The following is a 57,671-nucleotide window of genomic DNA, read 5'->3' on the forward strand; positions in this document are numbered from 1 at the left end:
ATGGCAGATAAAGAGAGTGAAAACAAGGCGTTACTCGAGCCTTTTCTGTCGGTGACAAAAAACAGCGGTGAAGTTATTCAACTCCACCCCAATAAAAATAACACCGTACAACCGGTCGCTTTAATGCGCCTGGGTCTGTTTGTTCCTACATTGAAGTCCACCGCGCGCGGTAAATCAGGCGCGATGGCATCGACCGATGCAACGAAAGAGCTGAAGAACCTTTCTTTAGTGAAATCGGAAGGCTATGAAAAAATTACCATTACCGGCGCAAGGCTGGACATGGATAATGATTTCAAAACCTGGGCCGGTATTATTCAGTCTTTCTCGCGTTATCCCTCAAAGGGCGACACCGTGACGCTGCCGTTTATCGATTTCGTTAAAATGTGCGGGATCCCTTCGGCAAATTCTTCGGCTGCGCTACGTAAGCGCTTAGATGCCTCTCTGCGACGCATTGCAACCAATACGTTGTCCTTTGAAGGGAATGGCAAAGCCTATCACACTCACCTTGTGCAATCGGCGTATTACGATCGTGAAAAGGATCTGGTGCGCATCCAGGCCGATCCAAAGTTATTCGAGCTCTATAATTTCGACCATAAAGTGTTACTGCAGCTGCGAGCCATTTCACGTTTGAAGCGTAAAGAATCGGCTCAGGCGCTGTATACCTATCTCGAAAGTTTGCCAACGAATCCGGCGCCCATCTCTCTGGCGCGTTTGCGCATGCGATTAAACCTGGGCTCGAAAACCACCACGCAAAACCACGTGGTGCGACGTGCGATGGAGCAGCTCAAAGAGATCGGCTATCTCGACTATTCGGAAGTGAAACGCGGCCGCTCAGTGTTCTTCATCATCCACAGCAGGACGCCAAAACTCGACGGCATCAGCAATCTTGAAAGTATCGATTCGCTGGAAGATATCGAGTTTGAAGAGTGATCTTGCCCGTTCACTGTAATAAGTAATCCCCTTCAAGCTGTGTCACTTTTTGAGCAAAAGTGACACATGCTCTTCCGCTAACATTCACTGCAATCAGCTGTCCTCGCGTCATTCACTGTAATCAGCAACGTTCACTGTAATCAGAAGCCTTCTGCTTTTGCCATGTCTTCTGCGATGTCTTCAACGGCGTTGAGCCCTTTCTAAGCTACTTTTAAAGATAGTGAGTACTTACAAGGGCGGTAACCCTTCACTCTGATTCCCTTTTCACTGCCTTTCTACTGATCACAGTGAACGTTTGTTCGTTCGCTCGCTTTCACTGATTACAGTGAATGCTAATCACAGCGCTGCATGCTGAATACAGTGAACGATCAAATGCAACTTCATGATTTATAAGGATCAACAAAACCTGTTACAACGTAATTCACTGTAATCAGCAGTTTGACTGTGAATACAGCCAGTAAAAGTGACAGGGTTGGTCACTATGCTGATTACAGTGAACGTTTGATCTGTCTTCTCAGTACAGTGAACTGAAACGAGAGACGTTCGTACTGACGCTCATATGCCGCTTGAACAACATGTCACGCTGTCACTGATTACAGTGAACGTTACCAACTCGTCCCCTACCCTGCCGGGTTTGCAGCATGAAACAAACTCGCTCAGCGCGTCGTTTTTTTACTGAATACAGTGAACGTTGGGCGTTTTAATCAGCAGCGTGTTTTTACTGATTACAGTGAATGTTGTTGACGACATTCTGGGTATTTCGCTGTAACGCATATGGCGCTTCCAGGCATATCAGCTTGTCGGCAAATAACACTCTACTGATTACAGTGAACATTGGTCTTATCATGCTTGTCTGGCTGTGCTGATTACAGTGAACGTTCTTTACAGCGTCATAACTTTTACTGATTACAGTGAATGTTCTCTCAGTCAGGCCGAATTGACTTACTGATTACAGTGAACGGTTTATCGCAGTGCGACAACGTCTACTGATTACAGTGAATCTTTGCCGATGAAGAGTACAAGGCTTTTACTGATCACAGTGAACGTTTGGCGTTTTGTGAAAACGTCTTCGGGATTTGCTGATTACAGTGAACATCTCACCCGCATGGCACTTATCGTTGCTCTCTCGCCTGCTTTTTACTTCCAGGCATCATCTACTGATTACAGTGAATCTTCAGCCACCGCTCGCTGATTACAGTGAACCTTTTACTGATTGCAGTGAACGTTGGGCATCGGCGCATTTTTGCTAGCTGATTACAGTGAACGTTCCAGCAATTTCAGCCGCCACAACCCTTCTCCTTTCTCTACTTAAAGCATACAGAATACAAATCAGCTACTGACTACAGTGAATCTTTCTCCCAATCAACAATAAATCAGCCGGTCAATATTGAACAAAAAAACAATATGGCTAAATTATGAACGCTGATTACAGTGAATCTTTGCGTTAAATCGCTATTAATCAAGGTCTTTTCACATAACTTATTCTTCCTGAGCAGAAGAGATATATTTGCCTCGTGTGCTGGATTTATGTATAAAGTCGTAAATCCTACATGTGTGGAGCAAGTATGGCTAACGATGAGAAGCAAGTTCTGAAGGTCGCACAACGTTCAGAAAGAATGCTGATGAGCCTGACTGAACAGATTCAGGCGCAGAAAGAAGAATTGCGGGAAAACACGTTCTATCAGGTTTACGCTAAAGCGGCGTTAGCCAAACTGCCCAAATTAACGCGTGCGAGCGTGGATTACGCTGTCAACGAAATGGAAGAAAATGGTTATCCATTCGATAAGCGTGCAGCGGGCAGCTCAACCAAGTATGCGATGTCGATCCAGAATATTATTGATATCTATCACCATCGCGGTGTGCCCAAGTACCGCGATCGCCACCATGAAGCCTTCAGCATCTTTGTTGGCAACCTCAAAGGCGGCGTTTCGAAAACGGTCTCTACCGTTTCGCTGGCACACGCATTACGTGCGCATCCGCATCTGCTGTTTGAAGATCTGCGTATTCTGGTCATCGATCTGGACCCGCAATCTTCCGCCACCATGTTCCTAAACCATCAACGTTCAGTGGGATTAGTGGAAGCGACCGCCGCCCAGGCTATGCTGCAGAACGTCAGCCGCGAAGAGTTGCTCACCGAGTTTATCGTTTCGTCGATTATTCCAGGCGTCGATGTGCTGCCGGCGTCAATTGATGACGCTTTTATTGCCTCGCGTTGGGAAGAACTGTGTGCTGCTCACCTGCCCGATCAAAACATCCACGCGGTGCTGTATGACAATGTAGTGGCCAAGCTGAAGAAAGATTACGACTTTATCTTTATCGACAGCGGCCCGCATCTTGATGCCTTCCTGAAGAACGCCATTGCTGCTTCAGACTTACTAATGACGCCAGTGCCGCCCGCGCAGGTGGATTTCCACTCCACGCTGAAGTACTTAACGCGTTTGCCGGAGTTGATTGGCATCATTGAAGAATCGGGCGCAGCCTGCCGTTTGCAGGGCAACATTGGCTTTATGTCTAAACTGTCGAATAAAGCGGACCACAAGCTGTGTCACAGCCTGGCGAAAGAGATTTTTGGCGGCGATATGCTTGATGCTGCATTGCCGCGTCTGGATGGCTTTGAGCGCTGCGGAGAGTCGTTTGATACGGTTATCTCAGCCAATCCATCAACCTACGTGGGCAGCACTGAAGCCTTAAAGAATGCGCGTTCAGCGGCGGAAGATTTCGCGAAAGCCGTATTTGACCGTATTGAATTCATTCGCCTGAACTGAGGTTACTATGAGCGCAAAAAGAATCACTATTGGCCGAACCTTCAGCCAGACACCATTGCAGACTGAGGAAAGCGCCGATGGCCATTCTCAGACATTTATTCTGGCGACGGGTAAACGCGCCCTGTTCACGCTGGAGCACATCCCAGCGAAGGAAATCGAAGAGAAAACCTTCGTGAAGATGGAAACCAACGGCCGCGATCAGTCTGGCCTGACGCCAGAATCGCTGCGCGACATCATTCGCACCATCAAATTACAGCAGTTTTTCCCGGCGATTGGTGTAAAGCGTGACGACCGCATTGAGATTCTCGATGGTTCACGCCGTCGTGCAGCGGCTCTGCACTGCAAAACTGGGCTTGATGTGTTGGTTACAGACGTGGCTATCTCGGCGGAAGAAGCGCGTCGTTTAGCCCAGGATATTCAGACCGCGCGCGAGCACAATCTGCGTGAAGTGGGCATGCGTCTGCTATCGCTTAAAGAGAGTGGATTGTCGCAGAAAGAGATTGCGCAAAGCGAAGGCTTATCGCAGGCCAAGGTAACGCGTGCATTGCAAGCGGCAAGCGTGCCGCTTGAGCTGGTAACGCTGTTCCCGAATCATTCTGAGCTGACCTATCCAGATTATAAATCGCTGCTGCAGGCGTATGAGAAGCTGCAGGAAACCGGACAAACGGTTGATGCCCTGATCGATACTATCGGCATGGATGTTGATACCGTATGCGCGCGCGATGGATTAGCCGAAGACGAAGTGAAGAATGGCATTCTGCGTTTAGTGCGTAACGGTAGCCAGACGCTGATTCAGTCACCGGCAAAAGATAAAACCGTGGCGACGCCATTGTGGAGTTTCGCCGATAAAGACCGCTTTGCGCGTAAGAAAACGCGCGGACGCATGTTCAGCTACGAGTTTAATCGCCAGTCAAAAGAGTTGCAGGAAGAGTTGGATAAGGTGATTAACGAGACGCTCAACAAGTATCTTAATCAGTAAGTGAAAAGCCGCCTCCGGGCGGTTTTTTTATGCCCTTCTCAATGCCTCGCCAGCGCAATTTCATCGCTAACTGTATGAAATATAGATTATCGCCGCGGAAATTTCAGCCTGAAATCGCCACTGTTTTAGCCAGCAGCTCAAAGGTATCCGTTAATAAATCACCAATTACGATTAACTAACTGCAGCCAATTTAACCAGCTGTGCGCGAAAGCGACAAAACCCAGCCACAGCAGAATTGCTGTCCACCCAGCGAGTGAAATTTCATCTGCTCGCCCAATCGATTTCATCTCTATTGATATGAAATTTAAGGATTTTTAGCTAAAATTTCAGGCTGAAATCGCCAATCAACTTTTAGTTTCAGCCATCATCAAAAGTCCCTAATCGAGATTAGCCAGATGATATTCAATGATTTATCCACAGAAAACGTGGATAACTTTCAATATTCACCTTACTCAATTAACGTTAAAGCTGATGAAAATTGCCAGACCGCATCGCGCACGCGCACAGGTTTATTAATCAGCCCCAACGCATAAAAGCGATCGGCGATGGTCTGCTGCTCTTTGATTACTTCGAAGGCCATCGCACGCGTTTTGTGGCTGCGGCGAGTCAAGGCACGTTCAACTGATGCGATTTCCAATCCAAGCTCCTGAGCCAATAACATTGATGCTTCGTGGTGATGGCTATCGATGAACAAACCCGTTTGTTGCAAACTCTCCACCAGCTGTCTGAGGATGTCATGGTGCTGTTCAACGTAATCACGCCGCGCCAGATAGAACTGATGATTACGTACGCGCCCATCACCATTGACCAAAACTCGCAGCTCGGGATTGCTCTCAGCAGCGCTGAGCAACGGATCCCACATCATCCAGGCATCAACCGAAAGATAATCACTGGCGGTGAGCGGATATTTCGGCGGCGTATACACCACTTTGAGTTCATCCAGACCAATGCCCGCTTCCTCCAGTAACTGCAGCAGTAGCCAGTGAACGTTCGAGCCTTTATTAACCGATATGCGCTTACCGCGCAGATCGTTGATGGTGCGAATATCGCTGTCATGAGGCACCACAATGCCAACGCTGCTCGGCGCTGGCGGCTCCCAGGCAATATAAGTCACCGCATTGCCACTCGCCTGGGCGAAGATCGGGGGTACTTCACCGGTGGTACCAAAATCGATTTCGTTGTTTTGCAGCGCATACAGCAGCTGTGGCCCGGCGGGAAACTCACTCCACAACACGCTAATGCCTTGCTGAGCGAAACAGTGTTCGAGGCTCTGACGAGCTTTTAACACCCCGAGATTGCCAAACTTCTGGTAGCCAATGCGCAGCTCACGCTCCTGCGTCCCGTGTGTATGAGATGTCGACGTAGTTACCGGCGCTTTTCTCCGTCCTTTAATCATTCCCTGATTCGCCAGATGCGTGCGCAATGTGTGGCGGCTGATACCTAATAGCGCCGCAGCCTGGGTTTGATTGTGATCTGTCATCGATAGCGCATTGCTAATAAGGCTGCTGATAACGCGATCAAACAGTTGTTGCGGCTGACTGGTTAGCTGCTGCTGAAGAAAACTGTCGAGCGTTGAATCGTTTGACTCGTTAAAGCCATGTTCACTGTAACCAGCAAGTCGCAACTGTGCGGGCGTCAGCGTCTCTTCGCGGCTCAGCAATACGGCGTTATGTAGCGTGTTCTCCAGTTCACGGATATTGCCCGGCCAGCTGTATTCGCGCAGCGCTTCAAGCGCATCAGCAGAAAGACGCCGTGCCGGGCGCCCTAAACGTCGTGCGTAGAGGGCGAGGAAGTGCTGTGCCAGCAGCGGAATGTCTTCACGGCGCTGACGCAACGGCGGTAATGGCACCACCGCAATATTCAGGCGATAGAACAGATCTTCGCGGAAGCGTCGCTCGCGAATCGCCTGCGCCAAATCCACATGAGTAGCCGCGATAACTCGCACATCTACTTTGATAGCTTTACGCGAGCCTACGCGCGTAATCTCACGCTCCTGCAGCACACGCAGCAATTTAACCTGCAGTGAAGGGCTCAGCTCGCCAATCTCATCCAGTAGCAAGGTGCCGCCTTGCGCTGATTCAAACCAGCCGGGATGTGACTGCGTCGCGCCGGTAAAAGCGCCTTTCTCATGGCCAAACAACTCGGCTTCAGCCAGGCTTTCCGTCAGTGCGCCGCAGTTAACCGCGAGGAAAGGACCGTGACGTCGCTGGCTGTGATGGTGCAGATAGCGCGCCACCACTTCTTTACCTGTGCCGGTTTCGCCGACAATCAGAACGGTGGCATCCGTGGGCGCGAATTTATCCAGCAGCGATTGAAATGCCAGAGAAGCGGGATCGACTAAGCGCGGTGAGTCGGTGTGGTTATAGGTGGTTAACATGGCATTGAGTCCTGTAACGAGCATATCGTTAACCTAAATGCTCATGCTGACTATTAACACCATTTAAAAAATATAAGCAGTTGCATATGCAGCAATTGCTGTTGCACCAGAGTCGCAAATGCAACTGCTTTGAACTACGACAACAAGGCTAACCGCCTGAAATACGGCGATTCGCGCCAGTTAACAACCTGGCACGCTTTCTGCTAACAGCTATATAACCAAAAAAGCAGTTCAAAATGATCATTTTTTAATAAAGTTATATAGGAAAAGCATAATGGCCGATTCCGCGAACGATAAAATTAATGTCTTCTGGTTTTTACCGACCCACGGTGATGGACGCTACCTCGGCACCACGCAAGGCGGACGCCCGGTCGATTTACCCTACTTACAGCAAGTGGCGCTCGCCGCCGACAATCTTGGCTTCTATGGCGTATTAATTCCTACCGGCAAAAGCTGCGAAGATTCCTGGCTGGTGGCCTCGGCGTTAGCGCCGATCACCAAACGTCTGCGCTATTTAGTGGCGGTGCGTCCTGGCCTGCAGCCGCCAACGCTGGCAGCCCGCATGGCGACCACGCTTGATCGTCTGTCTGAAGGGCGTTTATTGATTAACGTGGTGACCGGCGGCGATCCGATTGAGAACAAAGGCGACGGCATTTTTCTCAACCACAGTGAACGTTATGAAGTCACCAAAGAGTTCCTCGACGTCTACAGCCGCCTGATGCGCGGCGAGAAAGTGGATTACGAAGGCAAACACATTCACGTTGAAGGCGCAGAAGTGCTGTTTCCGCCGGTGCAGGAAAAGGGGCCGCCGCTCTATTTTGGTGGTTCATCTGAGGCGGCGATTGATGTAGCAGCGGAACAGACCGATACCTATCTCACCTGGGGCGAGCCGCCAGCGCAGGTTGCCGAGAAGCTGGAAGTGGTGCGCGCACGTGCAGAGCAGCGCGGACGTAAACTGGAATACGGCATTCGTTTGCACGTGATCGTGCGCGAGACCGAAGAAGAAGCCAAAGCGGCGGCAGATAAGTTGATTGGTCATCTTGATGAAGAGACCATCGCGCAGGCGCAAAAAATCTTTGCGCGTATGGATTCTGCCGGTCAGGCGCGTATGAGCGCGTTGCACAACGGCTCGCGCGACAACCTCTATATCTCGCCGAATCTGTGGGCGGGCGTGGGTCTGGTGCGCGGAGGCGCGGGCACTGCGCTGGTCGGCAGCCCGGAGCAGGTGGCTGAGCGTATCCGCGAATATCAGGCGCTGGGCGTCACCAACTTCATTCTGTCCGGTTATCCGCATCTGGAAGAAGCGCATCGCGTGGCCGAATTACTGTTGCCGCTGCTACCGCTGGCTAACGCACAGCAGCAGCGTGAACGCACCATTAACACCGGCCCGTTTGGTGAAACCATTGGCGGCGATAAGCGTCCGTCAAAACAGACGAGCGCCAGCTAATGCAGGAGAAGGCAATGGCACGGGTAATCATTGTTGGCGGTGGCTTTAGCGGCACAGCGTTGGCGATTCATCTCGCACGAACCTCATCGAGCAGATTACTGATTACAGTGGTCGAACCGCGCGCCAACCTCGGCGGCGGCGTTGCCTATTCCACGCAGGAGCCTGCGCACCGCATCAACGTACCCGCTTCGCGCATGCAGTTAAGCGGTGAAGAGCAGGGCGCGTTTGACCGCTGGTATCGCCAACAGCCGGAATGTTCACTGGACTCAGTAGCGCACTGTGAAGACGGCGCAGTTTATCCGCAGCGCAGCCTGTTCGGTCGCTATCTGGTAGAACAGTTTGCGCAAGCTGCGCAGGCGTATCCGCACGTCACGCTGCGCCATGTTCAGGCCAGCGCCGTGGCCTGGGAAGGCGAGCAGCTGTTGCTCAGCAACGGCGAAACGTTGCGGGGTGATGTACTGGCGTTAGCGATCAGTCATCCGCCACCATCGTTGCCGCGTGCGCTGCAACCGTTCTCGGCGCATCCGGCGCTGATTGCCAATCCGTGGCAGCACGGCGTATTAGACGCCATCGATCCTCAATCCTCGGTGGCGATTATCGGTACCGGCCTGAGCATGGCGGACGTGGTGGCTTCATTGGGCACCCGACAGCATCGTGGCCCGTTAATCGCCTTCTCGCGCCGTGGACAGCTCTCGCGCGACAACCTGAGCGGTGAATGGCCCGAATGGATGTTAGCCCCGCAGCAAGCGTCCAGCGCACGTCTGTGGCTGCGACATATTCGTGCCGAAGTCGCGCGTGCCGCTGAGCAGGATTTGCCGTGGCAGCGCGTGCTCGATCAGGTACGCGTGCAAGGTCAGGATATCTGGCAATCGCTGCCGCTGCGCGAGCAGCAGCGCTTTGTTCGTCACTTGCGCTCGTGGTGGGATGTGCATCGCTATCGCATTGCGCCGCAGGTGTCAGCGGTGATCAGCGCACGTCGGCAGCAGGGCAGTTTGAAGGTGCTGGCCGCGCGGCTTAGCGACATCTCCGATGTCGGCAGGCAGCTGGACATCACGTTACGCACGCGCGAGGGCGCCAGCGAAACCCATCGCCTCGATCATCTGATTGTCACCACCGGTCCCGGCCATGAAGCCTTAACCGCCAGCCAGCCGCTGCTGCAGTCGCTCAGCCAGCAAGGGCTAATCCGCGCTGACCTGCTTGGGTTTGGTATTGATGTGGACAGCCAGTCGCACACGCTTAATGTTACCGGCCAGCCCAATGCGCGCCTGTTTGTCGTCGGTCCTGCTGCGCGTGCGCGCTTCGGTGAACTGATGGGTTTGCCGCAGGTTGCCGATCACGCCGCCGCTGTGGCGAAACATATTTTACAAGAACTACAAATCGCTCCCGCCGAGCGATGTCCCCCTTCAGCGCTTTAATCTCTCAACATCCTAAAAATTAACTGACGAACGCCGGGTCGTAACACGATCACGGCCTCGCTATGGAGATTGCTATGCCATCGCAACGTGAAATTCGCTTGAACGCATTTGATATGAACTGTGTCGGACACCAGTCGCCGGGCCTGTGGGCACATCCGCGTGACCGTTCCTGGCAATACAAAGACCTGGAGTATTGGGTCGATTTGGCGCGCCTGCTGGAGCGCGGCAAATTTGACGGCCTGTTTATCGCTGACGTGCTCGGCGTTTACGATGTACTCAACGGCAACGGCGATGCGGCGATCCGCCAGGCGACGCAGGTGCCGGTCAACGATCCGTTAGCGCTGATTACGCCAATGGCTCTGGTGACCGAACACCTCGGCTTTGGTCTTACGGCGTCGCTGTCGTTTGAGCATCCCTATCCGTTTGCGCGCCGCTTATCCACGCTCGATCACCTGACCAAAGGCCGCATCGGCTGGAACATCGTCACCTCGTATCTGGAGAGCGGGGCGCGCAACATTGGGCACAAAACCCAGACCGATCACGACAGCCGCTACGATTACGCCGACGAGTATCTGCAAGTGGTGTACAAGCTGCTGGAAGGCAGCTGGGAGCAGGATGCAGTATTGCGTGACCGCGAACGCCGTATCTTCAGCGACCCGCGTAAAATCCATCCCATCAATCACCAGGGCACCTTCTTCAACGTGCCGGGCATTCACCTGTGCGAACCGTCACCGCAGCGCACGCCGGTGCTGTATCAGGCGGGCGCATCGAGTCGTGGCAAACAGTTTGCCGCAGAACATGCCGAATGCGTATTTGTTGCCGCGCCGTCGAAAGTGCTGCTGAAGAAAACCGTCGCCGATATTCGCCGCCGCGCGGCGGAAGCGGGGCGCGATCCTTACAGCATCAAAATCTTCAATCTGCAAACCGTGATTGTTGGCGAAACCGATCTGGCGGCGCAGGCGAAATGGAAAGAGTACACCAGTTGGGTCAGCTACGAAGGCGCGCTAGCACTGGTATCAGGCTGGACCGGTATCGACTTCGGCCAGTATCAGCCGGATCAGGTGCTGAAATATATCCACACCAATGCCATTCAATCGGCGGTCGAAACTTTCTCCACCGCCGATCCCGATCGTCAGTGGACGGTAAAAGCACTGGCGGATTGGGTCGGCATCGGCGGTTTTGGTCCGCTGATTGTTGGCAGCGCGGAAACCGTCGCGGATGAGTTGCAAAGCTGGGTTGAAGAGACCGACGTCGATGGCTTCAACTTCGCCTACGCATTGACGCATGAAACCTTTGAAGATGTGGTGGAGCTGCTGATCCCGGAGCTGCAAAAGCGCGGCGTCTACAAAAAAGAGTACGCGCAGGGCACGTTGCGCGAGAAGTTATTCTCCGCCGGCCCGCAGCTGCAAGCACCGCATCCGGGCGCGGGCTATCGCGTTAAATCCTCCACGCCACAGGAGGTCTCATGATCGAAATAGATCAGCTTAGCAAACACTATCGCGCGCCCGACGGCCGCATCACCGAGGTGCTGAAATCCATCAGCCTGCAAGTGCCGCAAGCCAACATCACCGCGGTAGTTGGGCCGAGCGGCGCGGGTAAATCGACGCTGGCGAAGTGCATCAGCCTGCTGGAGCAACCGAGCGCCGGCAGCATCCGCGTTAACGGCAGCGATCTCTCTCGTCTGAATGGCGAAGCGCTGCGTCAGGCGCGTCGCTCAATTGGTACCGTATTCCAGTCTTCCGCGCTGCTGCAACGCAAAACCGCGTGGGAGAATATCGCCTTGCCGCTGCACTATCTTGGCGTGGTGGATCGCGATATCGCCGCGCGCGTGGGCGAACTGCTCGATAGCGTCGGCCTCAGCCACAAAGCCAAAGCCTATCCAGGCCAGCTTTCCGGTGGTCAGCGGCAGCGTATTGGTATCGCGCGTGCGCTGGCGTTGCGCCCGTCGGTGTTGCTGGCAGATGAAGCCACTTCAGGGCTCGATCCCGAAGCCACCGTCACCGTGCTCGACCTGCTGAAAAAACTGCGTGATGACTACAAGCTGGCGATTGTGCTGATCACCCATGAAATGGACGCGGTGCGTCAGGCGGCAGATGCGGTAGCGGAAATTCGCGACGGCCAAATCGTGCAGTACGGTGTGGTGAAAGAGCTGCTGGCGCAACCCGATTCGCTATTGGGACAGCGCCTGTTCCCGCTGGCGGCGCAGGCGGGCGATGCCGAACTGGTGTTGCAGCTGAGTTATCGCACCGATGTGCTAGTCGCCAGCGACTGGATTTCGCGCCTCAGCCAGCAATTTGGTTTGCGTATTGATCTGCTCGGCGCGCACGTCGAGCAGGTGAATGGTCTGCAAGCTGGCCGCCTCAAGGTGGGCATTCACTATCAGCAGGAACGCGTGCCGCTGGCGCGTTTACTGTCGCAGCTGGAACAGCTGGGCTTAGTTGCCAGCGTTTCCGGCAGCGTGCTGCCATTGCGGGAGGCGGTATGAGCGTATCAGTGATGAGTCAGGATACGCCGTGGCCAGACATCCCGGCGCTGATGCTGCCCGCTCTGGGCGAAACCGCGTTGATGGTGGCGATCGTGATGCTGTTCGTGGTCACCTTCGGCGGCATCGTCGGCGTGGTGCTGTTCAACACCTCGGTGCGCGGCCTGTTTCCCCATCGCGGTATCAATCGGGTGCTGAGTTGGATTGTCAACATGGGGCGTTCGCTGCCGTTTCTGGTGCTGATGGCGGCCATCATTCCGTTCACCTTCTGGCTTACCGGCACCACCATCGGCATTCCTGCCGCCGTTGTGCCGATGATCGCCGCGGGTATTCCGTTCTTTGGCCGTTTGGTGGACAACGCGCTGCGTGAGCTGCCCGGTGAAGTCACGGCGGTGGGCTTGGTGTGCGGCGGTTCGCGCTGGCAGATCATCCGCTCGACACAACTTAGCGAAGCGCTGCCGGCGATTGTGGCGGCAGTGACGCTCAACCTGATCTCAATGATTGAGTACTCCGCCATTGCCGGCACCATCGGCGCGGGCGGTATCGGCTATCTGGCGGTGGTGTACGGTTATCAGCGCTTCGACAACCACATCATGATCGCCACCATCGTGGTGCTGATCGCCTTAATTCAAACCATTCAATTTCTCGGCGACCGTTTGGTCACCGCATTACGCCATCCTCAGGGGACATCGTTATGACAACACAAGATTTCGAGCTGCGTAAAACCCGCCGCTGGCCGTGGCTGCTACTGATTATAGTGGTCGTTTTACTTGCAGCAGGCGGCTGGTTCTGGCGCAGCCAACAGGCGCAGGCGGTGGTCTTTGGCACCACGCTGAAGGTGCATTTTGAACCGGCGATGGCGGGCGAGCAGAAGCTGATTGAATACGTTGGCGAGCACATCGCGCCCGATTACGGCCTGAAGCTGGAGGCGGTTGGCGTGCAGGATCCGGTGCAAGCCGACCGCGCGGTAGCGGAAGGGCAGTATGCCGCCACCGTATATCAGCATCAGTGGTGGCTAAAGCAAGTGGTGGATGCCAACGGTTTTGCGCTCACCTCAACGCTGCCGCTGTTCCAGTGGGCGTTTGGCATCTACTCCGATCGCTACACATCGGTAGCGGATCTGCCGCAGGGCGCGACCATCGTGGTGCCGGATGATGGCGCCAATCAGGGCCAGGCATTATGGTTGCTGGCGCGTCAGGGTTTAATCACGCTCGATCCCAACGTCGAGCCGCGCACGGCCAAACTGAAGAACATTGTCGGCAATCCGCACGGTTTCGTGTTTAAAGAGCTCGATTTGCTGACCATGCCGCGTGCGCTCAACTCGGTGGATGCGGCGATTGGTTACGTCTCGCAATTTGATGCCGGTAAAGTGCCGCGCGAAAAAGGCATTCTCTTCCCGCCTGCGCCGCGCACTTTCGCCTCACAGCTGGTGATTGGCACGCCTTATCTGGACCAGGAAAACATCGAGAAGCTGAAAAAAGCCTTCTCCGATCCGCGCGTCCAGCAGTGGTTGAAGACCACCGACGATCCGCTGGTAAAAGGCGTGTTGGTGCCGGTCTCAGCCGAATAAATTGTTGTTGTTTGAACACCCGGACGCGTCAGGCACGCCCGGGTTTTTGTGTTGGCTAAAAACCATTTATCTAATTGATTTTAATGTAAATTAATATCAATAATTGTTGTTTTGGCGCAGCCAGAAAAACGCTTATAACAACCTCACCTGCACTACAAAACAACAACGTGAGGCGTTATGAGTTCTCTTCCTTTAGAAAACACCATTCCGGTTTCCGAACCGGTACGTTCGGTCAGTGATGTGGCAAGGCTGATCAACACTCGCACCAAAAATGACAACTACGCGCGCATGATTGTGTTCCTCGCGCTCGGCGGCGTGTTCCTCGACGCTTACGATCTCACCACGCTGTCGTACGGCATCGATGATGTGGTGCGCGAGTTTCAGCTCTCGCCCCTGCTCACCGGCTTAGTCACTTCCTCAATTATGGTTGGCACCATCGTCGGCAATCTGGTGGGCGGGTGGCTGACGGATAAATATGGCCGCTATTCGGTGTTCATGGCCGACATGCTGTTCTTTGTGGTTTCAGCGATTGCGGCGGGGTTAGCGCCGAACGTCTGGGTGCTGATTGGCGCGCGCTTCCTGATGGGTGTGGGCGTCGGCATCGATTTGCCGGTGGCGATGTCATATCTGGCGGAGTTCTCCAAATTCGCTGGTAAAGGCAACAAGGCATCCCGACTCGCAGCCTGGTGCCCGATGTGGTACGCCGCTTCAACGCTGTGCTTCCTGCTGATCTTCGCGCTCTACTTCCTGCTGCCGAAAGAGCATCTTGACTGGCTGTGGCGCGCGTCGCTGCTGTTCGGTGCGGTGCCGGCACTGCTAATCATCGCGGTGCGCAGCAAATTTATGAACGAATCGCCACTGTGGGCGGCGAATCAGGGCGACCTGAAATCCGCAGTGCGTATCCTGCGTGATTCCTACGGCATTCACGCGCACGAAGCGGAACACGAAGCGCCACCGGCTGCTGCGGCACCGAAAGTGAGTTTCCGCGTGCTGTTTGAGAAACCGTGGCGCGAACGCACCATCGTCGCGGGCGTGATGAATATCTGTATCTCGTTTGAATACACCGCCATTGCCTTCTTCCTGCCGTCGATTCTGGCGCAGTTCCTCGGCGCGGGCGTGTTTGAAACCATCTCGGCATCGCTGGGACTCAACGCGCTGTTCGCCTTTACCGGCGGCCTGCTTGGCATGCGTCTGGCGTGGAAATATCCGTCGCGCCACGTCGCGATTGCTGGCTTTGCCCTGCAATTCTTTGCGCTGATCGCGCTGGCATTAATTGGTCATCCGCAAGCCATCGCCGGAATCGTCTTTGCAGTATTGATGCTCGGCTTGTGGCTGTTTGCCGAAGGCTTCGGGCCGGGGGCGCAGCTGATGGTCTATCCAGCGCTTTCCTATCCAACCTCGATTCGCGCTACCGGCGTGGGCTTCAGCCGCGCGCTTTCCGGCATCGGTAGCGCGTTAGCGCTGTTCATCCTGCCGATTCTGCAGGCCGCGCTCGGCACCAATATGTTTTGGGTGGTATCGCTGGCAGCGATCATCCCGATCTTCTTCCTGCTGGCGGTGCGCCACGAGCCCACGCTGCATGACATCGACGATCTTTCACCTCAGGAGTCACCATGAGCTTACTGGCAACAGGCACCGATTATGAGGCGCTGACGGCGCACTTCCGGCCGATTTTCGCGCGCATCGCTGAAGGAACGGTGGCGCGCGAGCGGGAACGTACCTTGCCGCATCAACCGATTAGCTGGCTGAAAGAGGCGGGATTCGGCACGGTGCGCATTCCGCAAGAGAAGGGCGGTTGGGGGGCATCGCTGCCGCAGCTGTTCCAGCTGTTAACCGAGCTGGCAGAAGCCGACTCGAATCTGCCGCAGGCGCTGCGCGCGCATTTCGCTTTTGTCGAAGATCGATTGAAACAGCCGGATAGCGCGGAACGCGATCGCTGGTTTGGCCGTTTTATTGATGGCGAGCTGGTGGGCAGCGGCTGGACGGAAATTGGCACGGTAAAACTCGGCGATGTCATCACGCGTATTACGCCAAACGAAAGCGGCTGGACGCTGAGCGGTGAGAAGTTTTACAGCACCGGCACGCTGTTCGCCGACTGGATTGATGTCTATGCGCGCCGCAATGACAATCAGGGCGATGTTATCGCTCTGGTGAACACTCACCAACCCGGGGTGACGCGTGAGGACGACTGGGACGGCTTTGGCCAGCGCTTAACCGGCAGCGGCACCACGCGTTTCGCTAACGCCCATGTCGAGCAGGAACACGTCTACGATTTCGCCACCCGCTTCCGTTATCAAACCGCTTTCTATCAGCATGTCTTGCTGGCCACGCTGGCGGGAATTGGCCGTGCGGTGGCGCGCGACGGTGCGCAGGCGGTGGCGGCGCGAAATCGGGTTTACAGCCACGGCAACGGCGGCGCTGTGCGTCAGGATGCGCAGATTCTGCAGGTGATCGGTGAAATTACCAGCCTGGCGTTTGCGGTGGAAGCCACGGTGATCCGCGCGACACATTCACTGCAATCAGCATATGTTGCCCACGTCAGCAACGATGAAGCGCAAATTGCCGCCGCGAATGTGCTGGCCGAAGCCGAAGCGGGGCAGGCGCAGGTGATTGCCAGCGAGCTGGTGACACGCGCCGCCACCGAGCTGTTTAACGCACTGGGCGCATCGGATACGCGCGTCAGCAAAGCGCTGGATCGTCACTGGCGCAACGCGCGAACTCTGTCATCACATAATCCGGTGGTGTACAAAGCGCGTGATATCGGCGACTGGAAAGTGAATGGCACCGCACCGACGGGGATTTGGCAGATTGGCAGGGGCGAGGGCTGATAAAACCCGGTGCGCGTAAATGCGCACCGGGCATGTAAGGTCGCTATTTATGACGACCTGGTTGTTGGTAATGACTTACTTCTTATCCAGCGACCAGGTCGCGCTGCGCACATCCACTTTCACCGGCAACAGTCCCACGCGCGTAAAGGTATCCGCTAACGCCTGCTGCTCATCAAACACCTGCGGCGACATGCGTGACGCGCCGTAAGGCAGACGTTTAATGGTGGTTTGCCAGATGGCTTTATCCAGGCCGGTTGATTTCGACAGAATCGCTGCCGCGTCATCCGGGTTCTTGTTGGCCCAATCGCTGAGTTTGCTCAACTCATCGACAACCTGTTTCGCAGTATCAGGATGACCTTCCGCGAACGGACGGCTGGCGAGATAGAAAGTGTAATGTGGCACTAATCCTTCCGCATTGCGGATTTCACGCGCACCGGCATTGGCTTCCACTTCGGCAAGGTACGGATCCCAAATCACCCATGCATCAATCGCGCCTTTCTGGAAAGCCGCGCGTGCATCGGCGGGCGGCAGATACACCGGCGTCACATCTTTGTAGTTAAGCCCCGCATCTTCCAGCGCTTTCACCAGCAGATAGTTAACGTCAGAGCCTTTGTTCAGACCGACACGTTTACCTTTCAAATCCGCCACGCTTTTAATGGCGGAATCTTTCGGCACCACGATGGCTTCGGTTTTTGGGTTAGCCGGTGAATGACCGAGATAGATCAAATCGGCTTTCGCTGCCTGGGCGAAGGCAGGCGGCGCATCGCCGGTTGCTGCCAAATCAATGCTGCCGACGTTTAAGCCTTCCAGCATCTGCGGGCCCGCCGGGAACTCCACCCAGCGGATAGCGATGCCTTCCTTCTTAAAGGTTTCATCCAGCGTGCCGCGATATTTCAGCAGGGCAAAGATGTTGGCTTTTTGATAGCCGATGGTGACGGTTTCTGGGTTAGCGGCAAAAGCGTGCGTGGAGAGCAGGCCAACGCTGAGAGCTAAAGCGCTCAGGACAGGAAGTTTTGCTTTCATGATGATTCTCACGTGGTTTTTTTGCCACCTTAGCAAAGCCCTTATATAACCAATAAATAACTAATTTCGATCGCTTATAACTATTATCTATGTGATCTGGATCATTCACTGTAATCAGCAAACGCATCCCCCATTTCCATAGATGCCCATATAATTAGCACGGTAATAATTTGTATAACAAATCAAAATGCCATTGCCAAAAGCTTCTGTCAGGATAAGCCATCCCGCTGCCTGCATAAGGTTTTACCCGTTCTATGAAGTGGTTTTCACGAAGCGCAATGCTGTTCTCTGCCAAAACCTGTCTTGCTGCCTTTCTGGCTTTTTACATTGCTCTGGAACTCAATCTCGATAAACCGGCCTGGTCACTGACTACAGTGTACGTTGCCTCGCAGCTCTATTCGGGATCAACGGTATCGAAATCGGTTTTTCGTTTCTTCGGCACCCTGCTGGGCGGCTTGTTTACGCTATTGATCTATCCCGCCACGGTGCAGGATCCGCTGCTGTTCAGCCTGTGCATCTCGCTTTGGGTCGCGGTTTGTCTCTATCTTTCGCTGCACGACCGCACGCCGAAGAGCTATGTGTTTATGCTGGCGGGCTACAGCGCGGCGATCATGGGTTTTCCCGATGTGGTGTCGCCATCGGCCATCACCTACACGGTGATCTCGCGTGTTGAGGAGATCACCGTCGCCATCGTCTGCAGCAGCCTGGTGCATCGCCTGCTGTGGCCGGTCTCGATGCGCAATCTGTTAGAGCAGAGCGTGAACCTGTGGTATCAGAACGCGCGCAAGCTGTGCAGTGAACTGGTCACGGCGATGCCCGCTGAGAAGTCGGTGGAGCGCGAAGATATCCTTATTCAGATGGCCAACTATCCGCTTAACGTCGAAACGCTCATCACGCACTGCGTGTATGAAGGCGATGCTGCACGGCGTCTGGTGCGTTTAGTCAGCGTGCAGTATCAGCATCTCTCCTATTTCATCCCCACGCTGACGGCAATCGAATCGCGCCTCAATTTGCTGGCGCAGCAGCAAATCCGTTTTCCCGACTTTATCGCCGAGGTGTTTCAGCAATTTTTGCTATGGCTAAATGGTGAAGATCAGCTGCCGGTGCGCGACCAGCTCAGCCACGCGCAAGAGCAGCTGAAACGGGCGTGGCAACAGGGCAGGCTCAACAGTGAAGAGAGCATTTTGCTGAGCGGATTGCTGGAGCGCCTACTCAACTTTGTGCGCATCGTTGATGCCTACCAAAGCGTGAGCGAGCGCGTCAGTGAATGGACGCCCGCGGTTAAAGCCGGAAAAATGGCGCGCGCGCACAAACACGTCGATAAGGGTTTGTTGCTGCTGTCGTCGTTTACCGCATTTATTGCCACCTTCGTTACCTGCGTATTTTGGATCGGCAGCGGCTGGGTAGATGGTGCCACCGCACCGATGATGGCGGCGGTGCTGTGCTCCTTCTTTGCCGGCATGGACAGCCCGATTGCGCCGATGAAGCTGTTCCTGAAAGGGGTGCTGATTTCTGTGGTGATCAGCCTGCTGTATATCACCTTGTTGATTCCGCAGGCGGTGACCTTCGAAGCGCTGGTGATTTGCCTTGCGCCGGGCTTGCTGGCGCTGGGATTGGTTATCGCCAATCCGTCAACCAACCTGATTGGTCTGATTGTCGCCACGCAGATTCCCGGGCTGATTGGCATGAGCCACAACTTCAAGCCCGATCTACAGCTTATAGTGAACGCTATTCTTTCGACGCTGGTGGGCATTACCTTCGCGGTGGTGATCACGGCGCTGATCCGCAACAAGCGCCCGTCGTGGACCGCCAAACGCGCGGTGCGCAAAGGTATCCGCGAGCTGCTGCATTTTATCGCCACGGTGCGCCTCAACAGCGTCACACTGACCGCGCGTCAGCAGTTTGTTTCGCGCACGCTGGATAAGGTCAACATTATTCTGCCGCGTAAGCGTGTCGATCCGGTGCCAGAGTTGGTCTCCGGCGGCAATCTGATTGCCGAAGCCTGGCTGGGCGCAAACTGCTACGACTATTACACGCGTCATCGTGAACTGCTGCTGGCGCATCACATCGAAAGCGCGGCGATGTTCCATGAGCTGAGCCAGTTCCTTAAGCGTCGGTTAAAATCGCTGCAAACCACGCCGCAGCCGGAATTGTTAGCGGAATTGAATACGTTGTTGCTGCGGCTGGAAGCGGCAGCGTTGCAGGAGAACACGCTGTTTGCGCCAATGTTCCACCTGTTCAATATTCGCTTATCGTTGTTTCCTGCAGCGCGCTGGCCGGAAAAGTTTGCGCAATAAATTGCGCCGCTACACGAACATTGCGCGTTTCGGTAGCGGCGCGATTTATCGCGCAGTTTGTCTTTTTCGCTTACAGTGCTGAGCAGCATGTTTAAAACGGAGTTAAGCAAATGAAAATGATCGGTTTGATTGGTGGAATGAGCTGGGAATCCACCGCGCTCTATTACCGAATTATCAATGAGCAGGTGAAGCAGCAGCTGGGCGGTTTGCACTCCGCGCGCAGCCTGATGTACAGCGTCGATTTCCACGAAATTGAAAAGCTACAGGCCGCTGGCGAGTGGCAAAAAGCGGGCGAGATCCTGGCAGAAGCGGCGCTCAGTCTGGAAAAGGGCGGCGCGGATTTTATTGTGCTCTGTACCAATACCATGCATAAAGTCGCGCAGCAGATCACTGATGCGGTCCGCATTCCGCTGCTGCATATCGCCGATGCCACCGCACAACGCATTCGTCAGGCGGGCGTAAAAAAAGTCGGCTTGCTAGCAACGGCGTTCACCATGGAACAGGAATTCTACAAAGGCCGACTTAATCAGTCGGAGATCGACGTTTTGGTTCCCGATGCAGCCGGTCGTAAAGTGGTGCACGACATCATTTATCAGGAACTCTGTCTTGGCGTGATCCGCGATGAATCTCGTGCGCAATACCGCAAGATTATTGCTGAGCTGGTGGAGCAGGGCGCAGAAGCGATTATTCTCGGCTGCACCGAAATCACCTTACTGGTAAAAGCGGAAGATGCCAGCGTGCCGCTGTTCGATACCACCTTGATCCACGCAGAAGATGCCGTAAAACTCGCACTCGGGTAATTACGACCAGGTGCGCAAATTTGCGCACCTAAACCTATTTATGAGGTGCGCTTTAACTTGCGCGCCAACACCTGCAACTGCTGCGCAATCTCCGCCACATCCACCTCATCTTGCTGCGGCGTCGCCGTGGTTTCCCGCAACACTAACTCGGTTTCCAGCGTCTTCTCTGCCACATCGCCGCCTTCCAGCTGCGCCAGCAAGCGATCAACGCTTACCGCGCCCAACTGCTGCAAATCCTGACGCACGGTGGTTAATGGCGGCTGATACCACGCGCTTTCCGCGGTATCGTCGTAGCCAATCAGCGAAATCTCCGCCGGGATCTTCACGCCGTGCTGATGCAGCGCGCGCATCGCGCCGAGCGCCATCTGATCGTTAGCCACCAGCAGCGCCTGCGGCAGAGTGTTGGGCAACTGCGCCTGCAGCGCCTGATAACCCGATGCCGCGCTCCAGTCACCGCTCAGCACGCAGAATGGCTTGAGCTGATGCGCCGCCAGCGCCTGTTGCCACGCGGCGAAACGCGCGCGCGCCGAGGCAGAACTTGCCGGGCCGTTTAACACGCCAATCTGGCGATGGCCGAGCGCCACCAGATGATCAACCGCCTGCTGCGCACCGGATTCGCTCTGATACTGGCACTGCGCCACTTCAGCGCTGCGCTCCACATCAAGAAACAGCACCGGCTTGTTGTCGCACTGTTGCTGAATCTGCGCAGCCTGCGCCGCATCGAGCGGCAGGTTAATCAGCAGCGCATCCACGCGCTGCGCCAGCAGTTCATTCACTGTATCCTGCGGCGCATTATCGGGATTCGCCATGGCGATCACCAGATGATAACCCTGCGCCGCCGCCCGTTGCTGAATCGCCGAAGCGATCTGCGCGGGCGCCATCAAGGCTAAATCGCTGGTGGCGAGACCCAGCGTGCGGGTGTTTTTGCCCGCCAGCTGCTGCGCCACGCGATTCGGCACATAGTTGAGCTGCTGCATCGCGGCTTCTACTTTGGCGCGGGTGCGCGGCGAAACCTGCTCGGAATGGTTGAGGACGCGGGAAACGGTTTGATAAGAAACCCCAGCCAGATGAGCAACATCGTCGAGGGTTACGGAGCGCGCAGTCATGAATCTCTCCTGAAGATTGAGCTGCGAGTGTAGCAAATTTTTCCCTGCCGACACGCACTTAAGCCGCTACACTGCCAAAGGTAAAAAGAGGAGAACCGGATGCAGCTCAATAACCATCAGATTCAGGATATCAACACCCTGGCGGCCTGGCTGGCGCTGGATCAGATGCCACAAGATGGCACGCTCGACATCGATTTAGCCATTCTCGCTGGTCACGCGGTCCTGCCGAACGTGGAAGCGGTGATTGCCGTGGCGAAAAAGTATCAGCTGCCGTTATTGATCAGCGGCGGCACCGGTCACTCAACCTCGCTGCTGGTGGAGATGCTTGCCGCACATCCGCTGTATCGCCAAATCGACAGCAAAGGCAAAAGCGAAGCCGAGTTGCTGGGCGATGTCGCCCGCGTATTTGCCGCGCTGCCGGACGATTTGCTACTGCTGGAAACCGCCTCACGCAACTGCGGGGAAAACGCCGCCTTCAGCCAAAAGCTACTGGATGAGCACAGCTGGCAGCCGCAGCGCGTGCTGCTGGTGCAGGATCCGCTGATGCAGCGTCGCACCTGGGAAACCTTCCGCTATCAATGGCGCGATCGTGCGGATGCACCGGAATTTATCAGCTGGCCGGTATTTGTGCCGCAGGTGATGATGGACGCGGGCATGCTGCGCATCATCGGCGCGCCGCCGCAAGGATTGTGGTCGATGGAGCGTTTTCTGTCGCTGCTGATGGGTGAAATCCAGCGCCTGCGCGACGATGAAAACGGCTACGGGCCGCGCGGAAAAGGTTTCCTCGGCCACGTCGAGGTGCCAGAAGCGGTGGAAGCCGGCTGGCAACGCCTGAAGCAGTTGCCCGGCGTGCAGTCACGGTTGTGATGTTTCGGTCGCCATGAATGGCGACCAACGTTATCGGTTCTGCACATACACCTGCAAATTGACATACACCGCGTTCAGCAACGGCGTCACTACGCCGCTGCGTGCGCCGCGCACCAGCAGATCGCCAATCACCTGATCGGCCTCAATCTCAAAGCCCTGGGTTAAATCGCGGTACATTGACGAGGTCATCGCCGCTTGAGGATTGTTCAGCGTCTCATAAATCTTCGCCGTCACCGCCGGACGCTGCTGATAACCTTCCGCACTCAGCACCGCCAACACCTCACCAAAAACGCCTTGCAGCAGCGCTTCGCCACCTTGTGACGTCAGCACCTGTTGCGTATTGCCACGCGCGATACAACACACCGCACCCAGCGTGCTGAGCAGCAACCATTTTTCCCACAGCTCGCTGATGATGTTGTCGGCAAACACCGTATCAAACTGCGCCACGCGCAGCGCTTCATCCACGCGCTGCAAACGCGCATCGTTGTGACCGTCCAGCGCGCCGTAATAGAGAATATGCAGCGGTGTCATCTGCATCACTTCGCCATTTTCTCCCAGCGTGGCGTTGATTTTGCACAAGCCGCCAATCACCTTGTCGCCAAAACGCGCGCGCAGCGTATCGAAATGCCGCATGCCGTTGAGGATCGGCATAATCAGCGTGTCCGGACCGACGGCGGGCGCGATGTCATTCATCGCCTGACCCAGCGCGAAGCTTTTCACCGTCAAAATAATCAGATCGTAATGGCCATCAAGCGAACCGGCCTGCGCCAGCTGCGGCTGAATCACTTCGCTGCCGCCGGGCGTTTTCAGCACCAGACCGGTTTGCTGCAACTGTTGAAAACGGCGCTCGCGCACCAGAAAAGTCACATCACGTCCTGCTTGCGCCAGACGCGCACCAAAATAGCCGCCGGTGGCGCCGGCGCCGACTACCAGAATACGCATGGTCAATTTTCCCGTTGAGAGTGAAAGTCTTACCTTAAAGTGACCGGCGACGGCTTTCCAGCCCGTAAACGCTGAATCACCTACAAGATTTTAACGATGTTTAAAAAAGGCTCAAACTGTTCGTATTTACTCGTACAATAGGTTTAGGCTGTTGCGCAGCGGCGGGCAATGGTGCGCGCCGCAGAACGAGTCGAATGACTAAGGACGCATCATGCCCCGAACCCTCCCCATCGAACGTTATCGCAACATCGGCATCTCCGCGCACATCGATGCCGGTAAAACCACCACCACCGAGCGCATCCTGTTTTACACCGGAATGAGCCACAAGTTAGGTGAAGTGCACGATGGCGCGGCAACCACTGACTGGATGGCGCAGGAGCAGGAGCGTGGGATCACCATTACTTCGGCGGCGGTGAGCTGCTTCTGGCCGGGCATGGACGGCAGCTTTACGCCGCACCGTATCAACATCATCGATACGCCCGGACACGTCGATTTCACCATTGAAGTTGAGCGCTCAATGCGCGTACTCGATGGCGCGGTGATGGTGTATGACGCGGTTGGCGGCGTGCAGCCGCAGTCTGAAACCGTGTGGCGCCAGGCCAACAAATATCGTGTGCCGCGCATCGCCTTCGTCAATAAAATGGACCGTCAGGGCGCAGACTTCTTCCGCGTGGTGCAGATGATGAAAGATCGCCTGCACGCCAATCCGGTGCCGATTGTCATTCCTATCGGCGCGGAAGAGCACTTCAGCGGCGTGGTCGATCTCAACAAAATGCGCGCTATTTACTGGGACGACGCCAGCCAGGGCATGAGTTTCAGCTATGCACCGATTCCTGCTGAGTTGCAGGCACTCGCTGCTGAGTGGCGCGAGAACATGGTGGCAGCGGCGGCAGAAGCCAGCGAAGCACTGATGGATCGCTATCTGGAGCAGGGCGATCTCAGTGAAGAGGAGGTGGTTGCCGGATTGCGTCAGCGCACCTTGCTCGGTGAAATCCAGCCGATGCTGTGCGGCAGCGCGTTCAAAAACAAAGGCGTGCAGCGCATGCTCGACGCGGTGATTGAGCTGATGCCTTCGCCGCTCGACGTACCGGCGGTGAGCGGCGTCAACGAGCAGGGCGAACACGATGAACGTCATGCGGATGACAGCGAACCGTTCTCGGCGCTGGCGTTCAAGCTGATGAGCGATCCTTACGTGGGCCAGCTGACTTTCGTGCGCGTCTATTCCGGCGTGCTGCGTAAAGGCGACAGCGTGTGGAACGCGGTGAAAGGGCGCAAAGAGCGTATCGGTCGCATTGTCCAGATGCAGGCCAATGACCGTATTGAGATCGAAGAGATTCGTGCCGGCGATATCGCCGCCTGCGTGGGTTTGAAAGAGGTCACCACCGGCGAAACGCTGTGCGATCCCCATGCGGTGATCACACTTGAGCGCATGGAGTTTCCCGATCCGGTGATTTCGCTGTCGATTGAGCCGAAAACCAAGAGCGATCAGGAGAAAATGGGCCTGGCGCTGCAGCGGCTGGCGGCCGAAGATCCGTCGTTCCGTCTGCACACCGATGAGGAATCGGGCCAGACGATTATTTCCGGCATGGGCGAGCTGCATCTGGAGATTATCGTGGATCGCATGAAGCGCGAGTTTGGCGTGGAAGCCAACATCGGTCGGCCGCAGGTTACCTATCGCGAAACCATTCGCAAAACGGTGCGCGAGGTGGAAGGCAAGTTTGTGCGCCAGTCGGGCGGTAAAGGTCAGTACGGCCATGTGGTGCTGACGCTGGAACCGCAGCAGGCGGGGGCCGGATTTGCCTTTGAAGACGCCACCAAAGGCGGCGTGGTGCCGCGCGAGTTCATTCCTTCGGTGGAGAAGGGGATTCGTGAAGCGCTGAACAGCGGTGTGCTGGCTGGTTATCCGGTGGTGGACATCAAAGCCACGCTGACGTTTGGTTCGTACCACGATGTCGATTCATCGGAAATGGCATTCCGTATGGCGGCGATCTTTGGCTTTAAAGCCGCCGCGAAACTGGCCGATCCGGTGATCCTCGAACCGCTGATGCAGGTGGAAGTGGAAACGCCGGAAGAGTATGCCGGTGGCGTGATGGGCGATTTGTCGGCGCGGCGCGGTACGCTGCAAGGCATGGATGAACGCTTTGGTGCACGCATTATTCGCGCCGAAGTGCCGCTGTCCGAGATGTTTGGCTACGCCACCACGCTACGATCGATGTCGCAAGGCCGCGCCACTTACAGCATGGAGTTTGCGCACTATGCGGAAGCACCCCGCAACGTGGCTGAGAGCATCATTGCCGCGCGCGCCTAAGCTTTAGTATGAAATCAGACCGGGCACAGAGGTAACACTTTGTACCCGGCCTACTTTTAAATCGACCTGTCGATCGCGTGAGTCATTTAGCACCAAAAATGGACAGTTAATTTCCGCCAGGAAGCCGATAGTATTCGCAGAATCAGGGATATTTATCGGAAATTAATCATGGATGTCATTTATCTGGATCAGTCTTGCTACCACCAGCAGGGCTTAATTGCGCTGCTGGAACATTCAAATATCACGTGCTGTAATACGCTTCGAGAAATGAAGGCGCTGATGCGTGACAGGGAAAAAACCGCCACTCTTTCGCCAATCATTATTTTTGATCTGCCAGAAAACTTCCGCGCGGCGCTGGCTCAGATAGATTATCTGACCAGACTAAAAATCACCTTGAACGCGACGCTGATTTTCTTTTCAGATTCAGTGAAAAACAAGATTAACTACAGCAGCCATGCCATCGCAGCCGATTGTTTTATCGATAAAAAATCTTCAACCGGTACCATTAGTACTAAGCTGGCAATGATGCTGTGCCAGCATAAGAGCGACCAGCTAATGACGGCTCCCGGATTAAATAATCATTTAACCAGGAAGGAGTTTAACTTTCTGCGATGCTTATTCACTTACGAATCGATTGAAGATGTGGCGAAAATAACCGGGATAAATAAAAAAACGCTTTATAGCCATCAGAATAAAATCGTTAAAAAACTCAATCTGAAAAACAGCCTGCACCTCTATCAGCGTTTCACCAATAATTTTTAAATCACAAATCTAATGCATAATACCGATAATTTGATAACTGCGTCTAATCATCGCACATTCCGTAGCGGCGCGATTTATCGCGCAATAAATTGCGCCGCTACAGTGTGTGCGCTCGGTAATTGCAGTTTTTATTGCGTCGTCGGGGTATAAATAATTCTCAACGTCCCCTGATAACGGCCCGCTGTTTTTGACGATAACGTGAAGGCGGGTGTAACAAGCTGCATCGGCGCAGGAACGCACAGCACTGAATTGCTCTGTCCCGGTAACACCACCCGTCGCAACACACCTCTGTTGGTGCCACTCCAGATAATCTCACTGCCGTTCTCAACCACCTGACGCGCTTTGGTCAGCGGGTTGATTACTTCAATCGCATAATCGAGGCGATTTTGCGCCAGAGTTTTATCCGCGCCTGTGCGATATAGCGAAAACAACCCCGTTCCCCGGCCGGGCGCGGCTGCACCTTCGTCCTGAAACAACAGGCTAACCCGGTTGCTGTCAGAATTATTGCCGTCGTACAGGCACATATCCAGCGAACGGCTGCCGCTGACGGTGGTAGTGGCGCGCCCACCGGGGAAAGTTTTTAAACCGAGATCCACAGTGGCGGCCGCATTGCCAAACTCAGGCAGATAGATCTGCTGGTTGCCGTAATCTGTCACCTTAAAGGTCATGTTGGCGATCCAGTCACCCATTTTCGTCACGTTGGTACAACCCACATCTACGTTTTGCGAATTTCCGGTGCAGGACGTCACTGGCCACTGCATCAGCGACATTTTCAGCGTCGCGCTCCATGTGCCCGCCGATGGGAATTTACTCAGCTCGGAAGAGGGAAGATAAGCCGAATAATCGGTGCCATCGCCACGCGGCGTGACGGCACCGCCAAACGCATTCATTGGTACCAGATTGGTCGCCACCACCACATTATTCAGTGAGCGCCTTTTGGTGAGATAGACATTCAGTACCAACGTCTGTTTGGTGCTGCTTTCGGTAAACAACAGTGGAACGGGGTAGGGTGACGGCGACGCTTCAAGCCAGACAGGTAATGTCAGGCAGGCACCATATTGATTGCTGGTGCGCGACTGGCAAACCAGCGTATTGCGGCCCCATTTTGGTGCGTCATTGGTATCGTAACCGCCATTTTCATTGGTCCAGATCGGCAATTGCGCCGGTACTGACATGCGGTCAAAGGTTACGGCAACGTTGGTATTGCGCCCTGAAGGCGTGAGCATGGCGGCCTGCACCTGCATGCCCGCGACGAGGGCCAATAGCGTCAACGCGCTAATAACTCTACTTTTCATTTAAAATCCCTATTGTTGTTCCGGCGAAGACGACGTGGTACGTGCCAGCGGAACCTCATCCGCATGGCGGGTGACAATCAGCATTTTTGCTCGTTGCTGCACATCCTGCGGCACTGAAGCCAGCTCGATGGGTTTGCAGTCGCTGTCGCCGACATAGCGCACTACGTCATGGGTGCTTTTCACCTTCATTTCACAGCGGTACATCTGCATGCCGCGCACCATGTACAGATTTTTTATGCGGTGATCGGTCTCAGCGCTGAATCCGCCCTGGCCTAAACCGGACCAGCTGGCGACATTCAGCGGCGTGGCGCCTTCCAGTGGACGCTGTTGGTTGATCATCAGCCTGCCAAGCCAGGTGTAGCGCGAAACAATATTCACTTTGCTCACCAGCATGCGGCCCGGCGCGATAAACAGCGTGCGTCGTCCGGCACCCTGGGTGATTTCACTGCGCATACCGTCGGTGGATTCGATGGAATCGTTGATGCTGATCGCGCTCTGGGTGTAAGCCGGTACGCTGAATAAAGTGCGGCCGGTGCCATGTAGGCTGGCGCTGCCCGCGCCATCAACGGAGACATCCACGCGTGTGTCGCGGCTTTCATCGCTGCTTGCCACATGCACGCCCACCGCCGCCCCGGGCAGGCCGTTGCCCCATTTGCCCCAATAGAGGCCGGAACGCGCTACCGCCAATGAGGAGTTGTAGCTGCCGCTGCTGCTGAAGCGCTGAGCGGATGAACCGGACGACGCAGAGCTGAATGCCAGGCTGCCGCTGCCGTATTCGCCCGCAGTTTTGCCGTAAACGGAAGCATTCAAAGTATTTTCCTGATTACCGTTAAGGTTCACGCCGATCTCCTGCTGATTCTGCGCATCGAAATACCAGTTTTGCGACACGTTATAGCCAACCTGATCCTTGTTGTTGCGATCGGTTTGGTAGGTCATGCCGAGCGAACTGTAGCTCGAACGTGAATCGATGGTTGGCGTGCTGACGCGCGAGAGTGAGACGGAGAGGAAGCCACCGTTGTCGCGCTGAGTTCCGCTGCTGCTGGTGCGGGTAAAGAGATTGGCGCTGGTATTAATATTGAGTCCGTTGACGCTGAAGCCGCGCCCCAGGCCAGCCTGCCAGGTGGTAGTCTGCGTTTTACTGTAGATGTTGCGGCGCGCCCACTGCGGCACGACGCCGTTATCATCCCACTGCACCGGAAGCACATTGCGGCCCTCGTTCTTGCTGGCGCTGTAACCGGCATTCAGATACCAGCTTTTCACCGGCACGCTGAACATCAGGCTGCTGCTCTGGTAGCACCCGCTAAAACCGTATTGCCCACCGTTGTTGCTGTAGCAATCCTGCGCATACAGGGCGCTGCGGTAGAAACTGAGGGAGAATCCGTCGTTATAAGCGACCTGCTGGATATTGCCGCGCGAACCTTCGCTGCCTTTCAGGTAGCTAAAGCGGGTGGTGAGGATGCCGTCGAGCAGCGGATTATCAAATCCGTGGCTCCAGTCGAGTGCGCTTTCGATAAAGCGGTTGCGGTTGGTCACGGCGACACCGCCGGTCAGCGCAGCGTCTTGCATCACAGGCACTTTGATGCCCGCCTGCATCACACGGCGATCGGCACCCGATTGCGATGCAGCGCCGTTGCCCTGCATCTCGCGATCGGGAATGGAGCCGCCTTGCACAAACCATTCAATGTTCTGGCTGGTGGCATTACCGGTGCGGCTAAAAGGAACCTGTTGGGTACGCGACAACTGATTATCTTCATAGATACGTAGCGTCACGCTGTAGCTACCATTGGGAAAGGCGCTGGTATCAAGATTTTGCGTGCCGGCATTCAGGTAAAAGGTGCCAAGCAGTTGCTGCCCGCGATAAGCATCAATACGCGACGGGCGCGTAATAAAGACAGTGACCGGCGTGCCTTGCGCCGCCTGTGCGCGGTTCATCCAGGCGAGCGTCGAACCGACGCGCGCCCCTTCGATGGTGCTGAGCGGCAGTTGGCTTAAGGTAATGTTGCCGCCGGCGTTGCTGAAGATATCGCGCGAATCCATGCGTCCGGCCTGCACATAATAGCGTTTGCCGAGATCGCGGCGCAGAAACACGTTGTTAAAACGCACTTCCTGATGACTTTGCTGCCGGTATTTTTGCGCCAGATAGTCCCAGTCAATTCCGGCATAGCTGTTTTCAGTGAATCCTAGCGCGCCCGCCCCCTGCAGCGATAACGTCTGGTCATCGCGGTTGGTGACGAAGTTAATATTCTGCTGATGAATAAACGCCGCTTCCGTTTCGGCAGTCTGCTGGTAATAGGGCGATGAGTTGTCAGCCGCAAGCGGCACAAATTCCGGGCCGAGAAACAGCGCCACTTTGGCATTATTTTCGTCATAGATTAGCGCGAGGGAATCGGTCTCCAGATAGTCACAGCCCGCTGCGCCGCCGTTGCTGCTGCATGCCTTATTACCGTTGCGTGCCAAAGGTTCACTGATGAGATGGTCTAAGCGCTTTTCCTGCTGCGGATCCTTTTGATAATGCTGCATCACCGCCCGTGCAACCTGATGCGGTTTCAAGAATCTGACGCTATCCAGCGAAACAGAAGCTTCAAACAAGCCAAGCGATTGCCCGTAAACAGAAAGGTTGACCCACAGCGTCTGGCCGGTAACCAGCGATTCAAAACCAGGCGGAACCTGCGTGGCAGCACGAGGAGCAAGAGAAGGGATCAGGGTAATGAAAGAGGCTATTAAAGCGACGTGAATATTGACCTTCATTACAGCATCCTGCTGAAAAAGAATAATAAGGGGGCCGAGCGGCCCCCGAAATAATTGATCAGTCAATGCCGACAAATTAGCTCTGCGTGGTGGCCTGCGTAATTAACAGGCTCACAACGCCGGAATAGGTGCCGGTTGCCAGCACGCCCGGCGTGGTCTGCGAAATTTTCAGTGGCAATACTGACGAACCGTTTGCGGTGCCCGCCGGGAACAGCGAGGCGTAAGTCAGGGCCGTGTTCGTGGTGGTGATCGGTTTTAAATCCGCACCCAGCGTGACGGTCAAAGGTACCGCTGTACCGGTAACGGTATTGTTAAGCTGAGCGGCACTCACCAGCGCAACGTTGATATTGGCAGTTTGCGAGTTCGACCAGATTTTGGTGTCCAGAGAATAGGTAGATAAACCACGGCCCGGAATATATTGCATATTAATGGTGCCGGGTAATGCGGTTCCGTCCGCCTGCGTCATATCCACCGTCGAATCAACATTCGCATTCACCGTAATATCTTTCTGCACCGCCTGTGCATTAAATACAGCCGTTAACGCAGCAGCGATGACTAGTGGTTTGATTAATTTTTGCATTTGTAGCTCCGTGAAAATCCTTGTACTGGCCGTAAATGACCGTCTCATGGGTAATGAACTGCTTTATAACAAACAGGTTGTTATTCCTTTAATACGTTGATCAGTGTCCGATAACGTACTCGGCGATATTCCGCGTATTGAGATCAACATGTTTTATTCTGACTTCCTGGGCAGCGGCTAATTGTGCCGAACTCCAGGCTTTAAAACGCAATGTCTCATCCGGATAAACCGTGGCGTGTTCTTTTTTCCACTGACAGCTGCTGCTGCTATGTTGTTTTGAGCAAACCGCGACCTCACGAATCACTACGCGAACCGTGCCAGCGTTTTTGACTTCGCCTGATGCTGATTGTGTGAGCGATAATCTGGCATTACGCGGCGGAATATGTACCAGCACGCCCCAGACTAAATTGATGCCGACCTGGTTGCTGATGTTATTATTCTGCGGCGATTTATCTTTCAATTCATCCGGGGCAGCCACGGCCTCGAAGTAAACGCGCCAGGCAGTCTCTTTTTCTGGCGGTTGTAATGAAATCAGCCGAATAATGCGTTGTGAACCGGAAGCCAGCGCGAATTTATCCGGGGTGGCGATAAGCGATGGCGAAACGGCATCTTCAACCAATATTTCTTTTTCAAACGGTGTTGCAGGGCGCTCAATTCGCTTGATGCTGACGCGAATAAACTGCGCTTCACCGCTTTGCGATAATGTCTGCACCTGTGCCGCACCCTGATTATTTAGGGTGACTTCCATCGGATAGACACTCATATTCGCCCATGCCGCTGGCATGGAAATAAAACCCATGAGAATCAGTGGGTAAGCGAGTTTTTTCACCAGAGTATTATGGCTTAAAATAGCCATTGAAAGGCCGTGACGTAGTGTCTTATGCGGTGAGTCGTCCATGATAAATCCTTATAAATTCCATCAAAAATCTGTCGGATATTCCCTGTATGAATCGGCTTAGCTATAAACCAGTCTCACTTAACCAAGTGGAATAACCGTGCGTTAAGAAAGTTCTCATAGGGGATTTGTTAAGTCACTGTCCATTTTTGTGGTTAATTTTTTTAAGCCGTGCTACAAAGGGAATACTTGAGGAAATATCGCGACCTAACTTAATGAAATAATTGTAAAAACAAAGATCAATTTTCAGGCTTAGAAATGGGCATGTCAGCTCAGAATAAATCAAGCTTTACATAAAATAGTCCATTGATGGTAAGATCGTGCCCAGAAGGGCAAAAAGACCCATGTTAATCTTAAAATATTAACCTCAGAAATAATACCTCCATAAAGCATCATCAACCGCCTCTCAACAGGATTTAAATAAATCCAGGAGCATGAGGGTGATTTTTAAAAAATTTTATAATTGATAACCAGGCACACCACACAGCAATATGAAAAGCAAACAGCAACTCACAGCATTAATTCACCAACGCGCAGCCGAGATTAAGTCAAATGACAACATCTCATTAGTTATGCAGAAGCATTACAAACTGTTGTTCAGACTGTATCTGACTAAGCCGCTCTATTTTAAAGTCATTTTCAAAGCTAATCGCTTTATTATTGGCTCGGCCATCATGGCGTACGCCTTCACCTCAGCAAACCCAACGCTGCGTGATGTAAAAGACTTTTGTAAAAAAACCGGTCTGATTAGCGACAACACTATTGATTCCTTTCTGCTCTTTATTCGGGTCGGTGGGCGTATGGAAGTTAAAAAGGACGCGCAGGATAAACGAAAGTTAACCTACACGGTGACCCGCAAAGCGCTGGATGAAACGCGGGCTTTAATTAATACCATGATGATTCCTTACGGTATGTTGTACGACGATTTCGATGTTTCGGCTTGCCTGAAAATGGAAAACTTTCATGCCGAATACTTCAAAAAATACGCTGAAATCACGCTCAAGCATGTTTACTTGTTCGATATGGTGCCAGAGAGTAAAGCCTTCATTTTCAGGGATGCCGGGCACATGCTGTTGATGGATCTGTACATCGAGAGTCTGCAACAAAAAACCACTGTTATTGAGTACAACTACCTGAAAGCGTCAGTGAAATGTGGTGTTTCGCGCTCGCACATTAAACGCTGCCTGCAGGACGCTGAAGCAGCCGGGTTGCTGACGCTGAATAAAACCAGTAATACGCTCATTTTGCATCTCTCCTTTATGCAGATGGCGCTGGATTATTTTGCGGTCTATATGGCGATGGTCGAGTACGGGTTGCGCGGTTTAACTGGCGTGCCTCAGCTACCGGCGAGCCTGTCACGATAATCTGCTTTTTCGCTGACTGGTGAATTGCCAAATCCAACAAATCGATTGCCACTATTGTCGTTTTACATTTATTTGTCCGGGTTTTAATAATTCAGCGGGAATTAATACAGGCCAGATTAAGGCCTTACATAATATTTACCTGCAATTACCAAGGACACTATGAAATTAACTTCAATAGCTTTGGCATTAGGTTTTAGCCTCCTGGGAAGCACGATTAACGCGGTAGCCGCCGACCAACCGGTAAGCGGCGGCAGCCTGACGGTCGGTGTTGAAACCGAGCCGACCACTTTTAACCCGCAGCTTAACGGTCAGGACAAAGCGGAAATCACGCTGCGTAACTTCTGGGAATCACTGCTGGCGCGCCGCCCGGATGGCAGCTTTGTGCCGTGGCTGGCGCAGAGTTATGAAGCCAGCCAGGATGGTAAAGTGATCCGCTTTAATCTGCGTCAGGACGTCACCTTCTCTAACGGCGAGAAGTTTGATGCCAACGCGGTGGCAGATAACTTCCGTCAAACTCAGGTCGCGCAATACTGCGCCGGCACCAGTTTGTGCCTGATGGGTTCGCATATTGAGAAGATTGAAACGCCGGACGATCACACGGTGGTGATCACCCTGAAAGAGGTCTACTCACCGTTTCTGTCCTTCGCTGCGGGCTTGCAGATTCTGGCGCCGGCCAGCTGGAAATCTCCACAGCTGAAATCGGGCGGCAAAGATCTGGCGGGCACCGGGCCGTTTATTCTCGAAAGCTATGAGAAAGGCCAGCAGGTGACCTACGTTAAAAACCCGAAATACAACTGGGCGCCAGCCACCGCGCAGCATCAGGGACAGGCGTATCTCGATCGCGTGACCTATCGCTTCCTGCCGGAATCTTCGGTGCGCACTGGCGCGCTGCTGTCTGGTCAGGTTGATGCTATTGAAGGCATTTCCGGTAACGATGCCGGTGAGTTCAAAGACAATCCCGACTTTACCTATCAGCATGCGCTGAACACTGGTACGCCATATTCTCTGTTCCTCAACGTGGAATATGGCCCGACGCAGGATGTGAAAGTGCGTCAGGCATTACTAAAAGGGTTGGATATCGATCCGCTGCTGAAGTCGGTGTATCGCGGCGAACGCACCCGCGCGTGGGGCATCACGTCGCCCATCGATCCGCTTTACAACAAAGAGCTAGAGGGCAAATACGGCAACAATCCGGATGCGGCCAATACCCTGCTGGATGAAGCAGGATGGAAAAACCGCGATGGCGAAGGCTTCCGCACCAAAGATGGTCAGCGTCTGCGCATTGAGCTGATTCAGGCACAGGCAACGGTGCGCGACCAGCGCGATGTGCTGCTGCAGGCGATTCAGGCGCAGGCGCGTCAGCGTCTTGGCGTGGATCTCAAGCTGAACTACGTTGATTCTGGTACTTATGCCGATGTGCGTAAAAGCGGTAAGTTCGGCACCATCGCCAACTCCAACACGCCAACCGATGGCGTGGATATCGAAAACCACTATCGTCCGATCGCTCAGGGCGGCGCAATTAACTATAGCCGCGTCAACGATGAGAAGATCAATGGCTTGCTGGATAAAGCCGCCAGCACGCTGGATCTTAAGAAACGCCGCGATTTCTACAGCCAACTGCAGCAGGTCGCATTACCGCAACTGGCATTGGCAGTGCCGCTCTACGAACCGGAAGATCAGTTAGCCACCGCCAGCTACGTGCATGGCTACGGTTTCCGCAGCTATAAGCAGATGCCAGAAAGCGTTTACGATGTGTGGGTAACTAAACCGTAATATCGCCCGTTCGGTCACCGTAGGGTCGCCACAAATGGCGTAATGCTTGTCAGTTAAGCCAACGACGAGTGCGCAGACCGGGACCACTTTTGGTCCGGCGGTCCTCGCGCCGCTAGCGCGGTACCTTCACTTTGCTCGTCTGCCTGACGGACCGGCGGAGACGGGACGTCCTGTCCCGGCTCCGCCTTTCGCCCGCGTCCTGCGGGCTCTCCTGGCTTCCTCGCTGCGTTCAGCGCTGCGGATTGCCTGCCCAAAAGTGGCCCCGGCCTGCTTAAACTTCTGTGCGTGTTTTTAGAAAGGGCACATTTGCTAAAGGCGCTGGCGCGTCTGCTGCGGCAAAAGGGCTATCCGCAGCGCTGAGGCTTTTACGTTGGGCCAGGAGCCTCACGCAGGGATGCGTGAGGCAGTTCGGGGCCGGCCAGGACGGCCGATCCGCGAACGGTCCGTTTGGCACAACGTTGAAGCCGAAGGTACCGCGTAAGCGGCGCGAGGACGGCCCGTGACGCAGCAGATGTGTCAGAGCCCGCTACCTGTTCAAAGCAAAATGCTTGCTTAACTGACAAGCATTACGCCATTAATGGCGACCCTACGAGGGTTTTATTTCCGTGGGCATTATTGCATCGCAATAAAATACCATTTCCCATATTCAACAAATCGATTGCCGTTATTCTCGGTTTACTTTAATCCGCCGGATTTTAATACTTTCGGCAGGATTGAATAAGGAAACGGTCACCATGAGTCAGCTAATTGAAGTTGCCAAGCCCGACGATGCGGAAGAAATATTTGCGCTATTGCAACGCGCCTATGCTGCGCTGGTGGCGCTGGATGTGCATTTCACCATTTCACAGGGCAACGTCGAGCAGGTGCGCCGCGTCATCAAGCAGGAAACCGTGCTGGTGCTACGCAAATGGAAACGCGCGGTGGCGACCGTCACGGTGCGTTTTCCGTGGCAGCAGGATGAACATGCGCCTTCGTCGCTGCCGTTTATTCACTGGTTCGCCGTCGACCCTGATTACAAAGGGCAGGGCTACGGCCGCGACATCATTACCTACGCCGAAGAAACCCTGCTGAAAGAGACGCTGAAAGCGCCGGGCGTCTATCTCGCCACCGCCATCAAGCATCCATGGCTGAGCGAGCTCTATCTGCGTCGCGGTTATCAACCGTTCCATCACCGTACCAATCCATTAGGCGAAGCGCTGGTGTTTCTGAAAAAGGAATTCAACCCGCCAGCCGATCAACCCATCGCCAAAATCGCCTGAATAACTAAAAAAGCACCTGCAACCACCAAGGATCTTATGAAAGCGAATTCAATCACTCTCGCGCTGGGTGTGACCTGCCTGCTGGGAAGCGCATCTCTTTTTGCCGCTGAGCAACCGCGCAGCGGCGGCAGCTTAACCTTCGGCGTCGAAACTGAACCCGTGCCGTTTAACCCGCAGCTGAATGGGCAATCCAAAGCGGAAGTGACGCTGCGTAACGTGTGGGAATCGCTGCTGGCGCGTCGAACCGACGGCAGTTTCGTACCCTGGCTTGCAGAAAGTTATGAGGTCAGTCCGGATGGCAAAGTGTATCGTTTTAGCCTGCGCCGCGACGTCACCTTTTCCAACGGCGAGAAGCTGGATGCCAATGCGGTGGCCGAGAATTTCCGCCATGTGCAGGATGCAAAGTATTGCGCCGGCAGCAGCATCTGCGCATTGGGCGCGAGAATTGCCAGCGTGGCGACGCCAGACGATCACACCGTCACCATCACGCTGAAGCAGGGCTATTCGCCGTTCCTGTCGTTCGCCGCCAGATTGCAGATTCTGGCACCGGCCAGCTGGAACTCGCCGCAGCTGAAAGCCGGTGGCAAAGAGATTGCGGGCACCGGGCCGTTCATTATCGAGAGCTACGAAAAAGGCCAACAGGTGACATTCGTACGCAATCCGCACTACAACTGGGCGCCCGCCACCGCTAAGCATCAAGGCCCGGCCTATCTGGAACGCGTGACCTATCGCTTCCTGCCGGAATCCTCGGTGCGTACCGGCGCGCTGCTGTCCGGGCAGCTGGATGCGATTGAAGGGATTTCCGGCAATGACGCCGGTGAATTCAAAGACAATCCCGATTTCACTTATCAGCACGCGCTGAACACCGGCACGCCATATTCGCTGTACCTTAATGTGGAATACGGCCCGACGCAGGATGTGAACGTGCGTCAGGCGTTATTACAAGGGCTGGATATCGATCCGCTGCTGAAGTCGGTGTATCGCGGCGAACGCACTCGCGCGTGGGGGATTACTTCGCCGGTCGATCCGCTCTACAACAACGATCTCGAAGGTCAGTATGGTAACAATCCCGCTGCCGCCAACCAGCTGCTGGATGAAGCGGGCTGGCAAACGCGCGACAGCGACGGTTTCCGCACCAAAGACGGCCAGCGTCTGAGCATTGAAGTGATTCAGGCGCAGGCAACGGTGCGCGATCAGCGCGATGTGCTGCTGCAGGCGGTTCAGGCGCAGGCGCGCCAGCGTCTCGGCGTGGAGATCAAACTGCGCTATGTCGATTCTGGCACCTACACCGAGGTGCGCAACACCGGCCACTTCGGCTCGATTGCTAACTCGAATACCGAAACCGACAGCATCGATATCGAAAACCACTATCGCCCGGTGAAAGCTGGCGGGCCGATTAACTACAGCCGCGTCAACAGCCCGCAAATCAACGGCTGGCTCGATCAGGCGGCAGCGACGCTGGATATTAATCAGCGCCGTAAATTCTACAGCCAGCTGCAGCAATACGCGCTGCGACAGCAGGCGCTGGCGATCCCGCTGTATGAACCAGAAGACCAGATCGCCACCGCCAGCTACGTGCACGGTGCCGGTTTCCGCAGTTTCAAACAGATGCCGGAGAACGCGTACGACATCTGGCTCAGCGACCACTAATCAGGAGGCGAAGATGAGTCTGGAAAGCATTGTCACCCGAACGCCACGCGCGCGTCGGCCATCGGTGTGGCGCAGCGACCTGACGCGCCGCATCGTCAGCCGCCTGCTGGGCGGCGTTCTGGTGCTGTGGGCGGCGGTTTCGCTGGCCTTTCTCGGCGTGCATCTGGCGCCGGGCGATATCGTCAGCCTGCTGATCGGTGAGCAGCTGCGTACGCCAGCCATTGAGGCGGCGATCCGCGCCGAATGGGGCCTGAACGAACCGCTGTGGTGGCAATATCTGCACTATATGTGGCGCGTGCTGCACGGCGATTTTGGCCGTTCTTACATGCTCAACACTGAAGTCAGCCATCTGCTGGCCACGCAGCTGTGGCCCACCATCAAACTGACGCTGGCGGCGCTACTGGTCAGCATTATTTTTGCGGTGGTGATTGCCGTCGGCACCGCGCATCGTCGCATTGGTCGCCGCGTGGCTAACGGTATCGAGCTGCTGCTGGCCTCCACGCCCTCTTTCTGGATGGGCATCGTGCTGCTGTTTATTTTCAGCTTCACGCTGCGCTGGTTCCCGGTGGCGGGCGATCGCTCGCTATCGTCGCTGGTGCTACCGGCGCTGGCGCTCGGTCTGGCGCAGGGCGCGGTGATCGCTCAACTGCTGCGCCGCGAGCTGGAGCGCGCGCTGGATGCGCCATTCACCCTGACGCTGCGCGCATGGGGCGTGGGGGAAACCACCATTCGTCTGCGCCACGCGCTGCGTCATGCGGCGCTGCCTGCGGTCACGTTAACCGGCTGGCTGGTGGGCGGATTGCTGAGCGGCGCGGTGATTACTGAACAGGTATTTGGTCGTCCCGGCCTTGGCAAACTGACCGTCGATGCAGTGCTGGCGCAGGATCTACCCGTGGTGCTGGCGGTAGCCATTCTCTCGGCGCTGATCTACGTGGTGATGAGCACCCTGGTTGACATCCTGTCGCTGTGGATTGATCCGCGTCTGCGCGGGGAGAGCAAATCATGATTGCCGTGCTTCAACGTCTTCCGGTTGCGCTGCCCGCCGCGGTGTGGGCAGCGATTCTGTTTCTCATTGTATTGGCAATCGCGGTGATCGCGCCGCAGTGGCTGGCGCACAGCGATCCGCTGCTGGCCGATCCGGTTAACGCGCAGCTGCCGCCGTCGGCGCAGCACTGGCTGGGCACCGATCAGCTGGGACGCGATCTGCTGACGCGCGTGATCTACGGCAGCCGCTATTCGCTGCTGATCAGCGTGGCGGCGATGGCGCTGGCGGTGGTGTTTGGCACTTTGCTGGGATTGGTGGCGGCGCTGGCGCGTGGCGTGGTTGATGAGCTGTTGAGCCGCGCGGTGGATGTGATTTCCGCCTTTCCCGATCTGCTGCTAGCGCTGATGCTGATCGCCTTTACCGGGCCCGGCACTAACAACCTGATTATCGCGCTCGGCGTTGCGTCGGTGCCGCGTTTTGCCCGCGTGGTGCGGGCACAAACCTACAGCGTGATGACCTCCGGCTATGTTGAGCAGGCGCGTACGTTTGGCCTGTCACGTTTCACGCTGATCACGCGCCACATTTTGCCGCACGCCATTGCGCAGGTGCCGGCGCTGGCCACGCTGGGGCTCGGCACCGCGATTATTGGCACCGCCGGACTGAGTTTCCTCGGCATGGGACCGCAGCCGCCGACCGCCGAATGGGGCCTGATGCTGGCGGAAGGACGCAATTATCTGCGTAACGCGTGGTGGATCGCCGTGTGGCCGGGCGTGTTTATCACGCTGACGGTGATTGCGGTGAATACGCTGGGTCGTTACTGGCAGGCGTGTTTTGAAGGACGATCCGCATGAGCCAGCCGTTTATTGATATCCAGAATCTCTCGATTCGTTTCGGGCCGCAGCAGGTGGTGAAAAACCTCAACCTGCAGGTCGCGGCGGGCGAATCCGTGGCGCTGGTCGGGGAATCCGGTTCCGGCAAAACCCTGACCGCGCGCAGCCTGCTTGGCCTGCTGCCGGAGGGCGCAGTATTAACCGCCGACCGTTTCACCATTGACGGCCGCGATATGCGCCACGCCAGCCGCTGCGACTGGCGCGCGCTGCGCGGTCGCCGCATTGGCTATGTGTTGCAGGACGCGCTGGTGTCGCTCGATCCGCTGCGCCGCATTGGTCAGCAGCTGAGTGATGCCCTAAGCGCCGCCGGTCATCGCAACAATTTGCAGGACAAAAGCCTCGCACTGCTGAAGGCGGCAGGCATTCACGATGCCGAAAGCCGCCTGGAACGCTATCCGCATCAACTTTCGGGCGGCCAGCGCCAGCGTGCGTTAATTGCTACCGCGCTGGCCGGTACGCCAACCTTATTGATCGCCGATGAACCGACCACCGCGCTGGATATGACGGTGCAGCGCCAGATTCTGCAACTGCTGGCGCAGCGCCGCCGCGACGGCCATGGCCTGCTGCTGATCAGCCACGATTTGGCGGTGGTGGCGGAACTGGCGGATCGCGTGCTGGTGATGCGCGATGGCGAAGTGGTGGAGCAGGGCAACAGCGGTCCGCTGCTCCATCGTCCGCAACACGCCTGGACGCAGCGCCTGCTGCGCGCGGTACCAACGCCCGCCACGCGCGGTCTGCGCCTGAGCGCGGCTGAACCGACGCCGCTGCCGCCGCGCCCGACACCCAGCAGCGCACCGTTGCTGGAAGGCATCGGCCTGCATAAAGCCTATGGCGATCGCCTGGTGCTCAACGACATCAACTTCACGCTGCACGCCGGAGAGACGCTTGGCGTGGTCGGCGAATCCGGCTGCGGCAAAACCTCGCTAGTGAAAGTGGTGATGGGCTTAACCGAACCGGACAGCGGCACGCTGCTGCTGGAAGGTGAGCGCTGGGATCGTCTGCCGGAGAAAGCACGCCGCGCCCGGCGTGCGCGCTTGCAGCTGATCGCGCAGGATCCGTTCAGCTCATTCGACCCGCGCTACACGGTAGAGAAAATTATCGGCGAAAGCCTCGATAGTGCCGGAATTTACGGCGATGCGCGGCGTCAGCGCGTGCGTCAACTGCTCGATGAAGTGCAGCTCGGCGACCGCTTCCTGCAGCGCTACCCGCAACAGCTTTCCGGCGGTCAGCGCCAGCGCGTGGCGATTGCGCGCGCTTTTGCACCGAATCCGGCGCTGCTGGTGGCCGATGAACCGGTCAGCGCGCTCGATGTTTCGGTGCAGGCGCAGGTGCTGGATCTGCTGGCCGATATGCAGGCCGAACACGGCACCGCGCTGCTGTTTATCTCTCACGATCTCGGCGTGATCCAGCATCTGGCGGATCGCGTGCTGGTGATGCAGAACGGGCAAGTGGTGGAGAGCGGGGCGCTGCAGCAGGTGTTCGCCGCGCCGCAGCATCCGTGGACGCAAAAACTGTTACAGGCACTGCCGGTCATTCCTGACTGGCAGCCCGCGAACGCATATTAAGGAGAGCAGAATGAGTCAGACACAACGCCAGCTGCGGCTGGGCGCGATTATTCAGGGCGTATCCGGCAACATGTCGGCATGGCGTCATCCCGATGCGGTGGCGGATGCCAGCATTAACATCGATTACGTGCTGGATCTGGCGCGCAAAGCTGAGCAGGCGAAGATCGATTTCCTGTTTGTCGCCGATGGCTTGTACATCACGCCGCAGTCGATTCCGCACTTCCTCAACCGTTTTGAGCCGATCACCTTGCTGTCGGCGCTGTCGCTGGTGACCCAGAAAATCGGGCTGGTCGCTACGCTTTCTACCTCTTACAGCGAGCCGTTTACCGTGGCGCGCCAGTTCGCCAGCCTCGATCATCTGAGCGGCGGTCGCGTCGGCTGGAACGTGGTGACGTCGCCGCTGGAAGGATCGGCGAAAAACTTCTCGCGTAGCAGCCATCCAGAACACGACGAGCGTTACCGCGTTGCCAGCGAGTATTTGCAGGTGGTGAAAGGGCTGTGGGATTCGTGGGAAGGCGATGCCTTTGTGCGCGACAAACAGAGCGGAGAATTCTTCGCCGCCGACAAACTGCATACGCTAAATCATAAAGGACACTACTTCTCGGTGCAGGGACCGCTCAACGTCGGTCGCTCGCCGCAGGGCCGTCCGATTGTGTTCCAGGCGGGCGCGTCGGAAGCGGGCAAAGCCTTTGCCGCCGAAGCCGCCGATGCCATTTATACGCGCCAGGAAACGCTGGAGCAGGCGCGCGAGTTTCGTGAAGACGTGCGCCGCCGGCTGGCGGCACGCGGGCGCGATGCCGATGATATCCGTGTGTTCCAGGGCATCAGCGTGATTATTGGCGAAACGGAACAGGATGCCGAGCGCCGCTATCAGCAAACCGCCGAGCTGGTGACCATCGATAAAGCGCTGGAGTATCTTGGCCGCTACTTCGAGCATCACGATTTCAGCCAGTATGCGCTGGATGAAGCTTTCCCGGACATTGGCGAGCTAGGCAGCAACAGCTTCCGCAGCACCACCGACAAGATCAAACAGAACGCGCGCGAACGTGGCTTAACGCTGCGCCAGACGGCGCTGGAAGAAGCGACGCCGCGTCCGACTTTCCTGGGTACGGCGCAGCAGGTTGCCGAAGGGCTGGCAAACTGGTTCCTGCAGGGCGCAACCGACGGTTTTATCGTGCGTGGCGGTACGCCAACGGCGTTTGATGATTTTGTGGCGCAGGTGATTCCGCTGTTACAGGCGCGGGGTATTTATCGCAAAGAGTATGAAGGCGAGACGCTGCGTGAAAATCTCGGCTTGCCCGAACCCGAGAATCAGTTTGCGGCGCAGCGGCACAGGGTCGAAGTGGCTTAAAGGTCAAATGAACGCGATGAATCGCGCCGCTACGAATATGTGCGCTTTTTGTGTACGGTAATCAATCACCGCACATTCCGTAGCGGCGCAATTTATTGCGCAATGTTGAACATCACAACGCCGTCACGCCCAGCGCGGCGGCGCGATCTTTCCACTCCCGCACTTCGTCATAAAACGCCCGATCGCTCACGCTGAATCCACTAATCAAACTCTCCGCTAACAGATCCTGATAACGCTTTTCGCTGGTCAGTTCGCTCAACGCACTGCGCAATTTCTCGAGGGTTGCTGCATCGGTTTTGGCTGACGTAATCAGCGGCAGCGCGGCGCACAGCGGTGTTTCGCCGATGATCTCCAGCCCCGCCAGCTCCTGCGGGAAATTGCGGCGCAGCAGCGCCCAGGTGATGCAATCAATCGCCGCGATATCCGCCTCGCCCGCGCGCAACGCCGCCAGCGACTGGCGATGGCTGCCGCTAAATCGGGTTGCGCTGAAGAATGTCCCGTTCTGCGCCAGCGGCGCAATCACGTAGCGCAGCGAGTTGAAACCGGAGTGGGAATCGTTGCTGTTGCACACCGCGCGCCGTCCGCGAAAGTCGCTTAGCGTCAGGTTCTCATCTGCGCTGCGCACTACCAGCCAGCTGCGATAGCGCTGGCCGTCGCAGCCCTGGGCGCTGGAGAGGAAGGTGCCAACCAGCTGCACATCGGGCAGCAGCTCCACCAACGGATAACCACAGGTTTGGCTCAGCAGCAGCCGGTCATCGCGCCAGTGCGGCAGTAAATCCTGCGGCCAGCCAACCTCAGCTTGCACGCCGCGTTGTTGCAACAGCGTCGTTAGCGCTGAGGTCAGGCCGATAGTCGCCTGATGGTTGATGTCGTACATCGGTAACGAAAGAGTGGGCATCCTGTGCATCCTTTTGCGTACCCGGATGGGCATTAACCTCGACCGATTTGCGCCAGAAGCGGGTTATCCATTCGCCATAACCGGCGACGCGAAAACCGTGGTTACGCTGGTGATAACCATCGCGATACAGCAAATAGACTTTGCGTAATCCGTACCACGGCAAACCGGGTAGATCGTGATGTACAGAATGATAGTTGAGATTGAGGAACAGCAAACGCCACGGCAACGCGGCTTCGTTATTGACCGAGCGCGCCAGCGGCTCCTCGTCGGCACGATGCTCGTAGAAGGATCGTACTTTGGTCAGCATCAGCGCCGGATAACTCACCGTCAGCACCAACCACAGCGGCGAGAAGCCGTGCAGCGTCATCCAGTAAAACAGCCCGCTCAGTAAGGTGAGATGAATAATCCACATCGCCATCGCCGGTTTATCGCGATCAATAAAGGCAAGCACCAGTTTTTTGAGGGTGGCGGCCATATCCAGCAGCGGGCCGATCAGCAAACGTCCGGGAAAGGTGTTGCGCAGATGAATCACCTGCTGCTGCCACGGCTTGAGTTGCGCCCAGCGCGCCGGCGAAAGGTAGTAGGTTTCCGGATCTTCATCGGGATCGGTCAGCGTGTGGTTGCGGTGATGCGCCAGATGCGAGTCGCGGTATAAGCCATACGGATACCACACCGCCAGCGGCAGCGTGCCGAACAGCTGGTTGAGACGGGGAAAACGCGTCGGGTGGCCGTGAATCAACTCGTGCTGCAGCGACATATACCAGGTTGTAAACAGGACCAGCAGCAGCGTGCTCAGCGTTAACCCCAACGTTCGCCAATAGACAACGCTGGCGAACCAACCGCCGTACACCGCCACCATCAATAGCCACGTTGGCAATTCGCTGCGCCACAGCCAGCTGCGCGCCAGTTGATGCACCACGTCACGCTGTTGCGCACTGAGATAGGCGGATGTCCCTTTACTCATGGTGAAGCCGAACCTGTAAACAGTAATTAGGCTTTTGACGATGATTGATCACCGTGATGAACACAAAGAATCTCTTTTTCTTAGTTATGCAAAAAAGTTGATGAAGCGCGCGAAATCTATTGGCTATCAGTCACCTCGTCTGTGGCGTAACCTTGCTGCATTGGAAACGTTCGAGCCGGCACGGCTCACGAGGAGAATTTCAGCATGAAAAAGATTGGCTTCTTATCTTTTGGTCACTGGACCCCATCATCACAATCCGCCACCCGTTCGGCGCAGGACGTGCTGCTGCAATCGATTGATTTAGCAGTCGCCGCTGAAGAGTTGGGTGCCGATGGCGCTTACTTCCGCGTGCACCACTTTGCGCGTCAGTTAAGCTCGCCGTTCCCGCTGTTGGCGGCGGTCGGTGCGCGCACCAAAAAGATTGAAATTGGTACCGGCGTGATCGACATGCGCTACGAAAACCCGCTGTATATGGCGGAAGATGCCGGTGCGGCGGATCTGATTTCCAACGGTCGTCTGCAGCTCGGTCTGAGCCGAGGCTCGCCGGAGCAGGTTATCGAAGGCTATCGCTACTTTGGCTTTGATCCGCAAAACGGTGAAAGCGATGCCGATATGGGCCGTCGCCATACCGAGGAACTGTTGGAAGTGCTGCGCGGTGAAGGTTTTGCTAAACCCAATCCGCAGCCGATGTTCCCCAATCCACCGGGCTTGTTACGTCTTGAGCCGTTCTCGGCCGGTTTGCGTGAGCGTATCTGGTGGGGATCGGGTTCCAACGCGACATCTATCTGGGCGGCGCAGCAGGGCATGAACCTGCAAAGCTCCACCCTGAAAGATGATGAAACTGGCGAGCCGTTCCACGTGCAGCAGGCGAAGCAGATTCGTGCTTATCGTCAGGCGTGGGAAGCGGCGGGTCATCAGCGTACGCCGCGTGTTTCGGTGAGCCGCAGCATTTTTGCGCTGACCAACGACACCGACCGCGCCTACTTTGGTCGCAGTGGACAGGATCGGGATTCGGTGGGTTTCCTCGACGAGAAAACCCGCGCCATCTTTGGTCGCAGTTATGCCGCCGAGCCGGATCAGTTGATCAAACAGCTGGCGCAGGACGAAGGGATTGCCGAAGCGGATACGCTGTTGCTGACTATCCCGAATCAGTTAGGCGTGGATTACTGTGCGCACGTGATTGAGAGCATTTTGACCCACGTTGCACCGGAGTTGGGTTGGCGTTGATGTAATAAATTGCGTTGCTACAACAGATGCACCATTCCGTAGCGGCGCGATTTATCGCGCAATAAATTGCCCCGCTACGAACACCGACTAATTACCCATCAAAACGCTGTTTCCAGTGAATCTGTGACGCAATAATCATCATCCACCAGCGGCAGATAGCGCCATTTATCAAAGGCGGTACAAGGATGCGAGATACCGCAGCCGACCCAATCGCCCACCTGCAGCGGCTCATCCTCCGGCAATAACAGATAAGCATGCTGATCGTTCACATCACTAATACGCAAATGCGTCGCCTTGCGTGGCACGCTGCCATCGGCGTTGCGGACCCATAACGGATTCGGCAGATCCTGATCGAACGGGACATCGCGGCGACCAAAATCCACGAATGCCAATCCCGGCTCCGGACGCGATAACACGCGGCCCCAAATCTCCAGCGCGGCAGCAAAATGATGCGTCGCGCCCGGCTGGGCAAAGGGCGCGATGCGCGCATACAATCCGCTGTCGTGCGCCATATAGGCCCCGGAACGGATCAACGGCGTGATCGGCAGCGGCAGTTTCGCTGCGGTGAAGCATGCCGTCACCACATCAAACCAGGCACCGCCACCGGCGCTGAGGATGATGTGATCGCTGGCAAACAGCTGCTTTTCCGCCAGCAATTCAGCGGTAGCGATCATCATCTGGCAGTAATCCTTCACGCGCTGAATGCCGCTTTCATCGCGGCCTGCGCCGAGCGCACCTTCATATCCGGCCACGCCCACCAGCTTGAGCGCCGGGCAGGCTGCGATCGCTTCGGCAATCGCCACCGCATCTTGCTGAGAACGACAGCCGGTGCGGCCGCCGCTCACCGACATCTCCAGCAGCACCGAAATCTGGCTGTCGCCGAGGTGCTGCGCCAAAAGCTTCACGCCCTGCAGCGAATCGACGTAGCACAGGAAGCCGTGATCGGGATGCTGCTGCTGCCATTGCGCAATCCAGCGAATGCCAGCCGGATCGACCAACTCGTTGGCAAGAAACACATTGCGGATACCGAACTGGCGCAGCGCACGCACCTGCGCAGGCGTGGCGGCACCCAAACCCCACGCGCCACCTTCGCTTATCGCGCGGCGCAGAATGGCGGGTGACATCGAGGTTTTCCCGTGCGCGGCCAGCATCACGCCGTTTTCGCGGCAGAAGTCTGCCAGCTGACGCAGGTTATTCTCCAGCGCCGACTGTTTCATGATCATCAGCGGCGAAAACACCTGATCGCTGCTCAGCACCGCCGTGCCGAGAGCCAGCGGCGACTCGCCGGCTCCGGCAACCGATTTAAAACGTGGCGCGGTTTGCTGCGCATCCAGTAATCCATCCGCCTGCAGCGGAAAGCGAATCGACATAGATCCTCCTGTTAGTGCTCAAGTACGCGTGATAAGAACTGCTGAGTGCGCGGGTTCTGCGGATTGACGAAAATCTGCTCGGGCGAACCTTGCTCGGCAATCACGCCCTGATCCATAAACACCACGCGGTCAGCGGTTTTGCGCGCGAAGCCCATTTCGTGCGTCACCACCACCATCGTCATGCCTTCACGCGCCAGGCTGCGCATCACTTCCATGACTTCGCCCACCAGTTCTGGATCCAGCGCCGAGGTGGCTTCATCGAAGAACATGATTTTTGGTTCTACTGCCAGCGCACGGGCAATCGCCACGCGCTGCTGCTGACCACCGGAAAGCTGCGCCGGATAGTGATGCGCGCGCTCGGCCAGTCCGACGCGCGTCAGTGCCGCCATGCCGCGCTTATTGGCTTCGGCTTCCGACAGCTTTTGCGCTTTGATCAGCGCCAGCGTGACGTTGCCGAGTGCGGTTTTGTGTGGGAACAGGTTGAACTGCTGGAACACCATGCCAACGTGACCGCAGATTTCGCTGGCGCGCTTGCGTTGGTGCAGCGGCACGTCATTGACCCACACTTCACCGCCGTCGGCCACTTCAAGCCCGCTCATGATGCGCAGCACGGTACTTTTGCCAGAGCCGGACGCGCCAATCAGCACCAGCACTTCGCCAGGTGAAACATCCAGGCTGATCTCTTTTAGCACCTGGGTTGCGCCAAACGATTTGGTTATCCGGCTTAAGGTAATGGCGGATTTGCTCATGAGATTTGGCTCCTGGTTTGATGATGTTGAACCCAACGGGAAAGCGGGAAGCAGACGGCGAAGTAGAGCAGGGCGACCAGACCGTAAACCACCACCGGCTGACCGATGCGATCGACAATCGCCTGGCCCTGATGCATCAGTTCGGACATGCCGATCATGCTGACGATCGAGGTGTCTTTGATCAGGGAAAGATACTGGCCCGCCAGCGGCGGCAGCACGATGCCGCGCGTTTGCGGCAGGATCACGCTTATAAAGGTCTGACGCTTCGACAGGCCCAAAATCCATGACACTTCCCACTGGCCTTTCGGCACCGCTTCGATACCCGCGCGAAACACTTCGGCGATATACGCGCCCTGATAGATGCTCAGGCCAAGAATACCGGCGGCAAACAGGTTGATGTCATAGCCGAAATAGGCGACGCCGAAGTAGATGAACATCAGCGTGATCAGTACCGGCGTGCCGCGAAACAGTTCGGTGTAGATCACCGCAATTTGCTTTAAGACCGGCAAACGGCTGGTGCGCAACACCGCCGCCAGTAAACCCAGCAGCGTGCTGCCAATGATCGCAGCCACTGACAGCAGCAGCGTAATACCGAGCCCTTTCAGCAGAATCGGTAACGAACTGATGATTAACTCGTTCATAGCGCGTTCTCCCGTTTCACTGGATTAGTCAGCCATTTTCTTGCCCACCACCAGGCGGACTTTTTTACCGGGGTCACCAGCGGCGGGTGGAACATGCGCCGTCCTGCCATCGTTCCCAGCCAGGAGAACAGGTTGCTCAGCACCAGATAGACCAGGGCAACGACGCTAAATGTCTGGATATACAGCAGCGTGCGCGCGTTAATCACCGTGGCGGTGCCGGTCAGTTCGGGCAACGCAATCGCAGACAGCAAAGAGGTGCCGAGCAGCAGCTGAATCAGGTTGTTGATAATGGCGGGCCACACCGCGCGCGCCGCCTGCGGCAGCACTACGGTAAGAAAAACCTGACGACGTGGAATGCCCAGCACCCACGCGGCTTCAAGCTGGCCTTTCGGTACCGATTGAATCCCCGCGCGGAAGGTTTCGGACAGATAGGCTCCGACGTTAATCCCCAGCGCCAGCACGCCAGCGGTAAAGGCGCTCATGGTGATGCCGAGCGACGGCAGACCAAAGAAGATGATGAAAATCTGCAGCAGCACCGGCGTGTTGCGGATGAACTCAACGTAGCAGTGACTGATCCAGCGCAGCGGGGCCAGCGGCGACGCTTTCGCCATTGCCGAGAGCAAACCGAGCGCCACTGCCAGCGCAAACGCCAGCAATGTCACTTGCAAGGTGAGCCACGCGGCGGCAAGAAAAGTGTCGGCGTAGCGCCACAGGGTTAGCCATTGATAACTCATGGTTCTGCTCCTTCGGGCGGCGCAGCAGCAGTTGCCGCGCCACGTGGGGATCAATATTGCGGATTCAGCGGATAACGCGGTTTGTTGCCGAACCATTTCTGATACAGCTGGGCGTTTTCACCGGAGGCGTTAATTTCAAACAGGAATTCGTTGAGATAGTTGGTCCAGACCTGATCGCCCTGCTTCACGCCAAAGGCGTTGTATTCCAGCGGCACCAGCGCTTCATTGGTCACGGTTAACGTTGGGTCGAGCTTGGCCTGATAGGCGAGGAAGTTGTTATCCTCGATCATCGCATCAGCCTGGCCCTGTTTCACCGCGAGGATGGCAGCCTGCGATGAGTCGTACTCCTGAATCTTCACGTCAATGCCCAGGTTGCGCACTTCGTCACCGTTGGTCGAGCCTTTTACCGTGGCGATGGTTTTGCCGCCCATATCGTGTGCGGACTGGATGCCGCTGTTCTTGCGCACCAGCATCGCTTCACTCGCCACCACATACGGGTTGGTGAAGCCGATCTCTTTGGCGCGTTCCAGATTGCGGGTGAAGTTGCAGAACACCACATCCACTTTATTGGTTTGCAGATTAGGAATGCGGTTGGCGCTGGTGGTGTTGACCATTTCTAGTTTCACGCCCATCTCTTTGGCCAGCGCTTTGGCGAGATCAACATCGTAGCCGTCCGGGTTACCGTCTTTATCGTAAAAACCGAACGGGGCGAAACTCAGGCAGTCACCGACGCGCAGCGTGCCACGTTGCAATACGGTTTGCAGCGCTGACTGCGGCGCGGCACCCGCTTCTTTTTTCTCTTCGGTTGGCGTACAGCCCGCCAGCGTCAGTAATACCAGCGCGCCGGCTAGCGCGTTGAGGCTCACTTTTAGCGATGTTGTCTTCATTGTTATGCTCTCTTTAGAAATTTTGACGAGACGGTGTAATACCGTTATTTCACAGCAAAATAGAAAGGCATCAATTAATAACAGGCTGTCCTGGTGTGGGCGGAGAAAGTAAACATTCGCCAGCCTGTTTTAACCGTAATATTTATTTACGATCGGCGCGGAAGCATTTCATATCGACTTCGACTTTGCAGTCGACGACTAAATCCTGCACGCTACAAATACGCGCCGGGGGATTTCCGCTAAATATCTCACTGAATACTTTATTAAATGAACTGAAATAACGCGCATCAGTTAATACCGCAGTGACATGCACCACATCCTCGACGCGATAACCGGCTTCGCGCATGATGGTGAGACAGTTTTCGAACGCCAGCTGCGTCTGTTCGATGATGCCACCTTCCACCACTTCACCGTCGCGCATCGGCGTTTGGCCGGAGATGTAGAGCCAGCCATCGGCTTCCACCGCGCGGGCAAACGGCAGTTTCTGCCCGCCGGTACCGGTTCCGCCTTCTACGCCATAACGTTTAATCGTCATCCCTTTCTGCTCCTGTTGCAGCAAAATCTGCTTACTGTGTTGTCTGATATACCAGACTGCTATCTGCAATACTGGATAGGGCAAGATTTGCACAGGAAATTTTCTTTTGCAATATGTGCACAGCGATTTAATTTTTTGTGATGTCGTCGGGATCGCAAAATAAAATTAACTTTTATTTGTTTTTATATTGTAGTGTGATCGTTATCGTAGTTTTAAAAACGTTGAGTGAGCGTATTGCGCCATAATGAGGCACCAAAATTGATCGTGCTAATTAATGGCAGGTAATTAATATTTATTTAATCCGGGATGGGTAAAAGCCGATGCGCGGTGTATCATGCCCTTCTTTCATTGCCTTTAGCTGTTGTACCCATGCCATCAAGGAGTGAGTTTATGCCGGACGAAAAACCCTCGCGGGCGCGCGGAGTTGACCGGGTTATTGATATCTTTCGGCAATTGCACAGCGCACGTCAGCCGATGTCGATGCGCGCGTTGATCGACGCCACCGGCGCACCCCGTTCCAGCATCTATGAATTAGTCAGCCTGCTAAGTGAAGCCGGTTTGGTGGAGCTGGATGCCGAAGGCGCAGTGTTCTTTGGCCGTGAGATGCACTATTACGGTGCGGATTATATGGCGCATAACGATCTGATCCGTCGGGCGCATCAACTCATGGTGGAGATTGTGGCGCGCCACGGTGAAACCGTGCAGCTCTGCATGCTGGAGGGCAACAAATACACCGTGGTGCTCTCTGAGAGCAATGCGCATCCGTTCAAAATCACTTCGGATATCGGCGTGCGTGTGCCGATTACCTGGACCGCGACCGGGCGTTTGCTGCTGAGTAACTGGTCGGACAGCGCGATTCTGGATTTGATCCCGGAGGAGGATTATCGCCTCGCCAGCGGCCAGATCCTCGATAAGCAGGCGTTTCTTGATGAAATTCATCACGCTGGAAAACTCGGTTACTGCATGACCGAAGGCTTGTCGGAAAGCTTTACCTGCTGCATGGCGGCGCCGATCCGTTCGCGCAGCGGTCAGGCGGTGGCGGCAATCTGTTTTATGGTCAGCCGCGATACGCCGCAGGAGCGTCGCCAGATGCTGCTGCAGGAACTGATCACTTCCGGACAAAAACTCTCTGATTTCACCTAACATCATCCCCATAAAACTCTGTTACAACTGATTGAAGTGGCGTTTATTCTCGCCACTTAAGGTTGTGTTAAGGTAATTGATAATAATAACTATTCTTTTTACCACGGAGTTTTGGCATGAAAACGCGCCTGCTTTTGGCAATGGGATTACTGGCTTCAACGGCGGCGGCTGCCTCCACGTATCCGCTGACCGTCACCGACATGGACGGCAACACGCAAACCATCAACAAAGAGCCGCAGCACATCATATTGCAGGATGGGCGCGACATTCTGACGCTGGCGCTGCTGGATCGCGACGATCCGTTTAAGCGCGTGGTGGCGTGGAACAATCTGCCGAAAAAACAGGACACGCAAACCTGGGATGTACTGAAAGGGCGCTGGCCGAAAGCGACGAAAATCGTCGATATGGGTTTTAACGATCAGGGCCAGGTCAATCTCGAAAGCGTGCTGGCGCAGAAACCTGATTTGATGATTGCGCAACTGCGCGCCAAACCGGCGTTACAGCAATCGGGCGTGCTCGGCACCTTGCAAAATCTGCATATCCCGGTGGTGTTCCTGGATTATGAACTGCATCCCGCGCAGAACACCGCGCCGAGCGTGACGCTGCTCGGTAAAGTGCTGAACCGCGAAAGCCAGGCCAGGGCTTATACCGATTTCTATCAGCAGAAATTCGCGCGCATCACCCAAGGCGTGGCGCAAGTAAAAGAGAAGCCAACGGTGTTTATCGAGCCGATAGCCGGGAATAGCGACAACTGCTGCTTTACGCACAGCCACAATGGCTGGGGCGGATTGGTGGAAGCGGTAGGCGGCAAAAATATCGGCTCTGAACTGCTGCCGGGCAATGCCGGATTTGTGGCGCTGGAAAAAATCATCGCCATGAAACCGGATGTCTACATCATGACCGGATCGAAACGTCCAAACGCTAATGTGTTGCCGTTTGGTTATGGCGTGCAGCCGGAAGAGGTGAAAGCCACCTTCCAGACGCTGCTGAAGCGCACCGGCCTGGCGCAGATCGAGCCGGTGAAACAGGGCCGCGTATATGGCGTGTACCACCACTTCTATAATCATCCGTACAATATCATCGGCATGGAAATTCTGGCGAAAGATCTCTATCCGCAACAGTTTGCCGATCTCAAACCGAACGCGGATTTCCGCACCATCGTTAAAAATTTCACCACGTTGCCGGATAACGCCATCGATTTGAGTTATCCCGACAACCAGTAATCGCAGGTTTCCCCGTCGCCGTAAGGTCGCCATTTATGGCGACCAATCCGCTCCATTAACATTCCTCAATGACAACGTTAATTGTTATGTTATAACATAACTAAAAACACCATTGCGCGTATGCCTATACGTCTTGTGAACCTTGTCATTCAGAGGAGTTGCTATGTCAGCATTAACCCAAAATCAGGATGGTTTCAAAAAACTTCCCGTCACCGTGCTTTCCGGCTTTCTCGGCGCAGGTAAAACCACGCTGCTCAATCATATTCTCAATAACCGCGAAGGGCGTCGTGTGGCGGTGATCGTCAATGATATGTCGGAAGTGAATATCGATGCCGCGCTGGTGCGCGAGGGCGGGGCAGAGCTGTCGCGCACCGACGAAAAGCTGGTGGAAATGAGTAACGGCTGCATCTGCTGCACATTGCGTGAAGATTTGCTGCTGGAGGTCAATCGTCTGGCGAAAGATGGCCGCTTCGATAATTTGGTGATCGAATCGACCGGCATTTCTGAACCGTTGCCGGTGGCGGAGACCTTCACCTTCGCCGATGAAGAGGGGCAGAGTCTGTCTGAAGTTGCCTCGCTCGACACCATGGTGACGGTGGTCGATGGCTTTAACTTTCTGCGTGACTATGAATCGAATGAGAGCATTCAGTCGCGCGGAGAATCATTGGGCGCTGAGGATGAGCGCACGGTGGTGGATTTATTGGTCGATCAAATCGAGTTCTGCGATGTACTGATTCTTAACAAAACTGACCTGATTAACGAGACGGAAAAAGCGCGGCTGATGGCGATCCTGACGTCGCTCAATCCGCGCGCCAACATTATCAACTCTGAATTCGGCAAAGTGGGATTGGATCAGGTGCTCAACACCGGTTTGTTTGATTTTGATGCCGCCGCGCAGGCGCCGGGCTGGCTGCAGGAGTTGCGTGGAGAACACACGCCCGAGACCGAAGAGTACGGCATTCGTAACTTCGTGTTCCGCGCGCGTCGTCCATTCCATCCGATGCGCTTTGCTCACTTCATTGAAAATGAGATGCACGGCGTGGTGCGTTCCAAAGGCTACTTCTGGCTCGCCAGCCGTCCGCGTCATGCCGGTTCATGGTCGCAGGCAGGCGGCGTATCGCGTCAGGGTTTAGCCGGCCTGTGGTGGGCCAGCGTGCCAAAAGATCGCTGGCCGGAAGATGCGGAAAACCTTGGCTACATCTTAGAAAACTGGGTTGACGGCAGCGGCGACGCGCGACAGGAACTGGTGTTTATCGGCATAGAAATGGATGAAAACGCGCTGCGAAGCAAACTGGAAGAGGCGCTGTTAACCGATGAGGAAATGGCGCTCGGACCCGATAACTGGGTGGAATTCCCCGACCCGTTCCAGCCATGGTTTAACTGATTAGTCAGGTCGCCATTCCTGGCGACCTTCATAATGACTCATTCCCAACCCACATCGACACCTCAACCCCATCGTTAAACTGCAGCGACATAAAACCACGATTACTGTGCACCAGCTCCAGATACTCCGGGCTGAAGTCGGCATCGTCGGCAACAATCAGCGCGCCGGGACGCAAAAACGGCTGCACCAACGTTACAATCTCCGGGTAAATCGCTTTTGCACCGTCCAGCACCAGCATATCGATGGTGGCCGGTAGATCGCGGCTCAATGTCTGCAACGCATCGCCCACGCGCACCTCAATCAAATCGCTGACGCCGGCATCGGCGAAATGATTACGAGCTAACGCCACTTTCCCCGGTTCAAACTCGCAGGTGATGATGTTACCGCCGCCGTTATCGCGCAGCGCCGCCGCCAGATGCAGCGTGGAAATGCCGAATGAGGTGCCAAATTCAACGATGGTTTTGGCATTGCTGCTGCGCGCCAGCATATACAGCAACTTGCCGGTTTCACGCGATACCGCTAACGGCACCTCTTTTAGATAACCATAAAGTTCCAGGTAATCGGTTTTGCTGTGTAGCAGGCGATGTTGCTCGGCGTCAGTCATGGTTCTGAAGGCATTATTGGTTGGATGCGCCATATTATCGGCCAGCTCAAACAGGTAATTCAGCAGCGGCGCCAGTGGCGCAGAGGTTAAGGTATTCATGTTGTTCTCCGTGCAGACAAATGGATTTTGCTGTGCCAACAGAATACGATGAATCATTCGCATTTCACTATTCGTGTTCAGGAGATGATAGTGACTGAACCACGTAACATTAAGATTTCACAGAGAAAAAGACCCAGGCAGGCGCGTTCCAGCGAGCTGGTTTCCGCCATTTTGCAGGCGGCTACTCAGGTTTTGGAGCTGGAAGGCGCCGCGCGTTTCACCACGGCGCGGGTGGCGGAACGCGCGGGCGTCAGTATTGGATCGCTGTATCAATATTTTCCCAATAAGGCAGCTATTCTTTTCCGATTACAAAGCGAAGAATGGCTACGCACTAGCGATTTGTTAGGTGCGATTCTGCGCAATACCGCCAACACGCCGCGTCAACGACTGCACGATCTCACACTGGCGTTTTTGCATTCGGAATGTGAAGAGGCGGCGATGCGCACCGCGCTGAATGACGCCGCACCTTTGTATCGTGATGCGCCGGAAGTGCAGGAAGCGCGCGCGGCGGGTGAAAACGTCATCAGTGATTTTCTGCGTGAAGTATTACCGCATTCAGAGGATGACGAACGGGCGCGCACCGCAGATTTATTGAACAGTACGCTGGGCAATGTTGGAAAACATTTTTCCGAATCGCCGCGCACGCCAGCTGAGATTCAGGCTTACGCGCAAGAGATGGCGGCGATGTTTTGTGCCTGGATCAGGGAAAAAGGCGCCGATTTACAGTAAAAGATGGACTGGAAATCTCTGAAAGCGGTTAACAAACTCATTATTCACATTCTCAATAATCCACACCGCGAGTAAGCTTAACAAAACTTTATTGAGCCGAATGAGCAAACGGGAGAGCAAAATGGCAGTGAAGATGATTGCGGTGGATATGGATGGCACTTTTCTCGATGACAACAAACAATACAACGCGCAGCGCTTTGCGCGTCAGTATGCGTTGCTGAAAGAGAAGGGCATTCGTTTCGTGGTCGCCAGCGGCAATCAGTATTATCAGTTGCTGCGCTACTTTCCTGATATCAAAGACGAGATCGCTTTTGTTGCGGAAAACGGCGCCTGGGTTTCTGACAGTAATGAAGAGATCTTCTGCGGCGAACTGGCGCAGGAGCGCGTGCATCAAATCCTCGACATCCTCGCTAAAGAGCCGGACATCAGCACCGTGGTCTGTGGCCGCAACGGCGCGTACGTGCACACCTCAATGTCCGACGAAGTGATTGCCATGTTGGCGAATCACTATCATCGTCTGGAAAAGCGCGACAATCTTTACGATATCGACGACACCATCTTTAAGTTCTCGCTGAATCTGGCGCACGAAGGCGTTGATGCCTTGATGGAACGTCTGCACGCTGAGTTGGGCGCGATTGAAAACATCATGCATCCGGTTTCCAGTGGTTTTGGGTTTGTGGATTTGATCATTCCCGGCTGCCACAAAGCGCATGGCATCGCGCTGCTGCAGGAAAAATGGGGCATTGATGATTGTGAAGTGGTGGCGATAGGCGACAGCGCCAATGACATCGAAATGTTGCGTCAGGCGTGCTACAGCTTCTCAATGGCGAACGCCGCCGCGCCAGTCAGCGCCGTGTCGCGTTACAGAACCGAAAGCAACAATGACGAAGGCGCGCTTAACGTGATCGCTCGCATTTTGGCGCGCGAAGTGCCGTTTGGCTGATGTTTTGGAGGTGTCGACAATGGTCAAAGTTGTGATTGTAATAGAGCATCGCGAGAACTAATATAGGTGCGAATCGGTACGATTTGACCAAAATAGGTGGGATTATGTATAGCTTTACAGCCAGCGAAGCCAAAATCCAGTTTGGCGAAGTTCTCAACAAAGCGACACGCGAGCCTGTCGGCATTACCAAAAATGGCAATCCAAAATTTGTCATTATGTCAGTGGACGATTACAACGCGCTGGAAGCACATAAGCTGGAGAATCTTCGCAATATGCTCACCGAGTCTA

At 55.4% G+C, this 57,671-nt stretch carries 48 protein-coding genes (1 of these 48 running past the window's edge); 31 read left to right on the top strand and 17 right to left on the bottom strand.

Annotated features, from left to right (window positions below; translation table 11 throughout):
- From AAF463_RS19660 to AAF463_RS19670, 3 genes are all read left to right on the top strand, one after another.
- Complete coding sequence (locus AAF463_RS19660; protein WP_007886110.1) at positions 1 to 930, top strand: RepB family plasmid replication initiator protein; 930 nt, start codon at positions 1 to 3, stop codon at positions 928 to 930.
- A gap of 1,565 nt (positions 931 to 2,495) precedes the next feature.
- Complete coding sequence (locus tag AAF463_RS19665) at positions 2,496 to 3,695, top strand: AAA family ATPase (RefSeq protein WP_350262248.1); 1,200 nt, start codon at positions 2,496 to 2,498, stop codon at positions 3,693 to 3,695.
- Positions 3,696 to 3,702: 7 nt separating this feature from the next.
- Positions 3,703 to 4,674, top strand: coding sequence for a ParB family protein (locus AAF463_RS19670; RefSeq protein ID WP_110867047.1), 972 nt, complete (start codon positions 3,703 to 3,705; stop codon positions 4,672 to 4,674).
- 448 nt (positions 4,675 to 5,122) lie between these two features.
- Here the strand turns inward: AAF463_RS19670 and AAF463_RS19675 are convergent, their stop codons facing one another.
- The gene (locus AAF463_RS19675; protein ID WP_350262249.1) at positions 5,123 to 7,051 is read right to left on the bottom strand and encodes a sigma-54-dependent Fis family transcriptional regulator; all 1,929 of its coding nucleotides are present in this window, start codon (positions 7,049 to 7,051) and stop codon (positions 5,123 to 5,125) included.
- A gap of 274 nt (positions 7,052 to 7,325) precedes the next feature.
- Between AAF463_RS19675 and ssuD the strand changes: the two genes are divergently transcribed.
- The 8 genes from ssuD to AAF463_RS19715 all read left to right on the top strand — a co-directional run bounded on the left by ssuD (position 7,326) and on the right by AAF463_RS19715 (position 16,793).
- Positions 7,326 to 8,498, top strand: a complete 1,173-nt coding sequence (ssuD, locus tag AAF463_RS19680; RefSeq protein ID WP_350262250.1) for an FMNH2-dependent alkanesulfonate monooxygenase — start codon at positions 7,326 to 7,328, stop codon at positions 8,496 to 8,498.
- Positions 8,498 to 9,913 (top strand): FAD/NAD(P)-binding protein, encoded by a 1,416-nt coding sequence (locus tag AAF463_RS19685; RefSeq protein WP_350262251.1) that lies wholly within the window; start codon positions 8,498 to 8,500, stop codon positions 9,911 to 9,913. Before ssuD ends, AAF463_RS19685 begins: the two co-directional genes overlap by 1 nt.
- Before the next feature lie 74 nt (positions 9,914 to 9,987).
- Positions 9,988 to 11,382, top strand: coding sequence for an LLM class flavin-dependent oxidoreductase (locus tag AAF463_RS19690; RefSeq protein WP_350262252.1), 1,395 nt, complete (start codon positions 9,988 to 9,990; stop codon positions 11,380 to 11,382).
- Complete coding sequence (locus tag AAF463_RS19695) at positions 11,379 to 12,398, top strand: methionine ABC transporter ATP-binding protein (protein ID WP_350262253.1); 1,020 nt, start codon at positions 11,379 to 11,381, stop codon at positions 12,396 to 12,398. The genes AAF463_RS19690 and AAF463_RS19695 overlap by 4 nt, the downstream gene beginning before the upstream one ends.
- A complete protein-coding gene (locus tag AAF463_RS19700; protein ID WP_350262254.1) occupies positions 12,395 to 13,093 on the top strand; it encodes a methionine ABC transporter permease in 699 nt (232 codons plus the stop codon). Before AAF463_RS19695 ends, AAF463_RS19700 begins: the two co-directional genes overlap by 4 nt.
- On the top strand, positions 13,090 to 13,965 hold the full coding sequence (locus AAF463_RS19705; RefSeq protein WP_192414680.1) for a MetQ/NlpA family ABC transporter substrate-binding protein: 876 nt from the start codon (positions 13,090 to 13,092) through the stop codon (positions 13,963 to 13,965). The genes AAF463_RS19700 and AAF463_RS19705 overlap by 4 nt, the downstream gene beginning before the upstream one ends.
- Positions 13,966 to 14,142: 177 nt before the next feature.
- The gene (locus AAF463_RS19710) at positions 14,143 to 15,582 is read left to right on the top strand and encodes an MFS transporter (protein ID WP_110867055.1); all 1,440 of its coding nucleotides are present in this window, start codon (positions 14,143 to 14,145) and stop codon (positions 15,580 to 15,582) included.
- On the top strand, positions 15,579 to 16,793 hold the full coding sequence (locus AAF463_RS19715) for an acyl-CoA dehydrogenase family protein (protein ID WP_350262255.1): 1,215 nt from the start codon (positions 15,579 to 15,581) through the stop codon (positions 16,791 to 16,793). Before AAF463_RS19710 ends, AAF463_RS19715 begins: the two co-directional genes overlap by 4 nt.
- Before the next feature lie 75 nt (positions 16,794 to 16,868).
- Here the strand turns inward: AAF463_RS19715 and AAF463_RS19720 are convergent, their stop codons facing one another.
- The gene (locus AAF463_RS19720) at positions 16,869 to 17,816 is read right to left on the bottom strand and encodes a sulfonate ABC transporter substrate-binding protein (protein ID WP_192414676.1); all 948 of its coding nucleotides are present in this window, start codon (positions 17,814 to 17,816) and stop codon (positions 16,869 to 16,871) included.
- A gap of 254 nt (positions 17,817 to 18,070) precedes the next feature.
- Between AAF463_RS19720 and AAF463_RS19725 the strand changes: the two genes are divergently transcribed.
- Together AAF463_RS19725 and AAF463_RS19730 are read left to right on the top strand one after the other, a co-directional pair.
- On the top strand, positions 18,071 to 20,113 hold the full coding sequence (locus AAF463_RS19725; protein ID WP_350262256.1) for an FUSC family protein: 2,043 nt from the start codon (positions 18,071 to 18,073) through the stop codon (positions 20,111 to 20,113).
- Positions 20,114 to 20,223: 110 nt separating this feature from the next.
- On the top strand, positions 20,224 to 20,913 hold the full coding sequence (locus AAF463_RS19730; RefSeq protein WP_137387141.1) for an aspartate/glutamate racemase family protein: 690 nt from the start codon (positions 20,224 to 20,226) through the stop codon (positions 20,911 to 20,913).
- A gap of 38 nt (positions 20,914 to 20,951) precedes the next feature.
- On the opposite strand, the gene AAF463_RS19735 is transcribed toward AAF463_RS19730, so the two are convergent.
- A complete protein-coding gene (locus AAF463_RS19735) occupies positions 20,952 to 22,019 on the bottom strand; it encodes a LacI family DNA-binding transcriptional regulator (protein WP_350262257.1) in 1,068 nt (355 codons plus the stop codon).
- Positions 22,020 to 22,118: 99 nt separating this feature from the next.
- Here AAF463_RS19735 and AAF463_RS19740 point away from each other — a divergent pair, with 99 nt between their 5' ends.
- Positions 22,119 to 22,886, top strand: coding sequence for a YdcF family protein (locus AAF463_RS19740; RefSeq protein ID WP_137387139.1), 768 nt, complete (start codon positions 22,119 to 22,121; stop codon positions 22,884 to 22,886).
- Positions 22,887 to 22,916: 30 nt separating this feature from the next.
- Here the strand turns inward: AAF463_RS19740 and AAF463_RS19745 are convergent, their stop codons facing one another.
- Positions 22,917 to 23,828: a ketopantoate reductase family protein gene (locus tag AAF463_RS19745; RefSeq protein ID WP_350262258.1), complete on the bottom strand. Its 912-nt coding sequence runs from the start codon at positions 23,826 to 23,828 to the stop codon at positions 22,917 to 22,919.
- 211 nt (positions 23,829 to 24,039) lie between these two features.
- Between AAF463_RS19745 and fusA the strand changes: the two genes are divergently transcribed.
- Together fusA and AAF463_RS19755 are read left to right on the top strand one after the other, a co-directional pair.
- Positions 24,040 to 26,136, top strand: a complete 2,097-nt coding sequence (gene fusA / locus AAF463_RS19750; protein ID WP_350262259.1) for an elongation factor G — start codon at positions 24,040 to 24,042, stop codon at positions 26,134 to 26,136.
- Between the two features lie 168 nt (positions 26,137 to 26,304).
- Positions 26,305 to 26,898 carry a LuxR C-terminal-related transcriptional regulator gene (locus AAF463_RS19755; protein ID WP_222184015.1) on the top strand — a complete coding sequence of 198 codons (594 nt, stop codon included), beginning with the start codon at positions 26,305 to 26,307 and terminating at the stop codon, positions 26,896 to 26,898.
- A gap of 128 nt (positions 26,899 to 27,026) precedes the next feature.
- Here AAF463_RS19755 and AAF463_RS19760 read toward each other — a convergent pair whose 3' ends face one another.
- From AAF463_RS19760 to AAF463_RS19775, 4 genes are all read right to left on the bottom strand, one after another.
- Complete coding sequence (locus tag AAF463_RS19760; RefSeq protein WP_350262260.1) at positions 27,027 to 28,193, bottom strand: CfaE/CblD family pilus tip adhesin; 1,167 nt, start codon at positions 28,191 to 28,193, stop codon at positions 27,027 to 27,029.
- A gap of 9 nt (positions 28,194 to 28,202) precedes the next feature.
- The gene (locus tag AAF463_RS19765) at positions 28,203 to 30,941 is read right to left on the bottom strand and encodes a TcfC E-set like domain-containing protein (protein ID WP_350262261.1); all 2,739 of its coding nucleotides are present in this window, start codon (positions 30,939 to 30,941) and stop codon (positions 28,203 to 28,205) included.
- A gap of 76 nt (positions 30,942 to 31,017) precedes the next feature.
- A complete protein-coding gene (locus tag AAF463_RS19770; protein ID WP_101761189.1) occupies positions 31,018 to 31,521 on the bottom strand; it encodes a CS1 type fimbrial major subunit in 504 nt (167 codons plus the stop codon).
- A gap of 100 nt (positions 31,522 to 31,621) precedes the next feature.
- Positions 31,622 to 32,419 (bottom strand): fimbrial protein, encoded by a 798-nt coding sequence (locus tag AAF463_RS19775; protein WP_350262262.1) that lies wholly within the window; start codon positions 32,417 to 32,419, stop codon positions 31,622 to 31,624.
- 590 nt (positions 32,420 to 33,009) lie between these two features.
- On the opposite strand from AAF463_RS19775, the gene AAF463_RS19780 reads away from it, so the two are divergent.
- From AAF463_RS19780 to AAF463_RS19815, 8 genes are all read left to right on the top strand, one after another.
- Positions 33,010 to 33,780 (top strand): hypothetical protein, encoded by a 771-nt coding sequence (locus tag AAF463_RS19780; RefSeq protein ID WP_350262263.1) that lies wholly within the window; start codon positions 33,010 to 33,012, stop codon positions 33,778 to 33,780.
- A gap of 159 nt (positions 33,781 to 33,939) precedes the next feature.
- Complete coding sequence (locus AAF463_RS19785) at positions 33,940 to 35,553, top strand: ABC transporter substrate-binding protein (protein ID WP_350262264.1); 1,614 nt, start codon at positions 33,940 to 33,942, stop codon at positions 35,551 to 35,553.
- Between the two features lie 734 nt (positions 35,554 to 36,287).
- Positions 36,288 to 36,812 (top strand): GNAT family N-acetyltransferase, encoded by a 525-nt coding sequence (locus AAF463_RS19790; protein WP_350262265.1) that lies wholly within the window; start codon positions 36,288 to 36,290, stop codon positions 36,810 to 36,812.
- A gap of 36 nt (positions 36,813 to 36,848) precedes the next feature.
- Positions 36,849 to 38,462: an ABC transporter substrate-binding protein gene (locus AAF463_RS19795; protein ID WP_350262266.1), complete on the top strand. Its 1,614-nt coding sequence runs from the start codon at positions 36,849 to 36,851 to the stop codon at positions 38,460 to 38,462.
- Between the two features lie 13 nt (positions 38,463 to 38,475).
- Complete coding sequence (locus AAF463_RS19800; protein ID WP_350262267.1) at positions 38,476 to 39,468, top strand: ABC transporter permease; 993 nt, start codon at positions 38,476 to 38,478, stop codon at positions 39,466 to 39,468.
- The gene (locus tag AAF463_RS19805) at positions 39,465 to 40,298 is read left to right on the top strand and encodes an ABC transporter permease (RefSeq protein WP_350262268.1); all 834 of its coding nucleotides are present in this window, start codon (positions 39,465 to 39,467) and stop codon (positions 40,296 to 40,298) included. Before AAF463_RS19800 ends, AAF463_RS19805 begins: the two co-directional genes overlap by 4 nt.
- Positions 40,295 to 41,902: an ABC transporter ATP-binding protein gene (locus tag AAF463_RS19810; protein WP_350262269.1), complete on the top strand. Its 1,608-nt coding sequence runs from the start codon at positions 40,295 to 40,297 to the stop codon at positions 41,900 to 41,902. Before AAF463_RS19805 ends, AAF463_RS19810 begins: the two co-directional genes overlap by 4 nt.
- A 10-nt stretch (positions 41,903 to 41,912) precedes the next feature.
- Positions 41,913 to 43,253: an LLM class flavin-dependent oxidoreductase gene (locus AAF463_RS19815; protein ID WP_350262270.1), complete on the top strand. Its 1,341-nt coding sequence runs from the start codon at positions 41,913 to 41,915 to the stop codon at positions 43,251 to 43,253.
- Positions 43,254 to 43,365: 112 nt separating this feature from the next.
- On the opposite strand, the gene AAF463_RS19820 is transcribed toward AAF463_RS19815, so the two are convergent.
- Positions 43,366 to 44,160, bottom strand: coding sequence for a PhnD/SsuA/transferrin family substrate-binding protein (locus tag AAF463_RS19820; RefSeq protein ID WP_350262271.1), 795 nt, complete (start codon positions 44,158 to 44,160; stop codon positions 43,366 to 43,368).
- Positions 44,048 to 45,115 carry a fatty acid desaturase gene (locus AAF463_RS19825; protein WP_350262272.1) on the bottom strand — a complete coding sequence of 356 codons (1,068 nt, stop codon included), beginning with the start codon at positions 45,113 to 45,115 and terminating at the stop codon, positions 44,048 to 44,050. The genes AAF463_RS19820 and AAF463_RS19825 overlap by 113 nt, the downstream gene beginning before the upstream one ends.
- A gap of 204 nt (positions 45,116 to 45,319) precedes the next feature.
- Between AAF463_RS19825 and AAF463_RS19830 the strand changes: the two genes are divergently transcribed.
- Positions 45,320 to 46,342: an LLM class flavin-dependent oxidoreductase gene (locus AAF463_RS19830; RefSeq protein WP_137387124.1), complete on the top strand. Its 1,023-nt coding sequence runs from the start codon at positions 45,320 to 45,322 to the stop codon at positions 46,340 to 46,342.
- A gap of 98 nt (positions 46,343 to 46,440) precedes the next feature.
- Here the strand turns inward: AAF463_RS19830 and AAF463_RS19835 are convergent, their stop codons facing one another.
- The 6 genes from AAF463_RS19835 to AAF463_RS19860 all read right to left on the bottom strand — a co-directional run bounded on the left by AAF463_RS19835 (position 46,441) and on the right by AAF463_RS19860 (position 51,258).
- Positions 46,441 to 47,712, bottom strand: a complete 1,272-nt coding sequence (locus tag AAF463_RS19835; RefSeq protein WP_350262273.1) for an alanine racemase — start codon at positions 47,710 to 47,712, stop codon at positions 46,441 to 46,443.
- Between the two features lie 11 nt (positions 47,713 to 47,723).
- Positions 47,724 to 48,461 (bottom strand): amino acid ABC transporter ATP-binding protein, encoded by a 738-nt coding sequence (locus AAF463_RS19840; protein ID WP_008109157.1) that lies wholly within the window; start codon positions 48,459 to 48,461, stop codon positions 47,724 to 47,726.
- Positions 48,458 to 49,102, bottom strand: a complete 645-nt coding sequence (locus AAF463_RS19845) for an amino acid ABC transporter permease (protein WP_350262274.1) — start codon at positions 49,100 to 49,102, stop codon at positions 48,458 to 48,460. Before AAF463_RS19845 ends, AAF463_RS19840 begins: the two co-directional genes overlap by 4 nt.
- On the bottom strand, positions 49,099 to 49,836 hold the full coding sequence (locus tag AAF463_RS19850; protein ID WP_350262275.1) for an amino acid ABC transporter permease: 738 nt from the start codon (positions 49,834 to 49,836) through the stop codon (positions 49,099 to 49,101). The genes AAF463_RS19845 and AAF463_RS19850 overlap by 4 nt, the downstream gene beginning before the upstream one ends.
- A gap of 50 nt (positions 49,837 to 49,886) precedes the next feature.
- Positions 49,887 to 50,723 (bottom strand): transporter substrate-binding domain-containing protein, encoded by an 837-nt coding sequence (locus tag AAF463_RS19855; protein ID WP_008109152.1) that lies wholly within the window; start codon positions 50,721 to 50,723, stop codon positions 49,887 to 49,889.
- Between the two features lie 142 nt (positions 50,724 to 50,865).
- A complete protein-coding gene (locus AAF463_RS19860; protein WP_008109150.1) occupies positions 50,866 to 51,258 on the bottom strand; it encodes a RidA family protein in 393 nt (130 codons plus the stop codon).
- A gap of 390 nt (positions 51,259 to 51,648) precedes the next feature.
- On the opposite strand from AAF463_RS19860, the gene AAF463_RS19865 reads away from it, so the two are divergent.
- From AAF463_RS19865 to zigA, 3 genes are all read left to right on the top strand, one after another.
- The gene (locus tag AAF463_RS19865) at positions 51,649 to 52,401 is read left to right on the top strand and encodes an IclR family transcriptional regulator (protein WP_176973282.1); all 753 of its coding nucleotides are present in this window, start codon (positions 51,649 to 51,651) and stop codon (positions 52,399 to 52,401) included.
- A gap of 116 nt (positions 52,402 to 52,517) precedes the next feature.
- Positions 52,518 to 53,624 carry an ABC transporter substrate-binding protein gene (locus tag AAF463_RS19870; protein ID WP_350262276.1) on the top strand — a complete coding sequence of 369 codons (1,107 nt, stop codon included), beginning with the start codon at positions 52,518 to 52,520 and terminating at the stop codon, positions 53,622 to 53,624.
- Between the two features lie 163 nt (positions 53,625 to 53,787).
- The gene (zigA, locus tag AAF463_RS19875) at positions 53,788 to 55,008 is read left to right on the top strand and encodes a zinc metallochaperone GTPase ZigA (protein WP_350262277.1); all 1,221 of its coding nucleotides are present in this window, start codon (positions 53,788 to 53,790) and stop codon (positions 55,006 to 55,008) included.
- 28 nt (positions 55,009 to 55,036) lie between these two features.
- Here zigA and AAF463_RS19880 read toward each other — a convergent pair whose 3' ends face one another.
- Positions 55,037 to 55,711 carry an O-methyltransferase gene (locus AAF463_RS19880; RefSeq protein ID WP_350262278.1) on the bottom strand — a complete coding sequence of 225 codons (675 nt, stop codon included), beginning with the start codon at positions 55,709 to 55,711 and terminating at the stop codon, positions 55,037 to 55,039.
- An 84-nt stretch (positions 55,712 to 55,795) separates the two neighbouring features.
- Here AAF463_RS19880 and AAF463_RS19885 point away from each other — a divergent pair, with 84 nt between their 5' ends.
- The 3 genes from AAF463_RS19885 to AAF463_RS19895 form a co-directional block, all read left to right on the top strand.
- Positions 55,796 to 56,440 (top strand): TetR family transcriptional regulator, encoded by a 645-nt coding sequence (locus AAF463_RS19885; protein ID WP_350262279.1) that lies wholly within the window; start codon positions 55,796 to 55,798, stop codon positions 56,438 to 56,440.
- Between the two features lie 121 nt (positions 56,441 to 56,561).
- Positions 56,562 to 57,383 carry a Cof-type HAD-IIB family hydrolase gene (locus AAF463_RS19890; protein WP_101761208.1) on the top strand — a complete coding sequence of 274 codons (822 nt, stop codon included), beginning with the start codon at positions 56,562 to 56,564 and terminating at the stop codon, positions 57,381 to 57,383.
- Positions 57,384 to 57,487: 104 nt separating this feature from the next.
- Positions 57,488 to 57,671 carry the 5' portion of a type II toxin-antitoxin system Phd/YefM family antitoxin gene (locus AAF463_RS19895; RefSeq protein WP_137387115.1) on the top strand. The gene runs 89 nt beyond the window's last position, so the window shows 184 of its 273 coding nt (coding positions 1–184); the start codon lies at positions 57,488 to 57,490; the stop codon falls past the right edge of the window.

This window comes from Pantoea sp. BJ2, assembly GCF_040255075.1.
In the GTDB taxonomy this organism is placed as follows: Bacteria; Pseudomonadota; Gammaproteobacteria; order Enterobacterales; family Enterobacteriaceae; genus Pantoea; species Pantoea leporis.

Coding starts and splice junctions, on each gene's coding strand:
- AAF463_RS19660 (WP_007886110.1), top strand. CDS start 1: ATGGCAGATAAAGAGAGTGAAAACAAGGCGTTACTCGAGCCTTTTCTG.
- AAF463_RS19665 (WP_350262248.1), top strand. CDS start 2,496: ATGGCTAACGATGAGAAGCAAGTTCTGAAGGTCGCACAACGTTCAGAA.
- AAF463_RS19670 (WP_110867047.1), top strand. CDS start 3,703: ATGAGCGCAAAAAGAATCACTATTGGCCGAACCTTCAGCCAGACACCA.
- AAF463_RS19675 (WP_350262249.1), bottom strand. CDS start 7,051: ATGTTAACCACCTATAACCACACCGACTCACCGCGCTTAGTCGATCCC.
- ssuD (WP_350262250.1), top strand. CDS start 7,326: ATGGCCGATTCCGCGAACGATAAAATTAATGTCTTCTGGTTTTTACCG.
- AAF463_RS19685 (WP_350262251.1), top strand. CDS start 8,498: ATGCAGGAGAAGGCAATGGCACGGGTAATCATTGTTGGCGGTGGCTTT.
- AAF463_RS19690 (WP_350262252.1), top strand. CDS start 9,988: ATGCCATCGCAACGTGAAATTCGCTTGAACGCATTTGATATGAACTGT.
- AAF463_RS19695 (WP_350262253.1), top strand. CDS start 11,379: ATGATCGAAATAGATCAGCTTAGCAAACACTATCGCGCGCCCGACGGC.
- AAF463_RS19700 (WP_350262254.1), top strand. CDS start 12,395: ATGAGCGTATCAGTGATGAGTCAGGATACGCCGTGGCCAGACATCCCG.
- AAF463_RS19705 (WP_192414680.1), top strand. CDS start 13,090: ATGACAACACAAGATTTCGAGCTGCGTAAAACCCGCCGCTGGCCGTGG.
- AAF463_RS19710 (WP_110867055.1), top strand. CDS start 14,143: ATGAGTTCTCTTCCTTTAGAAAACACCATTCCGGTTTCCGAACCGGTA.
- AAF463_RS19715 (WP_350262255.1), top strand. CDS start 15,579: ATGAGCTTACTGGCAACAGGCACCGATTATGAGGCGCTGACGGCGCAC.
- AAF463_RS19720 (WP_192414676.1), bottom strand. CDS start 17,816: ATGAAAGCAAAACTTCCTGTCCTGAGCGCTTTAGCTCTCAGCGTTGGC.
- AAF463_RS19725 (WP_350262256.1), top strand. CDS start 18,071: ATGAAGTGGTTTTCACGAAGCGCAATGCTGTTCTCTGCCAAAACCTGT.
- AAF463_RS19730 (WP_137387141.1), top strand. CDS start 20,224: ATGAAAATGATCGGTTTGATTGGTGGAATGAGCTGGGAATCCACCGCG.
- AAF463_RS19735 (WP_350262257.1), bottom strand. CDS start 22,019: ATGACTGCGCGCTCCGTAACCCTCGACGATGTTGCTCATCTGGCTGGG.
- AAF463_RS19740 (WP_137387139.1), top strand. CDS start 22,119: ATGCAGCTCAATAACCATCAGATTCAGGATATCAACACCCTGGCGGCC.
- AAF463_RS19745 (WP_350262258.1), bottom strand. CDS start 23,828: ATGCGTATTCTGGTAGTCGGCGCCGGCGCCACCGGCGGCTATTTTGGT.
- fusA (WP_350262259.1), top strand. CDS start 24,040: ATGCCCCGAACCCTCCCCATCGAACGTTATCGCAACATCGGCATCTCC.
- AAF463_RS19755 (WP_222184015.1), top strand. CDS start 26,305: ATGGATGTCATTTATCTGGATCAGTCTTGCTACCACCAGCAGGGCTTA.
- AAF463_RS19760 (WP_350262260.1), bottom strand. CDS start 28,193: ATGAAAAGTAGAGTTATTAGCGCGTTGACGCTATTGGCCCTCGTCGCG.
- AAF463_RS19765 (WP_350262261.1), bottom strand. CDS start 30,941: ATGAAGGTCAATATTCACGTCGCTTTAATAGCCTCTTTCATTACCCTG.
- AAF463_RS19770 (WP_101761189.1), bottom strand. CDS start 31,521: ATGCAAAAATTAATCAAACCACTAGTCATCGCTGCTGCGTTAACGGCT.
- AAF463_RS19775 (WP_350262262.1), bottom strand. CDS start 32,419: ATGGACGACTCACCGCATAAGACACTACGTCACGGCCTTTCAATGGCT.
- AAF463_RS19785 (WP_350262264.1), top strand. CDS start 33,940: ATGAAATTAACTTCAATAGCTTTGGCATTAGGTTTTAGCCTCCTGGGA.
- AAF463_RS19790 (WP_350262265.1), top strand. CDS start 36,288: ATGAGTCAGCTAATTGAAGTTGCCAAGCCCGACGATGCGGAAGAAATA.
- AAF463_RS19795 (WP_350262266.1), top strand. CDS start 36,849: ATGAAAGCGAATTCAATCACTCTCGCGCTGGGTGTGACCTGCCTGCTG.
- AAF463_RS19800 (WP_350262267.1), top strand. CDS start 38,476: ATGAGTCTGGAAAGCATTGTCACCCGAACGCCACGCGCGCGTCGGCCA.
- AAF463_RS19805 (WP_350262268.1), top strand. CDS start 39,465: ATGATTGCCGTGCTTCAACGTCTTCCGGTTGCGCTGCCCGCCGCGGTG.
- AAF463_RS19810 (WP_350262269.1), top strand. CDS start 40,295: ATGAGCCAGCCGTTTATTGATATCCAGAATCTCTCGATTCGTTTCGGG.
- AAF463_RS19815 (WP_350262270.1), top strand. CDS start 41,913: ATGAGTCAGACACAACGCCAGCTGCGGCTGGGCGCGATTATTCAGGGC.
- AAF463_RS19820 (WP_350262271.1), bottom strand. CDS start 44,160: ATGCACAGGATGCCCACTCTTTCGTTACCGATGTACGACATCAACCAT.
- AAF463_RS19825 (WP_350262272.1), bottom strand. CDS start 45,115: ATGAGTAAAGGGACATCCGCCTATCTCAGTGCGCAACAGCGTGACGTG.
- AAF463_RS19830 (WP_137387124.1), top strand. CDS start 45,320: ATGAAAAAGATTGGCTTCTTATCTTTTGGTCACTGGACCCCATCATCA.
- AAF463_RS19835 (WP_350262273.1), bottom strand. CDS start 47,712: ATGTCGATTCGCTTTCCGCTGCAGGCGGATGGATTACTGGATGCGCAG.
- AAF463_RS19840 (WP_008109157.1), bottom strand. CDS start 48,461: ATGAGCAAATCCGCCATTACCTTAAGCCGGATAACCAAATCGTTTGGC.
- AAF463_RS19845 (WP_350262274.1), bottom strand. CDS start 49,102: ATGAACGAGTTAATCATCAGTTCGTTACCGATTCTGCTGAAAGGGCTC.
- AAF463_RS19850 (WP_350262275.1), bottom strand. CDS start 49,836: ATGAGTTATCAATGGCTAACCCTGTGGCGCTACGCCGACACTTTTCTT.
- AAF463_RS19855 (WP_008109152.1), bottom strand. CDS start 50,723: ATGAAGACAACATCGCTAAAAGTGAGCCTCAACGCGCTAGCCGGCGCG.
- AAF463_RS19860 (WP_008109150.1), bottom strand. CDS start 51,258: ATGACGATTAAACGTTATGGCGTAGAAGGCGGAACCGGTACCGGCGGG.
- AAF463_RS19865 (WP_176973282.1), top strand. CDS start 51,649: ATGCCGGACGAAAAACCCTCGCGGGCGCGCGGAGTTGACCGGGTTATT.
- AAF463_RS19870 (WP_350262276.1), top strand. CDS start 52,518: ATGAAAACGCGCCTGCTTTTGGCAATGGGATTACTGGCTTCAACGGCG.
- zigA (WP_350262277.1), top strand. CDS start 53,788: ATGTCAGCATTAACCCAAAATCAGGATGGTTTCAAAAAACTTCCCGTC.
- AAF463_RS19880 (WP_350262278.1), bottom strand. CDS start 55,711: ATGAATACCTTAACCTCTGCGCCACTGGCGCCGCTGCTGAATTACCTG.
- AAF463_RS19885 (WP_350262279.1), top strand. CDS start 55,796: ATGATAGTGACTGAACCACGTAACATTAAGATTTCACAGAGAAAAAGA.
- AAF463_RS19890 (WP_101761208.1), top strand. CDS start 56,562: ATGGCAGTGAAGATGATTGCGGTGGATATGGATGGCACTTTTCTCGAT.